The organism is Paraburkholderia sp. BGA-UO-ETr-F12 (genome assembly GCF_059567945.1).
The window spans coordinates 1-57671 of sequence record NZ_JCAQOZ010000040.1; the positions used below are offsets into that span (position 1 = coordinate 1).

The following is a 57671-nucleotide window of genomic DNA, read 5'->3' on the forward strand; positions in this document are numbered from 1 at the left end:
GACGCCCATGCGTACGTTTCTCGACTCCCTTGATCTTGCCAGGGAGAAACTGATCCCTCACTGATCGGCTTCGTTACTTCGTTTCCCGACTACCTGTCAGATCGAGTCCAGGCTAATACAGATAAGCAAAGAAAGCGGCTCAAACCGCTAATTCTTAAGCGGGTCCCCCGCACAGTCGCGGTAGTGGTGCATCTGGAATCTGTCGCCTCGCACATTCCGCTTTAGTGACAAGGCAGTCATACCTCCGGCGGCGCTGCGCGCGCCGATACCCGGCTCATAAAACCGGCCGCCGGATTTTCGCTTCCGCGGTTTCGTCCGTTCCCCGAGTCGCCGTTATATCGCTGTGACCTGGCTGCGGTTTGCTTCTCCCGTTTGCTCCGTTTCGTGATTCGCCGTTGCCTCGCTGCCACCTGGGTGACATTTCGCTCCCGCATTTCCCCCCGAGTCCTGACTCGCCGTTGCGTCGCTGCGGCAAGCACAACCGCGGCAGCGATCGGGATTGCACCGCGAATGCGACGCACAGACATCTTCTTTGAACTGGGTGTCGCCGATCATGGCGGGAGCGCCACGCCGAGGCGAGGCCGACGGCCCCCGCTGCGCCGAGCGAAGCCGCTGGTTTCCCCGGCAGACCCGTCCGCGACGCACGCAGTGCGGAGTGGGAGCTGATGAGCGCCTTGTCACTAGCGCGGAGTGTGCGGGGGCACGGATTCCAGATGCACCACTACCGCTACTGTGCGGGGGACCCACTTAAGAACTAGCGGTTTGAGCCGCTTTCTTTTGCCTACTTTTCTTTGCGGCAGGCAAAGAAAAGTAGGTGCCGCCCCGCACAGGGGCAACGCTAATAGACCACTAACACAACAAGGAAAGGCCAAACGACCAACAACAACCCAAGAAAATCCCACCACCAAAGGCAAAACAGATAAACCAACCGCCACGCAAGCAAAAAAGAACCAGAACCTCAAACAACAACCTCCCTCAGCAATTCCCGAACAACCCTCCGGGCCTCCCCCCCTAACTCCTTGATATCAACCCCTTCAATCAGGTCATCAACAACCACCCGCTTCCCAGCAGAAAAAAGCGCCATCACCGAAGGCCTCCCTCCAGAAGCAACCGGCCCAATCGCCGGATCATGCAACCCAAAATACCTCGGATCATCGAGCCGATAAACCGCAATATCCGCGGCATACCCCACAGCCACTTTCCCAACCTCATCAAGCCCCATCACCCGGGCGCCGCCCGCCGTCCCCCAATGAATCACCTCGGCAATGCTCGCCGCGCCCGCCCCGCCTTCGAAACTGCCGCCCCGATACGCCGGCTGCGCCAGCATCCCGAGGCGTGCCCGCTGCGCAAGCCACGTCATGTGCACCTCGGAAATCATATCGGCCGCTTCATTCGAGGCCGCGCCGTCGACGCCAATCGATACCGGCACCCCCGCGTCAGCCATCTCCCGCACCGGGCAAATACCGCTGCCCAGCCGCCCATTGCTTTGCGGACAATGCGCGACACCCGTGCCCGTCTGCGCAAGCAACGCGATTTCGTCGGCGTCGACCTTGACCAGATGCGCGTACCACACATCGCTGCCAAGCCAGTCGTGCTCGCCGCAAAAAGCCACCGGCGATTTCCCGTACATCGAATACGCACTGTCCTGATAGCCGACCGTCTCCGACAGGTGACTGTGCATGCGCAATCCAAGGCGGCGCGCAACCGCCGCCGTCTCACGCATCTCCCGAGGGGAAATCGAATACAACACCGTGGTCGGCGCCATCACGACCCGCCGCATCGCTCGCGGTGAAGCGTCGTGGTATCTGGCCGCGAGCCGCTCGATATCGGCGACGTAAGCGTCCAGCGTTTCAGGTCGCAACGCCGTCGGCAAGTCGGCCTCGAGTTGCCGTGTTTGCGTCGCGCCGCCGCGCAGCAACACGAAACGCAACCCGAGTTTCTCCGCCTCCTCGAACAGAATCGCCGAACTGTCGAACGGCATGCCCGGGTAGTACACGTAGTTGTGATCGGCCACGGTCGCACAGCCGGAGCGCGCGAGTTCGATCAGCCCAATGCGCGCGGCGAGCCGGAAGCGCCGCTCGTCGAATAGCGCACGAAACCGATAAGGCGTCGCGGCAAGCCACGGCGTAAGCGTGGCGTCGAGTCCGGCCGTGTCTCCCTTGAGCAGCGACTGGAACAGATGATGATGAGTATTGACCCACGCCGGATAAATCACGCAATCAGTAGCGTCCACGATCGTCTCGCCAGGTCGCGGCGCGAGCGCACCGATCTCGTCGATCGTGTCGCCCACAATGCGAATGTCGGGACCCGGCACGCGCGACGGATCGTCCGCGGTACCACAGCCACCTGTCATGATCGCGGCCGCGTTGCGGATCAGCGTGGAGGGTTGAGTGTCGTATGTCGTCATAAGCCTGAGCGCAAAGAATCAAAGTTGGCTATCGTGCCAGCCGCGCAAACCGATGCGCGACACCCACGCCGTGATGGCGAACAGTACGACGCCCGTCACGGTGATCAGCAGCAGCGCCGCAAAGAGCCGGGGAATATTCAGCTGAAAACCCGCTTGCAGAATCTGATAGGCCAGCCCCGCGCCGCTGCCGCCCGTTCCCGCGACGAACTCGGCGACCACCGCACCGATCAACGACAGCCCGCTTGAAATCCGCAGTCCGCCGAAGAAATACGGCAACGCGCTCGGAATGCGCAGGCGCACCAGCGTCTGCCAACGGGTTGCGCGATTGATCCTGAAAAGGTTGATCAATCCCGGATTCACACTGCGCAAGCCGAGCGCCGTGTTCGAGATGATCGGGAACAGGGCTACCAACGTCGCGCACAACACCAGCGCGACATTCATGTCCTTGACCCAGATGATGATCAGCGGCGCGATCGCCACCACGGGGGTTACCTGCAACAGAATCGCATACGGAAACAGGCTCGCTTCGATCAGCGGACTCTGCACGAACAGCAACGCGATAATCACGCCAAGCACGGTGGCAAGCGCAAACGCCAGCAGCGTGATTTTCAGCGTCGCCAGCAAACTGCCGAACAATAGCGGTGCGTCCTGCACCAGCTCGGTCACGATCGCCGACGGCGACGGCACCAGATACGCCGGCACCTTCATCAGCACGCACCAGCCCTGCCACAACGCCAGCACCACCATGCCAACGACCCACGGCGCGATTGCCTTCGCCACGCCGGGACGATGCAGCCACGGACGGCGCGCGGCTTTCGCGGCCGCCGGGTTGCGCGCCGCGTTATGGTTGGCCGAATGACCCGCAAGCACTTCGCCCGTCATGATTGCACTCCTGTTTCTTCGTTCGCGAACGACGCGCGATGCGCATCGGTAATCAGCTCGGAAAGTGTCTTGCAGTGCTGCATGAACGGCTCGCTGACACGGAACGCATCGTCGCGTTCGAGCGGACCGTCAATCGGCACCTCGGCGATGATGCGGCCCGGCCGCGCCTGCATCACCACCACGCGGCTCGACAGATACACGGCTTCGTAAATGCTGTGCGTGACGAACACCACCGTCATGCCGCGCCGCTGCCACAGCGCGCGCAAATCGCCGTCGAGGCGGTTGCGGGTAAATTCGTCGAGCGCGCCGAACGGTTCGTCGAGCAACAGGAGGTCCGGCTCGGTGACGAGCGCACGCGCGAGCGACGCGCGCATCTGCATGCCGCCCGACAATTCGCGCGGCAGCACCTTGCCGAACTTCGCGAGCCCCACGCCATCGAGCGCTTCGGCAACACGCGCATCGGCTTCGCGGCGCGGCACGTGTGCGAGATCGAGCGGCAGACGCACGTTATCGGCAACGGTCGCCCACGGCATCAAGGTCGCTTCCTGAAACACCATCGACATGCGCCGCCCCGGCGAGCCGACCGTCTCGAACGGTTGCCCCCACCAGCGCAGATGACCGTGCGTCGGCGTCTCGATGCCGGCGAACATTTTCAGCAAGGTGCTCTTGCCGCAGCCGGACGGCCCAAGTAAGGAAATGAACTCGCCGGATTCGATCGCGAGGCGCACGTCTTCGAGCGCGACCGTGCCGTTCGGATAGCGCTTGTCGACACGCTGCACCGAGAGCAGCGGCACAGGCGGTTTCGGGGAATAGGGTTCGGTCGAGGCCATGATCATTCCTCCACGTTGATGGGGAATACTTCGCGAAAAACTTCGGATTCACCGTTATCGTTCAGCAGCTTCAGCAACATGCGGCGCATCAGCAAACCGGGCTGGTCCGATTCCATGTGGCATTCCTGCTGGCGGCGTACGTCGATACAGGCGTCGTAGTCGGTCGCTTCGAGAATGTCGCGGTCTTCGTCGGTAATCGGACGGTCCCAGTCGATCAGTTCCTGGGTCGAGCACGCGTCCTCAGTATCGTTGCGATAGAGCCATTGCGAGAGCATCAGCGTGCGGTCGTCGATCGGCGTCGCGCAGTTATAGATGATGTGATGGATGCCGCTCGCCGGATACACGCAGCCGAAGCGGCGCGCGAACGGCATGTACCAGCGGTTGATCAGATGACGCTCGGTGACTTCCTCGGTCGTGCCCGTGATGCGATAGCTCGCTGGCGGATTGCGCACCGGCACATGCGTCTCCGCTTCGAAGCCCCACTCGTTCGGCCGGAATTCGTACTTCGACGGCTTCGGATTGTCGAACAGACCGAAGTTGCCTTTATGCACGAAACTGAAATGCGAGTTGTCGAACGAGTTCTCCATCATGCGCAGCGGGCTCGTTTCCCAGCGCTCGTAGAACTGCAGAATGCGGCGGTAACCGGCTGCGCCTTCTTCAGGAAACTCGGGAATCGGCTGCAGCGGATCTTCGAGCGCGACCCACGCGTAGCCGTAACGTTCTTCGCAATGGTACGACGGCACGATCGCGCGCGACGGAATCGCGCCGCCGTTGTTCTGCGGAATCTTCACGCATTGGCCGCTGCAATTGTAGGTCCAGCCGTGATATCCGCAAGCGATGTTGCCGTCGCCGTCGACGAAACCCTTCGACAGTTTCGCGGTGCGATGACAGCAGCGATCGCGCAAGGCGTGCGGCTTGCCGCCTGCGCCCTTCCACAACACGATGGGCTCACCCAGCAGGGTGAACGGCTGCGGACCGGCATCGAGTTGCGCCATCGGCATGATTGCGTACCAGAAGCGGCGCAAGACTTTTTGACGGGTGACCAGCATGGGAAAAACTCCTTCTTCGAGCGTTCAGGCGTATACGCGGTGCATGTACCTGGGATACCTCAGGGCATGACCTTCGCGTTCTGGATGTATTGCAGCGTGTAGGCCGAGTGATAGTCGGTCGAGGGCTTGAGCAGCTTCGCGTCGACCATGTATTCGAAGGTCTTCTTCCACCGCGCGTCGGTCATCGTGCCGATGCCTTGCGTCGCTGCGTCGCCGCCCGTCACGAGCTTGAGTTTCTTCAGTTGCGCCACGCCGTACGCGAGTTGACCATCGCTCATCTGCGGGTTGTCTTTCTTGATCAGTGCATTGGCGGGCGCCGGATCGTTCAGATAGCTCTTCCAGCCTTCCATTGAAGCCTTCACGAAACGCGCCACCACATCCGGCTTGTTCTTCAACGTATCGCGCATCGTGACGATCGTCGTGTTGTAGGGCGGATAGCCATCGTCGGCGAACAGGAAGAAGTGCGCGTTCGCGTGGGCCTGTTCGGCCTGATAGGTTTCGGACGACGGATACGCCTGCATCGCCACGTTCGGGTCGGCAAAGAACGGTTGCAGGTTGAAGGTGTACGGACGCGCTTGCGCCTCGGTGTAGCCGTACTTCGCCTTCAGCCACGGCCACCAGGTCGTGCGGCCCGAACCGGCGACGAGAATCGTCTTGTTTTTCAGTCCGCCGAGACTGGTCACGTCGGCATGGGTCATCATGCCTTGCGGGTCGTACTGGAACGCCGCGGCAACCGTGGTGACAGGAATGCCGGCTTCGACGCTGGAGAGCACCTGGAAGTCGTAGCCGAGCAGGAAGTCGGCCTGCCCGCCGGCGAGCAACTGCATGCTGTTGACTTGCGGCCCACCCATTTTGATCGTGACATCCAGACCGTACTTCTTGTAGATGCCGGTGGCGATCGCCTGATAGAAGCCGCCGTGCTCGGCTTGCGCATACCAGTTGGTCAGCAAGGTCACGTGATCTTCCGCGTGGACCAGCGGCGCGGCAAGTGCGGCACCGGCGAGCGCGGCGGCGCTGACGGTGCGTGCCACGAATGAGCGGACGCACGAGCCAATTCGTGCATAAGCTGAGAGAAGACGCGGAACGCGCATAGCTGAACTCCGTGTGAACGTGGGGATAGTTGTGAGAATGGGAAAGCCGGACGATAAGGAACGGGCGACGCGGCCCATGCGGCGCCAGCGCACGAGATCAGGCAGACGCGCACAGGTATGCACATGAGCGAACGCATGCGGCTCGCCGCGCGTGGCCGCACGACTCGCACTGACGCCTGACTGTTGGATGAAAATTTGGGGCAACTGCATCGCACGCTCCTTGTTGGCGGAACCGGACGGTTCCGTTCAAACGCCGAATTGCTTCGACGTGGGCGCACGATGCGCCCCAAGAGCAATGCCCCACGGTGACCGGCACTCGCGTGCCGGCTCGCTAGCCGCTTCTACTCTGGTTTTCCATTAAGCGAATGTTGTGCCAGTTGTTGAGAAACGCCCCGATGACGCGCGCCCATCGAACGTTTGGGTATCTCGCGCCCTGCGGTTGCGGTGGTGACTTTGCACTCGCGCGAAGCGGCGCGGCACCGCGTGGGTGCATGCGGTGCCCCTTTGGCGCACCTCACGCGGTGAGCGACGCGGGGCAAACTGCAGCCGCGCGAAGACGCCGATCAAGGGTGCAATCAGTCTCCGCCTAACTGCCCGCACAAAAAAATCGGCCGGGGCGGGTCTCGGTCAAGGGCTGACGCCAGACGCCAGCCCAAGCGGCTTTGCTGCGATTTGCCCGCAAAAGACGCATAGATTTTCCCCTTCGAACCGCTTTCACAGCGTGGACATTTTTTCCGATTTATTACTGATTATTTTTTTCCTGTAATCACCTATTTTGCTGCATGCAGCAAAGTGTGCGCAAAGCGAACCGGCTGCCGCCCCTTAACGGATAAGAAAGGAGACACCTGTGTTCACCTTCTCCACCCCCTCCCCCACAGCCCAGTCCGCTCCCAAAGTTTCCATTTGCCTGCCGACCTGCAATCGACCTGAGTTGATCGCGGAGTGCATCGATTCGTGCCTCGCGCAAACCTATGGCGATCTGGAGATCGTTATCGGCGACGATTCAAAGGACGGCCGCACCCAGCAGTTGATCGCGCAACGCTATCCGAACGAACCGCGCATCCGCTATGTGATGAATCAGCCGCCGCTCGGTCAGGCGCGCAATGTCGCAAGCCTGTTCGAGCGTGCTCGCGGCGACAAGATTCTGCTGATTCACGACGACGATCTGCTCACCACCGACGGCATCGAAAAACTCGTGTCGCTATGGGCACTTCATCCACACCTGGAAGTGGCGTTCGCCAATCAGTACGAGGCCGATCACAATGGCATAGTCGACCTCGACGCGAGCACGCGCCTGAACATCGCGTTTCATCGCACGAGAGACGCCGAAGGCCTGCAGCCTTTGCCCGGCAGAACCGGCTTGATCCAGATGTTCCCGAACAACGGCTGGATGGCCAACGCGGACCTGGTCAAGCGGATCGGTTACACGGATCAGTACGGCACGTGCTGCGATTTCGTGTTCGGCACCGAACTCTGTCTCGCCGCGCGCGAGGTGTTCTATCTGCACGAATACGTGTCGGTCTACCGGAAGACGGCGACCTCCATCTCGCATAGCACGCGCGGCACAACAAACTCCGCGCCCGTTAGTGCGTATGCGTTCGTCAAGGCGCTGAGGCTGCCGCCGCAACTGGAACCGTCACGCAAGCTGGCATTGCGCCGGCTCGCGCCGATTGTCGTCTCGGTTCACGCGAAGAACCAGCAGGTGGCGCCTGGCCTGAAGATCCTGTTCACGCATCTGTTTGCCTACAACTACGGTTTGAGTATGCGGTTCTGTTACCACCTGCTGATGCTCTCACGCGCGGCTGTGAACCTGCGGCAGCACGCAGCGGTGACGAGCGTAGCTGCAGCGGCATCAGGCGTGGCCGCAGCAGCGTCGGGGGTAGCCGCAGCAGCATCGGCTGTCGTTGCCGAGCCGGGGACCGCTGTGGCCGAACTCGTTACCGACATCGTGACCGATCGATCCGAACTGATCTGACCAATGCTGCTGTAGCCAGGCGCGGCCGTCAATCGCCAGACAATGCCTGTGTGGTGGCCGGCGTGAGCGGCTGTACGATGCGCTTGCGCCGCGTCAACGCATACGTGGCGATGCGGTCTAGCGCCGTGCACAGCACCAGATAGATGAAGCCGACGAACAGGAAGATCTGTGCGGGATACACCATCAGCCGGTTGCTGACCTGCGTCGCGACGAACGACAACTCGCCGACGCCGACGATGTACGCGAGCGAAGTGTCTTTCACCAGCGACACCCATTGATTGACGAACGAAGGCGCCATGATGCGCATCGCCTGAGGCAGCAACACGTAGCGCAGTGCTTGCATCCGTGTGAGGCCGAGCGACAGGCCGGCTTGCCACTGACCGTCGCCGACCGCGCGAATGCCTGCGTGCACCGAGTGCGCAAGGTACGCACCGCCGATCAGCGAGAGCGCGCAAACGACCGTCGCAAGTCCGGGCACGTCGACATGAAAAACCATCGGCAGCAGGAAATAAGTCCAGAAGATCAGCATCAGCACCGGAATCGCGCGAAAGAAACCGATCACGAGCAGCAAGGGCACACGGGCGATGCGCCCCGCCATCGCCAGCGCAATCCCGCCCGCGAGCCCGAGCACCGCCGAAGCCAGCGCGGAACACACTGCCAGCACCAGCGTAAGCGCCGCGCCGCCGAGCGGCCCTTGCGGAAATGCACCGACCAGCAAATACGGCAAATTATTGGCGAACAATGACCATGTCATGCTCAGCGCCTCGCGAATGAGCGCTCGCGCGCATGTGCAAGCGTGTGCGAAACAGCTTCGATCAAAGCGACGGCGGCGATATACAACACGGTGGCCACACCGAATGCCTCGAAAGTTTTAAAGGTTTCCGTCTCGACCTGACGCGACGCGTACGACAATTCGGCAAGACCGATTGCCATAGTCAGCGATGAATTTTTCACGAGATTCATGTATTGGCCGAACAGCGGCGGCAGCGAAATGCGTACCGCTTGCGGCAATACGACGTAGCGGAACGCCTGCAACGGCGTGAGACCCAGAGCCGCGGCCGCGGCATGCTGACCTGCCGGCACGCCGCGCAAACCCGCCTGGAATTCCTCGGCGATGAAAGCCGCCGTATAGCACGTGAGTCCGACCCACCCGGCGACAAATTCGAACGACGGCCAACGCAGCGCATACGCGCCGAGCTGCACGCCATGCGGTGTGTTTAGCCACTGCATCAGTGCGTCCGGCATCAGCGTGGCCGCGCCGAAGTACCAGAAGAACAGTTGCACCAGCAACGGTGTATTGCGAAACACCAGCACATACGCGGCCGTTGCACGACGCAGCCAGCCGTAGCGGGCATGACGCGCGATGGCCAGCACGAGGCCGGCCACGGTGGCCGCGAGCGCCACCGTCAACGCGAGACCGACGGTGACGCCGAAGCCTTGCCACAGCCACGTCAGATACTTTGGAGCGAGCCACGCTTGCATCGTTAAACCTGCTTCTTTAAATCCGCTCTTGCGAAAACGCCGACGGGCACGCTGCGAGCGTGCCCGTTCATTCCTGAGTACTACAGCAGCATGGAACTCAGGTCTTGTCGCCGATCTTGAAGATGCGCGCAAGCGGCGTCTTCGTTTGCGGACCGAACCAGCGGTTATAGATCTTCGCGGCCGAGCCGTCGGCTTCCAGTCCCTTCAGCGTGTCGTTCACGAAACCGACCAGACGCGTCTCGCCCTTGGGAATGCCCACGCCCATGTAGTCATTCGAAATCGTGAACGCCGGAATCTCGTAGTTCTGCTTGTCCGGTACGTTGGCGAGCAGACCGACCAGCTTCGGACCGTCCTGCGTGATCGCCTGAACATTGCCCGCACGCAAAGCCGCGAATGCGAACGGCGTGTCGTCGTACGCGACGATCGTGGCTTGCGGGAATTTCTCGCGCAGTGTGATTTCGTTGGTGGTGCCCTTGTCGGCGCCCACGCGCAGGCTGTTGATCTGATCCGGCGATTTCAGCACGCCCTTCTTCGCCAGAAACTGCTGGCCTGACGAGAAATACGGAATGCTGAAGTCGACCTGTTTGGCGCGCTCGTCGGTGATCGTGAAGTTGGCGAGTACCAGGTCCACTTTCTTCGACGCGAGGAACGGAATGCGGTTAGCCGGATTGGTCGGTTGCAGTTCGAGCTTTACGCCGAGCTTGTCGGCAAGCGCCTTGGCGTAGTCGACATCGAGGCCGACGATGTGATTGCTGCTTGCGTCGACGTAACCGAACGGCGGATTGCTGTCGAAGGTCGCGACGCGTAGCACGCCCGCCTTCTTGATGTCGTCGAGACGATCGGCGTGGGCAAGGCCCGGCACCGTCATCGTCAGCCCCGTCATGGTCACTAGCCAGGCAGCGAGTAATTTCGATTTCATTTTTATGGATCTCTTTGTTTGTGTGCGACGCAGATGCGATGTTTCTGAAAACAGATGCGGGTCGGCGCGATCCGTCGCAAATCCGCTGCGAATCTGCTGGGAAGCTCTCGCCAGCGCGAAGTGCAACCGACGGCCACGCATGGGTGTCACCTTAGCAGCGCCGCCGCGCGCACCGAACCAAGAAATGCTCCTGTAATAAGCGTGTTTTCTGCTAAGCATCCGCTCATTAGCAAACGCGTATTTGTCGCTTGGTCTCACGCGTGCGGCTGATTAGGATGGGTCTTGAACCGTCATCCGCCTCGAGGTGATTTGCCATGTCCGACAGTGCCTGTTTCAAGCCGCGTGTGATCGAGCCGGTCGTCGTCAATCAGCCGGAAGGATTAGGCTTGGCCGTGGAGTTATGGCTTGCGCATCCGGTCGATGGCATTGCAGGACGAGCCGTGCAGATTCATTTGCGCAGCGATGCGAAGATGGCGCAAGCCGAGACGCTGCGCGATCTGCTGCACGCGCTGGGAACGGAGATCGTGGTGGCTTGAGCATGGGCATCGACGTGGGCCCGGGCGCCGCTTGCCGTGCCTGCCGATGGGATAAAAAAACGGCGGCCGGGTTGCCCCTGGCCGCCGTTTTCAAAGAGCACTTACGCGCACTGTTTGCGCGTGTCGTCCTCGTTCAAGGCTCGTGACGCAAATACCCTTCTTTCGAAGGATCGCGCATGCGCAGCGACACGATGCCGGCGATCGCGCACAGTGCGGTGACATACCAGTAGAACGTCGACTCGCTGCCCACGGACTTCAGCCACAGCGCGACGTATTCCGCCGAGCCGCCGAAAATCGCATTGGCCACCGCATACGACAGCCCCACGCCAAGCGCGCGCACTTCCGGCGGGAACATTTCGGCCTTGATCAGGCCGCTGATCGACGTATAGAAGCTAACGATCGCCAGCGCCACGACCACGAGGCCGAAGGCCGCGTACGGGCTCGTTACGTCTTTCAACGCGTGCAGCAGCGGCACAGTGCCGATGGTCGCGAAAAAGCCGAAGAAAATCATCGAACGACGACGTCCGATACGATCCGACAAAGCGCCGAACGCCGGCTGCATGATCATGTAGACGAACAGCGCCGCGGTCATCACGTTGCTTGCTGTCTTGGCGTGCATACCGGCTGTGTTGACCAAGTACTTCTGCATATACGTGGTGAACGTGTAGAAAATCAGCGAGCCGCCTGCCGTGAAGCCGAGCACGGTCAGAAACGCGCCCTTGTGCTGCCACAAGCCGCGCAGCGTGCCGGCTTCCTTGCGTTGACGCGTTTCAGCCGTGGTCGTTTCTTCAAGCGATTTACGCAGATACAGCGCGACGAGTGCCGCCAGCGCGCCGATCACGAACGGCACGCGCCAGCCCCACGCTTTCAGTTCTTCGGTGGAGAGGGTTTGCTGGAGGATCACCAGCACGAGCAGCGCGCACAACTGACCGCCGATCAGCGTGACGTACTGGAACGACGCGAAGAAGCCGCGGCGGCCCTTGAGCGCGACTTCGCTCATATAGGTCGCGCTGGTGCCGTACTCGCCGCCCACCGACAGGCCCTGGAACAGGCGTGCGACCAGCAGCAGCGCCGGCGCCAGTGCGCCGATCTGCGCGTACGTGGGGAGCACCGCGATCACCAGCGAGCCGCCGCACATCATGAACACCGATACCATCATCGCGGTCTTGCGGCCGTGTTTGTCGGCAAGCCGGCCGAAGAACCAGCCGCCGATCGGGCGCATCAGGAAGCCCGCGGCGAAGACGCCCGCCGTGTTAAGCAATTGCGTGGTGGTATTGCCGCTCGGGAAGAAGGCCGGCGCGAAATAGAGCGCGCAGAACGAATACACGTAAAAGTCGAACCATTCGACTAGGTTGCCTGATGAAGCGCCAACGATCGCGAAGATGCGGCGCCGGGTGTCGCGTGCGTCGTGAACCGTGGCCACGGTTTGGTCGGTTAGGTCGGTCATGCTGTTGTCTTTCCTTGTCTTTAAACGGAGGTGGCGGTCGTGGCGCCGCCTTCCTGGCGCGCGCATCGCGGTGGGTGGGTCCGGAGTGCCTCCGGGGTGCCCCGCGGGGTGCCCGTTGCGCGCGTGCGCGAATTTTACAGAATTGCAAGGAGGAGATGGGGGTTTGTTAGGGATCAACGCAAGGTTTTTGCCTGCCCGGCAGATGCAGGCCCTTCGCGGCGCTTTTCGTTGTTGATCCGGGGCGCTGGCCTTTTCTTGCTGGGTTCGGGGTTGGGGCTTTTGGTTTGTTGTTGGTCTTCTGGTCTTTCGATCTCTTGCTGGGCTTTTGGCCTTTCCTTGATTTGTTAGTGGTCTATTAGCGTTGCCCCTGTGCGGGGCGGCACCTACTTTTCTTTGCCGGCCGCAAAGAAAAGTAGGCAAAAGAAAGCGGCTCAAACCGCTAATTCTTAAGCGGGTCCCCCGCACAGCCACGGTAGTGGTGCATCTGGAATCCGTGCCCCCGCACACTCCCCGCTAGTGACAAGGCGCTCATCAGCTCCCACTCCGCACTGCGTGCGTCGCGGACGGGTCTGCTTGGGAAACCTGGGGCTTCGTTTCGCGCAGCGGGAGCCATCGGCTTCGCCTCGGCGAGACGCGTCCGCTCTGGTTGGCCCCCCCCCACTTCAGAGGAAATGTCTGTGCATTGCATTGGCGATCGCGACCACGGCCGCGGTTGTGCTTGCAGCAGCGAGGCAACGGCAAGCCAGGGAACGGACCAAGCCGTGGAAGCGCAGGTCGGGCGAGCGGTTTTTTGAACAGGGTATCGGCGCGCGCAGCGCCGCCGGAGGTATGACTGCCTTGTCACTAACACCGAATGTGCGAGAACACAGATTCCAGATGCACCACTACCGCTACTGTGCGGGGGACCCGCTTAAGAATTAGCGGTTTGAGCCGCTTTCTTTTGCCTACTTTTCTTTGCGGCAGGCAAAGAAAAGTAGGTTGTAGTGGTCCAATGACTCTGGACACCTCTAAAGGGGATAATTCTCCAAACGAGGTGAGAGATGAGCAGACGGAACATTCCAGAAGAATTCAAGGCTGAAGCGGTGCAACTGGTGGTCAACAAAGGCTATTCGTTTGCCCAGGCCTGCGAGGCGATGGGCGTGGGCGATACGGCGCTGCGTCGCTGGGTGGCGCAATGGCGCGCCGAGCAGGCAAAGCCGCCGCGCACGCCGTCGCAGATTGAAGGGGACGCGCGTCGCATCCGCGAGCTGGAAGCGCGGGTGGCCGATCTCGAGAGGGAGCGGGACATTCTAAAAAAGTCTACGGCCTTCTTCGTCAAGGAAATGGATCGCTTGCCGAAGTGATCCATTCGCTGAAGAAGGCCTGGCCGGTGAGCGTGATGTGCAAGGTGGCAGGCGTCGCACGGAGCAGCTATTACGCGCTCGGTCGCCGGCCAGTGGCGCGTCGTTCGCCCGCGGCGTTGTTGATGGCGGCGCGTGAAATCCATCGGGAAACCCGCGGCAGTTACGGCAGCCGCAGGATGTCGCAGGCGTTGCGCCAGCGCGGCTATGAGGTCGGCCGTCACCGCGCACGCTCCCTGATGCGCGAAGCGCAGTTGAAGGTACGTCGAACGCGTACGCATCGTTACAGCAAGGCCAGTGGAGAGGCGCTGGTCGCGCCGAATCTGCTGGAGCGTCACTTCGAGCAGGACAGCCCCAATCAGGTCTGGGCCGGTGACATTACGTATGTGAGTACGCGACAGGGCTGGTCGTATCTGGCCATTGTGATGGATCTGCATTCGCGCCGCATCATCGGCTGGGCGTTTGCGCTGCAGGCCGACACGGAGCTGGTGATCCGGGCTCTACGGGAGGCTCGCGCCAGACGGCGTGCATCGCACGGTGTGATGTTCCATTCCGACCAGGGCTGTCAGTACACCAGCGCCTACTTCGTGGATGATCTGAAGGCCAACGGCATGGTGCAGAGCATGAGCCGAAAGGGAAACTGCTGGGACAACGCGGTCGTGGAGCGGTTCTTTAGAAGCCTGAAAAGTGAATGGCTCAATCCAAAGGGGTACATTGACCACGCCGATGCCGAACGCGATATCGAGGCCTACATCGACGACTTTTACAACTGCCGGCGGATCCATTCGACAACAGACAGGATGCCGCCGGTGCGGTACGAAGCTTTGAGTTTTTAAAAATACCCTTTGTCGGTGTCCAGGATTACTTGACCACTACAGGTGCCGCCCCGCACAGGGGCAACGCTAATAGACCACTAACAAATCAAGGAAAGGCCAAAGGACCAACCCAAACAAACCAAACCCCAAAAGCACCAAACTCAACAACAAAAAAGCGCCGCGAAGGCCCTGCACCTGCCGGGCAGGCAAAAAAACCAAAACCTCAAACCCTCACAGCCGGAGGCACATACTTACATTCATACCGCTTCCTGACAGTGCCATTCTCATCAACGCTTTCCAGATAAACATCAAACTGCCACAACCGCGCCATGTGCTTAAGCACCTCATCGCTATCATTAGACAGATGCCGGTTATCGCTCATGAAATGCCGCAACGTCAGACTCCGGTCCCCACGCGTATTCACAGCCCAAACCTGAATGTTCGGCTCCCGATGATGCATGTCGTACTGCCGCGACAACGCCTGCCGCACATACTGATACCCGCTGTCATCATGAATCGCGGACACTTCCAGCGCATCGCGCATATCGTCATCGAGCACGGAAAATAGACGCATCTCGCGGATCAGATGCGGCGACAGATACTGCGCGACAAAACTCTCGTCCTTGAAATTGCGCATCGCGTAGTGCATCGCCGGCAGCCACGGGCTGCCCGCCAGCTCAGGGAACCACTTGCGGTCTTCCTCCGTCGGCGATTCGCAAATCCGGCGAATGTCGCTCATCATCGAAAAACCCAGCGCGTACGGATTGATGCCGCTGTAGTAAGGCTTCGTGACCGGCGGCTGGTACACCACATTGCTGTGCGAATGGAGAAACTCCATCATGAAGCCGTCTTCCAGCTTGCCCTGGTTGTACATCGTGTTGAGCAAGGTGTAGTGCCAGAACGTGGCCCAGCCCTCATTCATGACCTGGGTTTGCCGCTGTGGATAGAAATACTGCCCGACCTTGCGCACAATGCGGATCACTTCCCGCTCCCACGGCTCCAGCAACGGCGCATTCTTCTCCGCGAAATACAACAGGTTTTCTTGTGGCTCCGGCGGGTAACGCTCCTCGATTTCCTCGGGCAACGGCGTGTGCCGGCTCGGCAAGGTGCGCCACAATTCATTCACCTGCGATTGCAAATAAGCCTCGCGTTCGCGGCGCGCCGCAAACTCCTTTTCCAGCGACAGCTTCTGCGGACGTTTGTAACGGTCCACACCGTAATTCATCAATGCATGGCACGAGTCGAGCAATTCCTCCACCCGGTCGAGCCCGAAGCGCTCCTCGCACTCCGCGATGTAATTCTTCGCGTAGACGAGGTAATCGATGATCGCGTGCGCATCCGTCCAGAGCCGGAACAGATAATTGCCCTTGAAGAACGAGTTGTGGCCATAGGCCGCGTGCGCGATGACGAGCGCCTGCATCGTCATCGTGTTCTCTTCCATCAGATACGCGATGCAAGGGTTTGAATTGATGACGATTTCGTACGCCAGCCCCATCTGCCCGCGGCGATAGCTCTTCTCGGTGGAAAGAAAGTGTTTGCCGAACGACCAGTGACGGTAGTTCACCGGCATGCCGACGGACGCGTAAGCGTCCATCATCTGTTCGGCGCTGATGAGTTCGAGCTGGATCGGATACACGTCGAGTTCATATTGCTCTGCAACACGGGCAATATGCGTGTCGTACTCTTCGATCAATTCGAAGGTCCAGTCGGACGGGCACGGCAAAGGCCGCCTATCTGCTACGTTCATACGGACTTCCCTTTGCCCCACAGTGGGCGTTCCGGTGTGTCCCCGTGCTGCAGCGGTGTCGACTGCTCCGGCTGCGGCGGCTCCCGTATCGTCCGCCTTCGCCTCGGCATGCCCGGCTTGACCCTGCTGCGGCACGCCTTTCCCGCGCTCCGGCTGGTAGCCGCGCGCTTCGTTGTGCAGGTGTTTTGTCATGAAGACGCCACCTGCTTTTCAAACAGTTCCCGGAACACCGGATAGATATCCGCCGCGGTCTCGACCTTCTTCATCGCCATATGCGGCTGGCTCAGCGCCAGCTGTGCATACTCGAGCCACAGGTTCTGCTCTTCCGGCGTAACCTGGATATACGCAAAATAGCGCACCTTCTCCAGGATGTCATCCGAAAGTATCTTGCGGCACTTGGGCGAATCGTCGGTCCAATTGTCGCCGTCAGACGCCTGAGCGCCATAAATGTTCCATTCAGTCGGCGAGTAGCGCTCTTCCATCACCTTACGCATCAGCTCCAGCGCGCTCGACACCACCGTGCCGCCGCTTTCCGTCGAATGAAAGAACGTATCTTCGTCGACTTCCTCGGCGCGCGTATGGTGACGGATAAACACCACCTCGATCTTTTCGTAGTTACGCTTGAGGAACAGGTACAGCAGGATGAAAAAGCGCTTGGCGAGATCCTTGCGCTGCTCGTCCATCGAACCGGACACATCCATCAGACAGAACATGACCGCCTGGCTCGACGGCGTGGGCTGCTTCACCCGGTTCACGTAGCGCAGATCGAACGGGTCGATAAACGGAATGCGCCAGATGCGCCCGCGCAAATGGTGAATCTCCTCCTCGAGCAGCTTGATTTCCTCGCGACGGTCGGCCGGATCGGCCTTGATCTCTTCCAGTTGCCGTTCCATCTCGTGCAACTGATTGACGAGCGGCGCGCCGAGCGCAATCCGGCGGCCAAGCGCGCTTCTGAGCGAGCGGACCACGTCGATATTGTTCGGGGTGCCTTCGGCCGCCCAGCCGGCGCGGATGCTCTTCCACGTAGGCACGGCCATCAGATGGGTTTTGACGAGACGCGGGAGTTCGAGGTCGTCGAAGAAGTACTGCATGAATTCTTCGCGGCTGAGCTCGAACACAAAGTCGTCCTGACCCTCGCCTTCATTGCTCGCCTGGTTGCCCCCGCCTCCGCCGCCGCCCCCTTGCGGGCGCTGAATCTTGTCGCCGCGGATGTAGTCCGAGTTGCCCGGATGCACCATTTCCCGCTTACCGCCGGGGCCGTGCCGGAACGACGGCTCGGCAATGTCCTTGCGTGGAATCGTGATGCTCTGGGTGTTCTGGATATCCTTGATGCTGCGATCGCGTACCGCTTCCGAAACGGCGCGACGAATGTAGTTCTTGACGCGACGCAAAAAACGCTCGCGATTCGCAATACTCTTGTTCTTACCAGCTAACCTGCGGTCGATGATTTGATGAAGCACGCCCGGTCTCCCGTGTCCCATGCAACTGCACTAATTCGAGTGCGCGAGACGCAAACTGCATAGGCATGTCCGCAAACGCAACGCTATGTCCATGCAACTTGCGCTTCGCAAGGTGCCCGCGCGGCCGGACCGCGCGGGCGGCACGCAATGCGTATCATGACGACTTGCGCACGCGCAGATACCAGTCACACAGCAAGCGCACCTGCTTTGGCGTATAGCCCTTCGTCACCATCCGGTTGACGAAGTCTTCGTGCTTGCGTTGCTCTTCCGCCGAGCCCTTGGCGTTGAACGAGATCACCGGTAACAGTTCCTCCGTATTCGAGAACATCTTCTTTTCGATCACGACGCGCAGCTTCTCGTAGCTGATCCATGCGGGATTCTTCCCCGCATTCGCAGCCCGCGCACGCAGCACGAAGTTGACGATCTCGTTGCGGAAGTCCTTCGGGTTGCTGATGCCCGCAGGTTTCTCGATCTTTTCCAGTTCGGCGTTCAGCGCCGCGCGGTCGAAACTCTCGCCGGTGTCGTGGTCGCGGAATTCCTGGTCCTGAATCCAGAAGTCCGCATACGTCACATAGCGATCGAAAATATTCTGGCCATACTCGGAATACGACTCCAGATACGCGGTCTGAATCTCCTTGCCGATGAACTCGGCGTAGCGCGAGGCGAGCACGTCCTTGATGAACGACAGGTACTTCTGTTCGGTTTCCGGCGGGAACTGCTCGCGCTCGATCTGCTGTTCGAGCACATACATCAGGTGGACCGGGTTCGCGGCGACTTCGGTCGAATCGAAGTTGAATACACGCGACAGGATCTTGAACGCGAAGCGGGTCGACACGCCGGTCATCCCTTCATCCACGCCCGCGAAATCGCGATACTCCTGATACGACTTGGCCTTCGGATCGGTGTCCTTGAGGTTTTCGCCGTCGTACACCTGCATCTTCGAGAACAGGCTGGAGTTTTCCGGCTCCTGCAAGCGCGTGAGCACCGACATCTGCGCCATCATCTTCAGCGTACCCGGCGCGCATACCGCATTGGCCAGCGACGAATTACGCAGCAGCTTCTCGTAGATCTTGATCTCTTCGCCATAGCGCAGGCAATACGGCACCTTCACGACGAAGATGCGGTCGAGCAGTGCCTCGTTGTTGCGATTATTGCGGAAGGCCTTCCATTCCGACTCGTTCGAGTGAGCGAGAATCACGCCGTCGAACGGGATCGCGCCAAAACCTTCGGTGCCTTTGAAGTTGCCTTCCTGAGTCGCGGTGAGCAACGGGTGCAAGACCTTGATCGGCGCCTTGAACATTTCGACGAACTCGAGCAAGCCCTGATTCGCGAGGCACAGGCCACCGGAGTAGCTGTATGCGTCCGCATCGTCCTGGGCGTACTGCTCGAGCTTGCGGATGTCGACCTTACCGACCAGCGACGAAATATCCTGATTGTTTTCGTCACCCGGCTCGGTCTTGGCAATACCGATCTGACGAAGGATCGACGGGTAGCGGCGCACCACGCGAAACTTGCGGATGTCGCCGTTGTATTCGTGGAGGCGCTTGACCGCCCACGGACTCAGAATATTTTTCAGGTAGCGGCGTGGAATCCCGTATTGCTCTTCGAGGATCGGACCGTCCTCGTCGTAATCGAACAGACCCAGTGGCGACTCGTTGACGGGCGAACCCTTGATCGCATAGAACGGCACCCGTTCCATGAGTTGCTTCAGACGCTCCGCGATCGACGATTTACCGCCGCCGACCGGTCCCAACAGATACAGAATCTGCTTCTTTTCCTCAAGCCCCTGGGCCGAGTGCCGGAAGTAGGCGACCACCTGCTCGATCACTTCTTCCATTCCGTAGAACTCACGGAATGCGGGGTATACCTTGATGACCTTGTTCGCAAAGATACGCGACAGGCGCGGATCGTTGCGAGTGTCGATCTGTTCTGGTTCACCGATTGCCGTCAACATGCGTTCGCCGGCTGTAGCGTACGCGGCGGGATTGTCTTTGCAGAGCGCGAGATACTCCTCGAGCGAGAGTTCATCTTCTCGCGTTTTCTCGAAGCGGGTCGCGAAACTGCTGTAGATATCCATGCTACCTCCTCGCCAAAGTCTAGACCGATGTCGTGCGCGGCGCGCTATTCGGAAACGACATCGCTCGAATTCATCCTAAACCCTTTTAAATTTTTTTTCACGGACTACGTGATGAAAATCGTGCCGTGTTGCCCCTCCTGCAATCCTCACTTGGAAACACAGATTCGGTCACCTACAATCTTCCGCTCATCTCGCACTCACGCACAACGACTGCCGGACCGCATTACTGCCTCTCCAACACCTCTGCTCGCCGTGCTGATCAACACCGCTGGCGGTGTTCCATGACACGAATCGTCCTGTTCATCAAACAATCCCACTGCTGCGCCGGACAGCCTGTCTGCATGCGCACACTTTGTCGCCTCTAACGCGGACGTCATGCCATTTCCAGTGCCCGGTACTTTTTTTCATAACGCATCGCATCGCGATTCGGTCTACAGCGAAGAGCACTGTGTTACATGTTCGTTCGCGATGCCGACCAGCAGCGCCGTTCATCGGCGCATCGTGTAACGGTTCGTCAACGCACTGAAGGTTTCGTTCCACGCAATCGCGCATGGCGTGCGGCAGTCTTCGTGCGCTTGCCGCTTTTACCTGGCCCTCGTATTAACCGCGTTGGCGACATGGTTAGCCGTGTGTATAACTGGATCACGGCCATGCGATGGCTTGCTTCATAGGTGTATACGGCAAAACGTTCGATGCGGATGCTGTAAATGTAAAACGGCCGCCCGCGGGCAGCCGTTGTTTTGATGCTTCGTCTTTGTAATGGGTATCACAAGCCGCCGGTTACAAATACACCGTGCCACGCTCAGGTCAGTTCAATCTCCACTTCGCCGAGACCGTCGATGTGGCCGCGCACAATGCCCGGTTTGCCCACATTGTGCGCACCTACATACGAACCGGTGGTGATCGTCCATTCGGGCTCGATCGTAATGCCCATAGCGGCGCAATGGTTGACGAACCACACCAGCAGTTCGCGCGGATCGCCAGCCGGATTGCCGGTGGCGTCCGGCACCAGCGAGTCGCCGTCGAACGTCAATTCCAGTTCGGGCGACACGAAGTCGAAGCCCCGCGCGAGGCCCGCATAGGCAACCGGATGACCGGTAATCAACGCGCCGTTGTTCTGCGCATCCGCCAACTGTGCAAGCGGCGCGACATTGGGCCACTCGGAAAAGCGGCTGTCCACAATCTCGATGGTCGGCAGCACGACGCCGAGCTTCGCGAGCACCTCGTCGCGCGCATAAGCCCGGCCACGCGGCTCGATGGCCTCGGCGAAGCGAAAGGCAATTTCCAGTTCCACCAACACCCGGAAAAAACCGTCATGTGCCACCCGCGCGGGCGACGGCAGCACCAGCGAAGCCGGGATCGGCGCGCCCGCGGCGGCCCCGCCCGGCGCTTTGGCGCCGATCTTCCACGCGCCCGTCGAATCGCCGAGGCCCGTGATGACAGCCTGCTGGATTGCGTAGGCGGTGGCTGCGTCAGGCGGCAGGCTGTCGGGTGGCGGCGCATCGATCGGGCGATGCTGCCGCCGTGCTTCGACGAGGCGGTGCGCGAGGTCGTATTGCGTCATGTCGGTCCTTTATGGCTGGCGCGTTGAGCGGTGGGCCGCTGCGCCGGGTTGCGGCAGCGGAATAGCGGGCTCACGGTCCGCGCGCTAACGGGCTGAAACGGCACTCTTGCCGATGCGAGCCGTAGTCGCGCCCGTCAATGTACCGGATCGCGACGCTTACCAGGGTGCAGACATCGATTGTGAACGCTGCTTAGTCCACAAAACATGAAAAAAGACCGCGGTTGCGTGCGCAATCGCGGTCTTTATCGTCATGCGGCGCGCTTGATCCGCTCGAGCATGGTTCTGTCTACTGCTTCATCAGGAACGAATGTTGCGGCACAGCGGCAGCGCCGATCAGAACGTTTCCCAATCCTGATCGCTGCCGGCGCTCGCCATCGCCTTGGCCGGCGTCTTCATGGGTGCAGCCGCTGCCGCGGGTGCGGCGGGTGCTCGTGCGGCCGCAGTGGACTGCGCAGCCGCTTGTGATGACGGGTGCGACACCGGTTGCAACGCGGCTTGTGACACCTTGCGTGGCGCCGTCGCGCGAACCGGCGCAGCCGTACGCTTCGGCGCCGCGCTCACGGGCGCCTTGTAACCGCCTTCTTCGAGCTGGAACACCGCGACCGCGGCACGCAGCTTGCCGGCCTGATCTTCGAGCGAGGAAGCCGCCGCAGCCGCCTCTTCGACCAGCGCGGCATTCTGCTGCGTCACCTCATCCATCTGGGTGACCGCGCGCGCCACCTGATCGATGCCGCTGCTTTGCTCTTCCGAAGCCGCGGCGATCTCGCCCATGATGTCGGTCACACGCTGCACCGCACCGATGATCTCGGTCATAGTGCGGCCCGCTTCGTCGACCAGCGCGGAGCCGGACTGCACGCGCTCCACCGAGGTATCGATCAGCTCCTTGATTTCCTTGGCCGCCGCCGAGGAACGTTGTGCAAGGCTGCGCACCTCGCCCGCCACCACCGCGAATCCGCGCCCTTCTTCGCCGGCCCGCGCCGCTTCCACGGCCGCATTCAGGGCCAGGATGTTGGTCTGGAACGCAATCCCTTCGATGATCGAAATGATGTCGGCGATCTTCGCCGAACTCTGATTGATGTCGCCCATCGTGCCGACCACCTGGCCGACCACCGCGCTGCCCTTATTCGCGATCTCGGACGCGTTGGCCGCCAGCGAGCTCGCCTGGCGGGCGTTGTCGGCGTTCTGCTTGACGGTGCCGGTCAGCTCTTCCATGCTCGACGCGGTTTCCTGCAGCGCCGAGGCCTGCTCTTCCGTACGTGAGGACAGGTCGATATTGCCGGCCGCGATCTGACGCGTGGCGGTCGCGATCGATTCACTACCACTGCGTACCGTGCGCACCGTTTCGGTGAGATTACGCTGCATTTTGGCGATGCCTTCGAGCAACTGCCCCATTTCGTCACGTGAGGTGACCACGACCGGGCGGCGCAGATCGCCGGCGGAGATGGCGTCGAAATGTCCGAGGGCTGCGTCGAGCGGACGGGCAATCGCGCGGCTCAGCGTCAGGTAGGACAGCGCGGCGGCGATCACGCCGATCAGCAGCGCCGCGATGCTCACCATGCGGAACACTTCGAAATTGCCTTGCGCCGAGTCGTAACCCTGCTTCGCCAGCGTGAACTGGAACTTGCGCAGCGCGTCATCGGCGCTGGCGAGTTCGTTGTACGACGCCTGAATGCGTTTGGCGCTCTCGACCAACTTGCCCTGGTCGTTCGCCGTGAGGATCGTCACAAACGTGTCCAGTTGCTGATGCAGCGCCTCGCGCCTTGCGACCACGTCCTGCGCGAGACGGTCTTCTTCAGCGTCGCGCGGCAAGTCCATGTATTTTTTCCACCACGTGTCGGACGTCGCGCGCATCGTACGCGCCCGCTCGATCGTCTGCGCCACCTCCGGCGTGCCCATCATGAACGCCGCCCGGTCGAGCGCCAGCCGCTCGCGTGCCGCATACAGCTCGGCGTTGCCGATATCGACGGCGCTCGGCATGGCGTTAGTGAAAGTGTCCCGATAAGCGTCGTTCGAACGACTCATCCCGAACAGACCGAAAACGCCGATGGCAACCAGCAGCGCGGCAAGAAAAGCCATCGTGAGGCCAATCCGCGCCTTGATCGTGATGCCTTTGTTCAACATGCTTGTTCCTGTACTTAGCAAATGAGAAGCTGCGTGCGCAGCGCGGGGTAGCGTGTCGCGTCTGCCTGCATGGCGCTGTTCTGTAGCCGCGCTCTTAATATTTGGGTTTACGGCATTCGATCTGCATACTTGAAGGATTTATATAGTATGAAGAAAGACGTTGTAAGCAAATGGAAGAAATTACAAACAACTGACAGGCCGTGTCCGGGCTAAGGTCACACGGCGTTTTTTTGACGTTCGGGAAAGCAGGTTCAGTTGGCCCGGGAGCCGGATGCGCACAGGCGGGGGGGTTCGAGTGGAGCCTGGACGCGAGTCGGCCACACAGATCAAGCGGAGTTCAAGCAGAATCAGACGGAACTCGAGCGGAACTCGAGCGGCACAAAAAACTGGACGCGAAGCCTGTCGGCTCGCGTCCGGCAACGCCATCCCGCACGGTGTCAGATATCAGGCGGCCAGATCGCGCCTCGCCACGCCGGCCCATGTCGCGGTCGACTCACGCACGATCAGACGCGGCGACACGACACGCCGGCGGCCCGGCGCACGCGGAGGATTGCCCGACGCCGTCCCGGCGATGCGTTCGATCAGCGTCTGCGCGGCCATATCGCCGAGCGCGCGAACCGACTGCCCCACCGTTGAAAGCGACGGATAGGTGAATCGTCCCAGCTCGATATCGTCGAAACCAATGATCGAGCAATCGCGCGGCACGCTGATGTTGCGCTCCGCCGCGGCGCGCAGCGCGCCGATGCCCATCATGTCGTTACCGGCAAAAATCGCCGACGGTCTCACGGTGTCGAACAGTTGCCCCGCCGCGCGATGGCCACCCATCCCCGAAAAATCGCCTTCGACGATCGCGCCCGCTGGGATCTCGATGCCGCGCTCCGTCATGGCGCGGATAAAGCCGTGCAAACGCATGGCGCTCACCGCCGTCTTCACGGGTCCGGTAATGCAGCCGATTCGCACATGCCCCAGTTCGAGCAGATGACGCGTCGCGAGGTAGCCGCCCTTCTCGTGGTCGATCTGCACCAGATCCGCGTTCACGCCTTCGATGTTGCGATCGACCACCACCAGCGGCTCCCGGGCGTCGGCGAGCGTCTGCGCCAGCACCGCGTCGTCGCCCGCGGAGGCAACGATCAGGCCGTCGATACGCTTTTCCTGCAGCACGCGCAGATAGTTTCGCTGCTTGGCCGGATCGTCGTCGGAATTGCAGAAGAACAGGCAATAGCCGTTGCGCGCGCAACCGTCCTCGATACCGCGCGCCATCTCCGCGAAATACGGGTTCGTGCTGTTCGGCACCACCAGACCGATCGTCGCCGTCGCCCGCGCCTTGAGCGAGCGGGCCACCGCCGACGGCACATAGTGAAGCTGACGGATCGCGTGTTCGACCTTCGCGCGCACATCGGCCGACACCGGCCGTGAGTTGTTCACCACGTGCGATACCGTAGTGAACGACACGCCTGCCACGGCCGCTACATCCTTGATCGTCGCCATAACCTGTTGCTCTCCTGCCTGTTGTTCCCGCCGGCCACGCCATCTGGCGACCCACCGGACGTCTTCATCGACGCGCGCCAGGTGTGCCCGAGATGCCGCCCGCGGCCTCGCTTGCCGGTCGATCGGTCATGCCAGACTCCCTGCTTCATGGGTGTCGACGGTATGCAGCAACGCTGCGCGCCTGCGGCGGGCGGCAAAAGCGGCGGCCAGCAACGCGTCCTGCGACCATTTGTCGCGCCCGCACCCACCCGTCATGCTTCCCGCGGACAACTCGCGCCGATCCGGTCGCAGATCGGCATCAGCCCGCGCAGGTCGCTCGACACCACAATAAGCGCGCCCTTCACGCTCCAGGACCCCCAAGGCCACCGATTATTTTGGATAGCGTACTCTTGCCGGCGCCGCTCCTGCCCGTGAGCGCTAGTGCCTATTCGCCGTGCAATTACCTTCGTGACGCTTACCTCTGAATTAACGGCGGGCCGTCCGGTTTCTTGAGCGTTTATTGAATTGGCGCGGATTCGCACGTTTTTGCCACGCATTCAAGCCACGCATTCAATATGCTACGGCGGGCGGGCGAACAACCCGCGTCACCCGATTTGCTGCAGTGCTACTCGCGATGCCCGATCCAGTCGTCCCGGTTTCGTAGTGGTACGTAGTGGTCCTTTGCTGGCGGTACTTTCCGGTACGCGATGCTCGATGCTTACCGGGTCACCAAATCACATGGCGTTTCCACCACACCGGACAACTGCGACTGCTTCTTGTGCTCGCTGATCGCCTTGAGCGCCGTATCGATCCCGAACACGGCCTGCTTGGCCGCGTACTGGTCGGCGGTGGCGAGGACGCGGCCGTCCTTGAGCATCGGCCTGATCGCATTGATGTTGTCGTAACCGACCACGAGCACCTTGCCCTGCCGGCCCGCCGCGCGGACGGCCGAGACCGCGCCGATCGCCATATTGTCGTTGCCGGCGAGGAGCGCCTTCAGATTCGGATACTCATTGAGCATGGCGGAGGCCACCGCGTTGCCTTTGTCGATTTCCCATTCGCCCGATTGCACCGATACGACCTTGGCACCGACCGCTTGCATCGCGTCCTTGAAGCCCGCGGTGCGTTGCTGCGCGTTGGTCGTGGTCGACACGCCTTCGATAATGCCCACTTCGTCGCCCGCCTTCAGCTTTTTGGCCAGGTAATCGCCGACCTTCTGTGCGCCCTTGCGGTTATCCGGGCCGACAAACGGCACGTTCAGATCCTTCGACCTGAGCACGTCCGGGTCGAGCCGGTTGTCGATATTCACGACGATGATGCCCGCGTCGATGGCCTTCTTGACCACCGGCACCAGCGCCTTCGAATCGGCCGGAGCCAGCACGATCGCGTCGACTTTCGAGACGATCATCTGCTCGACGATCCTGATCTGGTTCGCGGTGTCGGTCTCGTCCTTGATGCCGTTGGTGATCAGATCGAATTGGGAGGCGTTGTGCTTCTGATAGTCCTTCGCGCCGTTTTCCATGGTCAGGAAAAACTCGTTCGCGAGAGACTTCATCACTAGCGCGACCCTCGGTTTATGGGCAGCCGCGCTTTGCGCATTAGCAGAAGAAAACGGTAAAGCGGCGGTGGCGGTGACGAGAACAGCGGCCGCCAATAAGCGGCGGCGAATGCGATGGCTCATGCCTATCTCCAGAAAACCTTCTTGAGGCTCGCGATCGAGCCGTGTTTTTTTAGTCTCGCGCAAACGTTTGCGAGGCCTATTCTCAGCGCGCCCGGTCCGGACTGTCAACGATTCGTGGTGATGCGAGGCGCCGGCACGCGAAACGCGCGCGGATCAGGCGCGCCCGCCGGATTCGATCCGGCGCGGCGCTTAAGTCCACCATCAGGCTGCAGGTCGGCAAGGGTTCCTCGTTTGATCCGTGCGTGGCAAATTTGCCGCCGGCTGCAAACTCCACAGACGGCGGGCCGTCTATGCTGGACTTTTATTGCGCACCATGCAAGCGGGAACCCCGCGAGAACGCTCGCGGGACGACCGGTCAACCGCCTGTCAAAGCCAGTCGGCCTTGCGAAAACGCCAGTACAGGACCACATCCACCGCCAGCATCACGAGGAGGCAGATCGGATAGCCGTACTTGCTGTGCAGCCCGGGGATGCTCTCGAAGTTCATCCCGTAGATGCCGGCGATCATGGTCGGCACCGCGAACAGCGCGGCGAACGAGCCGAGCCGCTTGGTCACTTCGCTCTCGGCAAGCGAGATCATCCCCAGATTGACCTGCACCGCGGTCACGACCATTTCGCGCCGGCCGTCGATGGTTTTGACGATCCGCTGGAGATGGTCGTAGACGTCGCGGAAATAGGCCTGCATGCCCTCGCAGACACTCGGAATGCGGCCGCCCGTCAGCTTGCCGATCCCTTCCTGCAAGGGGGCAATATGGTGCTGCAAGATGACGAGACGGCGTTTCAACGAGTACAGATCCTCGATGATCGCCCGCGAGGCCGCCGAATTATTGCGTTCGAAGATGCGGTCTTCGAGTGCTTCGATCTCCGTGTTCATGGCCTCGACGATCGGAAAATAGCGATCGACGATGTCGTCGGCCAGTGCGTACAACACGAACGCCGAACCCTCCTTGAGCAGTTGCGGCTCGCGCTCGCAACGGGCGCGAACGTTCTGGAACCCGGCGCGCGTGCCGCGGCGCACCGACAGCACATAGTTGTGCCCCACGAACACGTCGACCTCGCCGATCAGCAGTTCGCCCGCCTCATCCATTTCCACGGTATGCATGACGGCGAACAGCGACTCGTCGTACTCCTCGATTTTCGGACGTTGATGGCCGTTTCGCACGTCCTCGATTGCGAGTTCGTGCAGGCCGAACTCGTGCTGCATCACAGCCAGTTCTTCCGGCTCCGGGTCTTTCAGTGCGACCCAAACAAAGCACTCGGGTCGCGCCACGTAGTCGCTGATGCTCTCGATATCGATGTCGCCCAGCTTCCTGCCGTCCTGATAGGCGGCGCAATTGATCAGCATGTTGGATTACCTTGAAAACGGAGCAGACCGGCCGGCCTGGGGCCGTACCCAGGCGCGGTGGCCAATCCGCGTGAACGAATACACGACAGCCGCCATGTTAAGGGCTCTGCGTGAACATCATGTAGCCAATTGTTAAACCCGCGGCGCAGCGGCGGCAGGCGCCGGCCGGGTTGGCGCGGCCGGGTGCCGGCCGGCGCCGCCACGGCCCTGCGCCACGCTACCGGGCAACCCTGCGCAAAACGATGCGGTGATCGTCACCGAAGCTGACCGACGCGTGGTTCGTGTAACGCGTATCCGCAGTGACCGTAAAGCGCATCTCCACGACCGGATCGAATTGGGTGGAGACGCCGATGCGATGCACGCCCGGGCTCAGATAGAAGACGACGTGTTCGCCGTTCATCAGATCGGTGACCTGTTCGCCGTCGATATACACAAGGGCATCGCGAAACCGGACAATCACGTCGCGGGAACGTTCGCGCCGCACGTCCACGGCCACCAGCCCGGTTCCGGGCTGCGTGTAACCGGGCTGGACGATGCGCGTTTGCGGCACCTCCTTGAACGCCACGGGTTCGGCCGGAGTCGACGCGCAACCGGCGAGCGACGCGACAGCCAGCGCGAGCAGCGCGGCTTTGCAGTGGAAGTGCTGGCGCATCGGCATGCTGGGTCTCCCGGGTCGCTGATCGTGTTATTGGTCGTGCTGGGCGTGATGCTGTTCTTGTTACAGGCGCATTGCGCATTGCGCCCCGCTAGCCGCGGCGCCTGGCCACAGATCCTGGCTGAGGCGCCGAAGCGCAAAACGCCTTGCCCCTCTTGCACCAGACCGCGTTCTTCTTCATGATCGCTGCAAAGCGCGGCGCTGTGGGCGCCGCGCGCTGCGGATTTACCCTCGGATCCGCCGCGTGTTACCTTTGTTTGCCCTCAAGTTTGCTTCTCTGTACCGGCTATGCGTGACGCTTCATCGTCCGCCACGTCGGACCTGCGATCAAGGAGACTGCAATGTGGTATTTCACCTGGATTCTCGGCATTGGCGTGGCGTTGGGCTTCGGCATCATCAATGTGATGTGGCTGGAAGCCAGCGGTAAATTCGCGCGTGATCCGCAAGTCGCCGGCAGCCCGGCCGCTGCGCCCGAGGACAGGTCTTCGTGACGCATCTGGTTTTCTTCTGCGGTCACGCAGGCACCGGCAAAACCACGCTGGCGAAGAAACTGATCGGCCCACTCATGCAGGCAAGTTCGTCGCCCTTCTGCCTGCTCGACAAAGATACGTTGTTCGGCGGCTACAGCGCAGCCGCCATGAGCATGCTGACCGGCGACCCGAACGACCGCGACAGCCCGCTTTTCCTCCAGCACCTGCGCGAGCCCGAGTATCGCGGCCTGCTCGACACCGCCCGCGACAATCTCGAGATCGGTGTCAGCGCGCTGGTGGTCGGGCCGCTGTCGCGCGAAGTGCGCGAGCGGCGCCTGTTCGATCGCGCCTGGCTCGGCATCGGCACGGACGTCACACTGCGGGTAGTGTGGATCACCACATCGGAAGAGACTGCCCATCAGCGTATCGTCGAGCGCGGCAATCCGAACGATGCCTACAAACTCGCGCATTGGGACGAATATCGGCAGCGCCGCTTCGTGCCGAGCGGCGAGATTTGCGACGACCTGTTGATGTTCGACAACACCGCGCCCACCCGCGCGGATTACGAAGCATTGCTCGCACAGCTGGTGGGCGAGCCGCATGTGTCGTCGGGGATGCCGCCGTTACCTGTGTAGCGGCCGGTGCAGCAGCCCGGTTAATACCGGCGTTTCAAACGCACAACGCCCCGCAATGCGGGGCGTTGGCGTTCATAACGCGGCCCTCTATGAGGCGTTTTTCGTTGCTTGCGTTGGTTGTGCTACTCGCGTTGCTGGCGGCAGTCACTGCCGCGGTGTCGCACGGCCCCCGGTTTTGAGCCTGATCTGAAATCTCGGTGCGGTGATCGCGGCTTACACCGTTGCCATCGCATCCAGCGACTGCCCTTCGTACAACTGGCCAAAGCGGTTCGCAAGGAAGTCTCGCAGCGACACCTGTTCCTGACGCACGAAGCCGCTTTGCGGCAGCTTCTTCTCACGGAACAGATCGAGCACCGCGCACATCGCGCCGGCCGTAGTGATCTGGATCGCGCTCATCGGCACACCGCACACCGTCTTCGCGAAAATCTTGCGGGTGAAGACTTCCTGCACCAGTTGACCATCGCGCATGCCGCTCACCGTGATGAACACCAGCACGACGTCCTGCGCGGTCGCAGGCACCGAACGGCGCATGATGGTCTTGAGCGTATCGCGGTCGCTCGCCAGACGCAGGTCTTCCAGCAGGAACTGCATCAGGTTGCGGTGGCCCGGATAGCGCACCGACTTGTAGTCGAGCGACTCGACCCGGCCCGCCAGCGTTTCGCATAGCGTGCCCAGACCGCCCGAGGTATTGAAGGCTTCGTATTCGGTGCCGTCGAGCGAGAAATGTTCGAGGCCTTCGAGCGGCTGCACCCACTGCGTGCGGCTGTCGCGGATCGCCTCGCAGGGCTGGCAGTACTCGTTGATCAGGCCGTCGACGCTCCACGTCAGGTTGTATTTCAGCGCATTGGTCGGGAATTCCGGCAGCGCGCCGACGCGCATCTTGACGTCGCGGATTTCGCTGAAGCGGTTCGCCAGTTCATGCGCGGCGATGCCGATGAAACCCGGCGCCAGACCGCACTGCGGCATGAAGGCGTGATCGGCGGAGTCGGCGATCTCACGGATCGCGTGAGTGGCGCGCACGTCTTCGGTCAGATCGAAGTAATGGACGCCCGCGCCCCTGGCGGCCGAAGCCACGTTCACCGCGAGGTAATACGGCAGCGCGTTGATGAGCGTATCGAAGCCTTGAATGGCGGCACGCAGGGCGGCGGCGTCGGCGGAATCGACGCGGCGGGTCGGAATACCCTGGGCGGCGAGCTTATCGAGCGCATGTTGATCGCGGTCGAACGCGACAACGTCGTAGTCGCCAGTTTCGCGCAACATATGAGCGATGGTGTGACCGATCAAACCTGCGCCAACAATGGCTACTTTCATGCGCTTCTCCTTATTCTCTGTCTGCTGTCTCCAGCTTGGGAAGTGCGCTGCGCTTAGGCGCGGCGCCCGGCGGGCTGAACCCTCGAGACACAGTTTAGGGAGAAGCAAAAACAGTTCATACGCGCAAAATGCTGCGCTATGACCATGATTTTCGACGTTATGACGAGACAATTAGTCGATATGTCGAAAACATGTCAAAACGGCGTAAAAATCGGGCAGCGGATCACACCATGCCGCGGTCAATCTTGCGCGCCAGAATGATCGACGTAGTAGTCCGCTCCACGCCTTCCAGGCCACCGATCTCATCGAGCAGATCGTTGAGGCGGTCGGGCGAATCGGCGCGCAGCCACGCGACATAATCGAACTCGCCGCTCACCGCGCAGAGCAATTGCACCTCGGGCATCTTGCCGAGACGCTTCTGCACGGCAGGTCCGTACTTCGGCGCGATGATGATGCCGACGTAGGCCTGAATGCTCGAGTCGAGCACATCCTGGCCGAGCCGCACGCTATAGCCGCCGATCACATTGCTGCGTTCGAGCCGAGCGATGCGGGCGATCACGGTGGTACGCGCCACATCCAGCTGGCGCGCGAGATTGGCGACGCTTTCACGGGCGTTGGCTTGCAGCGCCGCCACGAGGCTGCGGTCGAGTTCGTCGAGTTGGTCGAGGCGCGGAGGTCTCATCGGAGGCTAAAGTTGGTCAGGCGTGGAGCGGATTATCGCGCGTATTGTGGGCATCGGGGATCAGGCCTCGAGCATCGAGCATCGGACGGCAGGCCGAAGAACCGCGAAAGATCACACGCCGAATCGCTCGATCACGAAGTCGATGAAGCTGGTGAGCTTCGGCGTGGCACGGCGATCACGCGGATAGACCAGGTGAACGGGCGCACCCTCGGGCAAATAGTCCTCCAGCACCGACACCAGTTCGCCGCTGGCGATCTCTCTCGCGAGCAGCGCCTCCGGCTGCAACACCAGCCCGAAGCCGCGCAAGGCGGCCACCTTGAGCGCCTGGCCGTTGTTGGCCCGGAACCGTCCGGCCCGCAACTGGTTTTCGTCCGCGCTCTCGCCACCCAGCCGCCACAGGCCCTCGCGGCCCCAATGCAGAAAGCCCAGACATTCGTGCCGCGTCAGGTCGGCCGGCGTGCGCGGTATGCCGGCTCGCGCCAGATAGGCCGGCGAAGCGCAGGCGCGCATCCGGTAAGGCTTCAACGGCCGCGCGACGAAACTGGAATCCGGCAAATGACCGATTCGCACCGAAGCGTCGAAGCCCTCCTCCACCAGATCGATCACGCGATTCGACAAATCCAGTTCAAGGCTCACGTCTGGCCAGGCGCTCAGGTAGTCGGTCATCGCCGGCGCGAAGACTTCCACGCCGTAGGTCAACGGCACCGTCACCTTCAGCACCCCGCGCGGCGCGGCTGCCATTGCCTCGGCCGCGGACTCCGCCTCCTTGACGTCCGCCAGAATGCGCCGGCACTGCTCGTAATAGTGCCGGCCGATTTCCGTCAGACTCTGACGGCGCGTGGTGCGCGTCAGCAGCCGCGTCGCAAGCCGCGTTTCAAGCGAGCGGATGTGCTTGCCCACCATTGCCGACGAAATGTTAAATCGTTCGGCCGCTGCTGTAAGACTGCCCGCTTCGACCACCGCGACGAAGATTTCCATGCTGACGAATTTGTCCACCCGCTATTTCCTGTTCGTTTCGGTTGTAAGCGTTTGTCGCACTGCAACCGCAGTGTAGGGATATCGTGATACTAATAGCGGCGACGGCGAAGTGGGCAGCCGGTCGCCTTGCGTCGCCATGCCGATGCACGTTAGGCCGCTCGCCATGCTCGCCTGGTCCCAATTCGAACAGACATCAGGAGTTTCGATGAAAAAAGCACTCGTAATGCTGGCCACCGCAGTCGCCATGAGCGGCGCATTCGCACAAACTTCCGCGCCGGCTTCGGCGCCGGCCAGCGCCTCGGCACCCGCCGCAAAAGCCGGCCACGAGCGCAATGTCGAAGACCGCATCACGTTCCTGCACACCAAGCTGAAGATCACGCCGGAGCAGGAAACGCAGTGGAACGCTTTCGCCGACGTGATGCGCAACAACGGCCAGACGATGGGGCAGTTGTTCCAGCAGCGCAAGGCCGCCACGAACCTGTCCGCGCTCGACGACATGAAGCAATATGCGACGATCGCCCAAGCCCATGCTGACGGCATGAAGAAACTGGTCGACGCGTTCGATCCGCTGTACAACAGCTTCTCGCCGGAACAGAAGAAGCTGGCCGACGCGACGTTCCACCAGGGCGGCCCTGAAAGCGGCGGCCGTCACCATGGCAAGGGTGCCAAAAAGGCGCCGGCGGCGGCTGAGTGAGGCTTGTGAAGCCCTCAGCGCTTCATTGAGCAACGTCACTGAGCAACGTCGCTGAGCAGCTTCACCGCAGGCGAGGCTGGGAGCGCACGGCGCGTGTTTGCGCGCCGTGCGCTCAGTTCTTTCGCCTTCGAGAACAGCCCGGCCGCTCCCGACGGCAAAAGAAGCCGATCTTCAAACGCATCTGGCATGATTGCGAGTAAGTGGCGTCGAGACGCAAAGTCCCGGCGCGGCTGTCAATCTCTCTACACTCATTCGCTTGATGACCGAACTCAAAAATCTCGATCTGAATAACGATGCCGACGCCCAACGCGTCGTCAAGAACGAAACCGTGAGCGTCGAGTTCGCCGCTGCCGAAGGCGAACTGATGAGCCTCGAAGGTCCGAACCGCTACGCTCCGGGCGACGCGCTGATTACCGGCTCGACCGGCGAGCGCTGGGTCGTCTCGCGCGACCGCTTCGATGCCAAGTACCTGCCGCAAGACGCCGCCCTCGCCCACGGCGAACCAGGCGCATACCGCAACCGGCCGGCCGTCGTGCTGGCTAAACAGATGAACGAAGCGTTTTCGCTAGCCCGTTCGGCAAGCGGGGGCGATGTGCTGCACGGCGCCGCCGGAGACTGGATCATGCAATACGCGCCGGGTGATTACGGTGTGGTGCAGGCCGCACGCTTCGCGAAGGTCTATCGGCTCGCCGATTGAGTTTGCGGCAAACTGAGCGCGGCAAGCCTCGCGCACTCGGGGCCGCCCGCCGGCGCATGATCCGAGCGACTTGAGTCGACCATTTCAGGCAAACTCGTCGCCGAGATCCACCGTCACATCGCGCGCCACCGCTTCGCCGTTCGCATACTGTTCTTCGAGCGAGCCGAGGCTCGCTTCGACATACGCCCGCAACACGGCGAAACTCCGGCCACGCAGCCGTGCCGGCAACGCGCGATAACGCGCCAGCGCCGTCGGTGCAATCACCACGGTCATCACGATGCGGCGCGCAGTTGCGCCGAAACGCATGGCAACCCAGTGAATCGCCAGGGTCGGCGTGCCGTCTTCGCCCGCACGCTGGATGAACTGTGTCTGCTCCGGAAACAGATCGCTGATGACGCGCGCCAATTCCTCGAACTCGGGATTCGCGCAGTCGTATTGGTAAGCTTCTTCCATGAGATGTGCCGAAAGGATGAGCCTGAACGGCGTACCGCAAGGGTACGCCGGAAGTTAATGAATCGCGAAGGGAGTGTGTAACAGCCGCCTCACGCAAGCTGCCTCACACGGCAACCGCCGGGCGGCGGAACACTCTGAACAGCAGGCCCGCGACAATCAGCGCCCCCAGCGCGTACACCCCGTCCACGGCGGCGAGCGGCACGAGTTGCGCCTGGAACAATGCAGCCGGCACGTCGACCAACGCATGCAACAGAATCGCGAGCGGCAGGATGCCACGCCAGCCCGCCTGCAGGCCGCGCCACATCAGCACCGACAAACCGATCTGGAACACCAGCGCAGCCACTCGTTCGAGCGCGAAAATGCCCGCCGTCTGCGGCGTCAGGCTGGCGAGGATCAGGTGGATGCGCATCACCGAGTCGGTCGGCAGATTGCTCAGATAACCGTCCAGTTCGCCGCGATTTTCGAAAATAGCGAACAGGATCCACTGAATCTGCACCAGCACGCCGACCAGCCAGGCCTCCGCGCCACCGTGGCCGAGGCCATAGGTCAGCGCGGTGCCGTCACCCGTGTTTGCGGCAGACGCGGACCTCGCCGCGGCGCGCTTGAGCAACAGACGCATCCCAATGAAACGCCCCACTTCTTCGCACACGCCCGCCACCAGCGCGCCATACACCACGAAGGCCAGCGGATTGGATAAAAAGGTGGCGGTCGCTTCGTTCCGATGGAGCACGTAGTCGTTCAGCGCGCGCTCGATCACCATCGCGAACAGCGCGAATATGGCGATGCCGGTGATCGCGTCACGGGGTTTCAGCGCGAGCGGCCGACGCAGACGGCGATAGATCAGGAACGGTAAAGCGGCGACGAACAGGGTCGCAACGGTGAGGCTCGAGAGGGTAAGCGGTGCAACAACCATGAGTTTCCTTGCGATGACCGGCCCGCACCCGCTGCGCGCCGCAGCCCGAATGATCGCAGATCAGCGCGAAGTTGACGCACGCACGATCAATTCGCCCGGCAGAAGACAGTCGCGCGCGGTGGTTTGAACCCCTTCGATGCGCTCATGAAGGAACTCGACGGCGCGATAGCCGATCTCGTAGGTCGGCTGACGGATCGTGGTGATGCCGGTCAATTCGGCCCATTCGGGATCGTCGATCGACAGCAGCGCCACGCGCGCCTGCCAATCCGCGCCATAGCGCGCTTTCAGATGGAGGGCGAGGCACAGCGCGACCGGCGCGTTGGCCGCGAACAACGCGATGCGGGCGGGTTTGCCGACGCTGCTGCTTGAGGCGTTAACTATGGCGTTATCGATAGCGTTGGCCACGGCCCCGTCGGATCTGCCAGCCGCATCGATTGCGCGGTCCAGTTCGGCGAGCGCATGCTCGACGGCTTCCGGGTCGGCAAGATTCAGCACCAGCGTATGCCCACGCGCGCCGCCCTTGCCGCCTTCGTCCTTGCCAGCCACACCGCGCATCACCTCGCGAAAAGCCGCCTCGCGCAGTTGCCGCGAACTGACTTGCTCGAAGGGCTGCACGACAAACCAGATATCGTCGAAACCATGCTCGAGCAGGTGCCGCGTACCGAGCTCCGCGGCCGCCCAGTTGTCCAGCCCGACCATATCGGCGACTAGCCCCTCCACCGAACGGTCGACCAGCACCGCCGGAATTCCCCCACCGCCCACCGGCCGCAGGGTTTCCTCGCGCACGCCGAGCGCGTTGACAATCACGCCTTCCACACGATACGTGGTGAGCAGTTGCAGATAGCGCCGCTCCATTTCGACTTCGTTGGCCGCGTGGCAGATCAGCGGCATCAAGCCGAGCGCCTGGCAGGCGGCTTCCACGCCTTGCAACACTTCGACGCTGTACGGGTTGGTCAGATCCGCGAGCAGCATGCCGATCAGACGGTTACGGCCTCGCTTGAGGCCGCGCGCCATCTGGTTCGGCTGATAGTCGAGACGTTCGATGGCCGCCTCGATGCGCGCGCGCAATTCCGGCGACAGCACGCTCATCTCGCCATTCAGATAGCGCGAGATGCTGGTCTTGCCGGTGCCGGCTTCACGCGCGACGTCGGTAATCGTCGCGCGGCGCGTGGCGGCAAGGGGCGTCGTGCTCATGACTTCAATACGTCGCGGTTGACGATGTTGGTCGCGAGCGTACCCGCGAGCGCCGCGACGAGGTTTTCCGCCGCATTGCGCGCCATCGCATGACGGGTCTCGTGCGTCGCCGAACCGATATGCGGCAGCGCAACCACGTTCGCCATTTTCAGCAGCGGCGAATCGGCCGGCAACGGCTCGGTCTCGAACACGTCCAGACCCGCGCCGTGAATCGTGCCGTTTTGCAGGGCTTCGATCAACGCCTGTTCATCGACCGTGGCGCCGCGCGAAGCGTTGATCAGGATCGCACTCTTCTTCATCGACTTCAGTTCGGCGGCGCCGATCATGTGCTTCGTCTCGGGCGTGAGCGGCACCTGCAGGCAAACGAAATCGGAGGTCGCAAGCAACTCCGCCAACTCGACACGGCGTGCGCCGTACGCCTGTTCCGCCTGCGCATTTGCGCTGCGGTTCGTGTACAGCACCTTCATATTGAAGCCGAGCGCCGCACGCCGCGCGACCGCGCCGCCGATCCGTCCCAGCCCGACGATACCGAGTGTCTTGCCCTGCACATCGACGCCAAAATGGGCGGGGCCGATGCTGTGCTTCCACTGCCCCGCCTTCACCCACTCCGCCAGTTCGACCACGCGCCGCGCCGATGCGAGGATCAGCGAGAACACCGTATCGGCGGTCGATTCGGTCAATACGTCCGGCGTATGCGCAAGTACGATGCCGCGGCGCGTGAGGTCGGCCACGTCGAACTGGTCATAGCCCACCGAGATGGTCGACAACGCCTTCAACCGGCTCGCGCCTTCGAGCATCGCCGGCGTGATTTTCACGCTCGAACCGATGCCGCCGTCGGCATCCTTCAACGCGGCGACAAACGTGTCGTGCTGCGCAGGGTCGACCTGCACGACCTGCGCATGCTGCTGCAGATACGCGAGCACATCCTCGGGCAACGACTTCCATGCGACGATCTTCTTCATCTGCCTATTTTCCTTGCAACGGTGTAGCGAGCTTGCCGGTCTGATTCAGTGGCTGTGCCTGCGGCTGCGGCTTGACGATCAACGTCAGAATCACCGCGGCAATCAAGGCCACGCTCATGAACGCATACGACGCCGCGGGCGAACCGGTCGCGCCATTCAGATAGCCGACCACGTATGAGCCGACGAACGAACCGAGCGCACCCATGCTGTTGATCAGCGCCATCGCGCCGCCCGCAACGTTCTTCGGCAGCAACTCCGGCACGATCGCGAAGAACGGCCCGTACGGCGCATACATCGCACCGCCGGCGATCACCAGCAGCGCATACGAAATCCAGAAGTGCGTGGAGCCGAGCGCATACGACGCGGCGAACGCAATCGCGCCGACCAGCAGGAACGGCCACACGAACACTTTGCGGCGGTTGAGTTTATCCGATGCCCACGAAGCCGCAAGCATCGCGATCGTGGCCGCCAGATACGGCAGCGCCGAGAGCCAGCCGGTTTCGACCATGCCGAGCGTCGAACCGTTCTTCAGGATCGACGGCAGCCACAGCACGAAACCGTACACGCCGATGCTCCAGCAAAAATACTGTGCGCACAGCTTGATGACCGCGGGCGTGCGAAATGCTTCGCTGTAATTGCGCACCGGTTTGATGGCGGCCTGTTCGGCGCGCAAGGTTTCGGCGAGGTCGTCCTTTTGCTGCTGCGTGAGCCACGAGACCTGCTGCGGCTTGTCCTGCACGATGAACCACCAGCACACCGCCCAGATAATCGCGGGTGCGCCTTCGGCGATGAACATATGGCGCCAGCCGAACGAGTGCACCAGATAGCCCGATACCACCGACATCCACAGCACTGTCACCGGATTGCCGAGAATCAGGAAGGTGTTGGCCCGCGAGCGCTCGCTCTTCGTGAACCAGTTGCTGATGAAAATCAGCATTGCCGGCATCACCGCGGCTTCGACCACGCCGAGCACGAAGCGGATCACCATCAGCGAGGGGATATTGCTGACCATGCCGGTCAATGCCGCGCATCCGCCCCACAGGACCAGACTCCAGAACACGAGCTTTTTGACGCTGCGGCGTTCCGCGTAAATCGCGCCGGGAATCTGAAAGAAGAAATAACCGAGAAAGAACAACGCGCCGATCAGCGACGAGAGTCCTTTGCTAATGCCGAGATCCTGGTTGATGCCGGCGGCCGACGCGAAACCGAAGTTCGCGCGGTCGAGGTAGGCCAGGCTGTACGTGATGAATACGATCGGCATGATCGTCCACCAACGGCGAATCGCAAGCGATGATGAGGTCATGGAAGTCTCCTTTGTCGACCAGAGTTAGCGCTTTAGCGCTTACTCTGGTCCCATGCAGTTGCGGTCGACCAGAGTTAGCGCTTTAGCGCTTACTCTGGTCCCATGCAGTTAGTTGCTTACGGCTTCCCGAAGCAATGACGGACGGTCATGGGCGCTCTTAAGCGCTCTTGCTGTTATCGAGCCGGCTATTACCGGACAGCTCGGGATGCGCCAGATGCGACACGCTCCCGGCTCCCCCGCGCTCACGCCGCACTGGCGACGCTGGTCGCGTCGGCCAGTTCGAGCGCGTCCAGTTCGGCGCGGCTCGGCAGTCCTTCCGAATCGCCGATCACCTGGATCGCCAGCGCGCCGATCCGGTTGCCGCGCGCGACCGCTTGCGGCAGCGCCTTGCCTTCAAGCAGCGCGCTGACCACGCCGACCGCGAAACCATCGCCCGCGCCCACCGTGTCCACGACCTTCGCGACCGGCTGGCCGGCGATCACGGCGGCATCGTCGGCGGTGCGAAAGTACGCGCCCTCGGCGCCGAGCTTGATGATCACGCCACGCGCGCCCTGATCGAGATAAAACTTTGCAATGTCTTCCGCTTGCGTATAGCCGGTCAGGATTTCTCCTTCGCCGATGCCGGGCAATACCCAGTCGGCCAGCGCGGCAAGCGCATTCAACCCTTCGACCATCGCGGCGCGCGAGGGCCACAGCGTCGGACGCAGATTCGGGTCGAACGAGATCGTCTTACCTGCTGCACGCATTTCTCGCGCCAGATGGAAAGCCAGTTCGCACGAACTCGCCGAAATAGCCGGCGCCACGCCCGTCAGGTGAAGGTGACGCGCCGACAGCACATAATCGGCCGCGTAGTCGGCCAATGACAGGTGACTCGCCGCCGACCCTTTGCGGAAATACTCGACCGTCGGATCGCTGCCGTCGTCGTTTTTCGACTTCAACTGGAAACCGGTCGGGTAGCGCTCGTCGGTGGTGACGCAGCGCTGGTCGATGCCTTCTTTCGTCAGCGTGTCGCGCACGTACTGGCCGAATGAATCGTTGCCGACGCGGCTCATCCAGCCCACCTTGAAACCCAGTCGCGACAGGCCGATCGCCACATTCAGATCGGCGCCCGCGACGCGCTTGGTGAATAGCCCGACGCCGGCAAGTGCGCCGGTTTCGGCGGCCACGAACATGGCCATCGCTTCACCGTAGGTGATGACGTCGAGTGCTGCGCTTGTGTTGCTCATGCTTCGCTCCTGCGTGTTGCCGCTTGCTGCCCGTTTGCTGCCCGTCTGCTGCCCGCTTGCTGCCGTGTTTTCGCTACCACGCTTCTCTCAGGTCCTGCGCACCGCTTACGCGGCAGCCAGCCACGCGACATAGTGCGCAGCGTCCGCATCGATACGGTTCGCATCGAACGGAAACTCAATGCCGCGCGGCACGTGGCGCGGCAGCTTGTCGAGCACCGCGGCGAACTGCGTGTCGCCGGCCGCAGGCGCGGCGGGAAAGCGCCGTGCGCCCTCACCCACCGCCGTCTTGCAATGGATGTATTCGACGTGGGCGGCCAGCGGGCCCGCGGCATCGAGCGGCGCGACATCGCGCCATGCCCAGTTACCGACGTCGAAGGTCATGCCGAAACTCCCGGCGTGGCCTTCACGCGCGAGCGCGTCGAACAGGCCAATGAATTGCGCGAGCGAGCCGCCCTCGGCCAACTGACCGTTCTCGACGACGAGCCGCACATTCGCGCCGCGCAGATACCCGGCAATCTCCGCGGCATGAGCCTCCGAAGCGAAGCCACCGAGTTGCAGCTTCACGAAGCGCGCGCCGAACGCCGTGGCTTCGTCGAGCGCGAGAAGCAGCGCGCCGGTGTCGAGCCGTCCATCTGACGTGTACAGCGACGCCGGGGTCGAATACACCGACCACAAACCGAGTTCGGTAATCGCTTTGCCCAGCGCGCTCAATGCTTGCGGAGCAGCGTCGGCTTCGTTCGCGAACAGTTCGCGGCGCACTTCGAAGGCCGCCGCGCCCGCCTGTCTGCTCACTTCGGCCCACTTCAGATGACCGTCCTTACGGACCGCGTCCATCCCGAAGGCACTTGCGACAATCACCACGTCAACTGCATCAGTCATGTCGAATTTACTCAAATCTATGTCATATCAGCCTTCGATCGGCATTTGGAACCGGTTCCAAATGCGTTTCGAAAAAAAGCGCCGAGGCGCTTGCGATGCCCGAATAGTGCGCCGGAGGCGCCGTCATGCACCATAGTGGAAATCCCCAGGCCAGGTAGATCAGGCGCCATCCGCGAGGCACAGGGCGAGGAACTGCTCAACCACGCGCGACGGGGCGCTCGCATGAGGCACGAGGATCGACAGGCGCCGCGCCAGCGGCTCGGGACCCAGCGAGAACCGGCACAACGCGCCGTCCTCATGCCGCATCGACATCGCCGAGACGAAACCGATCCCCATCCCCGCGCGCACGGCTTCCTTGACGCCCTCGACCCCGGCAATCTCCAGCGCCACGCGCATCGGCACGCCGGCTCTGGCAAAGGCGCGCTCGACGATCTGCCGCACGCCCGACCCGGCTTCGCGCAACACCAGCGGATGAGGGCCGAATGCCGCCAGCTCCGCCCGCCCGCCGTCGATGCCCGCGCCGTCGGCCATACGAGAACCGATCGCCTCCGCCAGCGGATGCGTGCGCGGCATGATCGCGACGATCTCGTCTTCGAGCCACGCATGCACCGCGGTGTCCGGCGGCAAATCCTCGCCGACCGGCCCCTCGATCATCGCGATATCCACCGAACCGAGCGCGCTGACGATTTCGGTGGTGTTGCCGTCGGCGGTATGCAGCGTCACGTCGGGATAGCGGCGATGAAAGTCCGCGATCAGATAAGGCAGCAGGTAGCTCGCCGGCGTGGTGCTGGCGCCGATCCGCAAGGTGCCCTGCTCGAGGCCGCGCAGCGCGTCGCGATACGCATGCGCCTGCCGCCACGTATCGCGTAGCCGGGTCGCATAGCTGGCGAGTTGCTCGCCCGCCGGCGTGAGACGCACGCCGCGCCCATCGCGCAAGTAAAGCGGCTCGCCGAATTCGTCCTGTAGCTGTCGCAGTTGTCCGGACACGGCCGGCTGCGATAAATGCAGCGCCACCGCCGCCCGACTGATATTGCGATGTTCCGCAACGGCGGCAAACGTTATAAGTTGATCCGGGGTCATGATCGTCAAAGTATCCGCACAACTGATACTTTACATTCTAAATCACGATTTTTCATATCGATATATCTAATTTAGGATTGCAGCTATCGAATCAGAACAGTCATAGGAAGGCATTACGCCATGTCCACCGCTCATCTCACCGCTGCTGCGACACCCGCCGGATCGTCCTCCACCCGCGGCCAGCTCAACGGCATTCTCTTCGTGGCCCTGTTTGCCGCCGCCGTCACCCGCATTGCGGCGATCCCGGCCATTGCCGGGCTGGGTTTGAGCCCGCTGATCGTCGGCATTGTGGCGGGCGCGATTTACGGCAACGCACTGCGCGACGGCATGCCTGAAAGCTGGGCGGCCGGGGTCAACTTCTCGGCGCGCAAACTCCTGCGCATCGCCGTGGCGTTTTTCGGCTTGCGCGTCAGCCTGCAGGAAATCGCTCAGGTCGGCTTGCCGGGCCTCGCCGAATCGGTGCTGGTCGTCGTCAGTACGTTGGCGATCGGCACGTGGGCCGGCATGAAGATCATGAAACTCGACCGCGACACGGCACTGCTCACGGCTGCGGGCAGCGCGATCTGCGGTGCGGCTGCCGTGCTCGCATTCGAGTCGACACTGCAATCCAAGCCGCACAAGAGCGCGATGGCCGTGGGCAGCGTGGTGTTGTTCGGCACGCTCTCGATGTTCCTGTACCCGGTGCTGTTCAAGGCGGGCTGGTTGCATCTCGACACGGTTGGCGCGGGCCTGTTCTTCGGCGGCACGATTCACGAAGTGGCGCAGGTGGTCGGCGCGGCCAGCAATGTGAGCCCGGAGGCAACCCATATCGCGACCATCGTCAAGATGACCCGCGTGATGCTGCTGGTGCCGGTTCTGCTGGTGATCGGCATGTCGGTGAACCGCCCGGCACGCCACGCGGCTGCCACCGGAACGGCTACAGACGGCAAGCAACATGCGCCGCGCAAGATGGCGATTCCCTGGTTCGCGCTCGGCTTCCTGGCTTTCGTCGTGATCAATTCGCTGCACGTGCTGCCCGAAAGCGCGACCGGCACACTGAACATGCTCGACACCTTCGCGCTCACCATGGCCATGACCGCGCTCGGTATCGAAACCCGCATTGCGCAGATCCGCCAGGCAGGCCCGCGCGCTTTGACCACCGGCTTCATCCTGTACGTGTGGTTGATTGCCGGCGGATTGGGTATTACATGGGCCGTCCAGCACCTGCTCGGCTAGACTGCCCTCGCCTCCTCGCCAACCCCGCCGCGTGCGGGGTTTTGTGCGTTCAGGCGAACCATCCGTCACGCATGCGCGGCATACTGGTTGCGGACGCTGTCAGCGTATGCAACCCGTTCATGCAACTGGAATGAGGACTGATCGATGAGCCTGGAACTTTACTACTGGGACGGCCTGCAAGGCCGCGGAGAATTCGTGCGGCTGGCACTGGAAGAAGCCGGCGCGGACTATGTGGAAGTGGCGCGTGGCGAACCGTCGGACGGCCTCGGCACAAACGCGATGATGGCGATCATGAAGAGTAAGAACGAACCCTATCCGCCGTTCGCGCCGCCGTTTCTGAAAGACGGCGATCTGGTGATCGCGCAGACCGCGAACATCCTGTTCTACCTTGGCCCGAGGCTCGGGCTCGCGCCGTCAGACGAGAGCTTGCGCTACGTCGCCAACGGCCTGCAACTGACGATCGCCGACATGGTGACCGAAGCGCACGACACGCATCATCCGCTCGCCAGCGCGTTGTATTACGAAGACCAGAAAGACGCCGCCAAAGTGCGCGCGCATGACTTCATCGACAACCGGATTCCGAAGTTCATGAAGTACTTCGAGCGCGTGCTGAAACAGAACCCGGCCGGCGACACGTTCATGGTGGGCGACGCGCTCACTTATGTGGACCTGTCGATGTTCCAACTGATCGACGGCCTGCTGTACGCGTTTCCGCGCGCGCTCAAGCGGTTCGGCGAACACTATCCGCGCCTCGCGGCGTTGCACGACGCCGTGATCGAGCGGCCGAACATCGCCGCTTATCTGCAGTCCGAACGGCGCATCGCGCATAACGAAGCCTGCATCTTCCGGCACTACCCGGAACTCGACAAGGCGGCGGCTTGAGCCACGCCACGCGCCGTCGCGAACCCGGCACATTGCGCCCGCTTCCGCCAGCGGGCGCAATGCTGTTACCGTACGCGCATTCCATCCACCCATCACACCCTTTCCCGCCGACGTGCTTTCATTCCTGCTGAAGCTGCGCACCCGCGCCCAGACCCTGTTCCGTCTGTCCGACGCCCATACGATGCTGGTCTGGTCGGTGGTGGTCGGCGTGGCGGGCGCGTTCGCGACGATTGCCTTTCGCGAGGGCATCGCGCTGCTGCAACTCGCGACGGTCGGCAAGTCGGGCAGTTTCGTCGAAATGGCGCGCAGCCTGCCATGGACTGTGCGCATATGGCTGCCCGCCGCAGGCGGCCTGATCGCCGGCTTCTTTCTGCTGGTCGCGCAACGTCACGTCGACAAGTGCAATCACATCGACTACATGGAAGCCGTCGCGATCGGTGACGGCGTGGTGCCGGTCAAGTTGAGCTTCTGGCGCAGCGTGTCGTCGCTGTTCACGATTTCGAGCGGCGGCTCGATCGGCCGCGAAGGGCCGATGGTGCAACTGGCGGCGCTGGCCGCGTCGCTGATCGGCCGCTGGGTGCATTTCGATCCGCCACGCCTGCGCCTGCTCGTCGCCTGCGGCGCGGCGGCGGGGATTACCGCCGCGTACAGCGCGCCGATTGCCGGCGCGTTTTTCGTCACGGAAATCGTGCTCGGCTCGATCGTGATGGAAAGCTTCGGCCCGGTGGTGGTCTCGGCGGTGGTCGCCAATATCACCATGCGCGAGTTCACCAGCTACAAGCCGCCCTACGAAATGCCGGTGTTTCCGCCGGTGGCGGGCGCCGAAGTGCTGTTGTTCGTCGGGCTTGGGCTGCTGTGCGGAGCAGCCGCGCCACAGTTTCTGCGGCTGATGGACTTCTCGAAAGCCAACTTCCGCAAACTGCCCGTGCCGCTGCCCATCCGGCTGGCGTTGGGCGGTCTGGTCGTCGGCGTTCTGTCCGTGTGGACGCCTGAGGTATGGGGCAACGGCTATAGCGTCGTCAATTCCATTCTGCACTCGCCGTGGACGTGGTCCGCGCTCGTCCTCGTGCTGGTGTTCAAGATCGTCGCGACCTCGGCGACCGTGGGTTCGGGCGCGATCGGCGGGGTCTTCACGCCGACGCTGTTCGTCGGCGCGGTGGTCGGCTCGCTGTTCGGCCTCGGCATGCACGCGTTGTGGCCGCATAGTACGTCGGCGCCATTCGCTTACGCGATGGTCGGCATGGGCGCGTTTCTGGCCGGCGCCACGCAGGCGCCGCTGATGGCGATCCTGATGATCTTCGAAATGACGCTCAGCTATCAGGTGGTGCTGCCGCTGATGCTGTCATGCGTGGTCGCGTACTTCGTGTCGCGCGCGATCGGCAAAACGTCGATGTACGAAATCACGCTGCGCCGCAATCAGGAGGAACTGGAGCGCACGCGTCTGCGCGCGACCCAGATGCGCGAGCTGATCCGGCCCGCCGAAACCGTCGTGCCGCCGAACGCGAGCGTGCAAGACATGACGCGCGTGTTCCTCGAATATCCGGTGAAGTATCTGTATGTCGCCAACGAATCCGGCGCGTTTCTGGGCGTGGTCGCGCTCAAGGACATCACCTCCGATCTGCTCGACAAAAGCGACACCGCCGCGAAAACCGCTGCGGATTATCTGCAGCCGCATTTCGACGTGCTGACGCCGGATATGCCGCTCGGCGTCGCGTTGCAGCACTTCATGGCGTTCCAGGGGGAACGCTTGCCGGTGGTCGAAAGCACCGCGGATCCGAAGCTGGCGGGGGTGGTGTACAAGACCTCGCTGCTCGATGCGTACTTCCGTATGAATCCGACACGCTAGGCTGCGCGTCCGTGCAAAGCACAGCGGATTCTCTACAATGGGGAAACCGCTGCCGCGCTTTGCACGCAGTGCGCGTTACGCCAAGACGGGCGCCTGAACGCCCGCCCTTCGATCGGAGCGAAGATGAGCGAACCGTCCCTCGACGCCGTACGCCGTGATCAGTCCGGCTGGATTTTTCTGCATATCGAAGGCGAGCCGTACGATCGCGGTGAGCAGCACGGCCAGTTGCTCGCCACCGAAATCCAGAACGCGATCCGCACCGCCCGCTACCTGGCGAAATGGGACACCGGCGAAGATTTCGATACCTTCGTCGAGGCCGCCGTATCCCAGTTCGCCAACAAACTCGACACCGAATTCGCCGACGAAATCCAGGGCATCGCCGACGGCGCCAAATTGCCGTTCGCCGAAGTGCTGGCCTGGAACGGCTACATGGATCTGCTGCAAAGCTGGTGGCCGAGCCATGCGGCGGCCCAGCAGCCGCAGCTCGGCGTGAAGCCGTGGCGCGGACGCCGTGGCCATCACTGCAGCGCGTTCATCGCCACCGGCAATGCCACCCGCGACGGGCGCATCGTCATGGCGCATAACTCGTGGGACCGCTACGCCGCGGGCGACGCATTCAATGTTGTGTTCGACATCGTGCCGGATCGCGGCAACCGCATCCTGATGCAGGGCTTGCCGGGCTGCATCTCCAGCCTCACGGATTTCTGGGTCACCCAGGCCGGCCTGATGGTCACTGAAACCACCATCTCCAACTTCGTCGGCTACAACGCGGCCGGCGCGCCGGAGTTCTACCGCTCGCGGCGCGCGTCGCAATATGCCAACGACATCGGCGAATGGTGCGAGATGTTCGCGGTCGCCAATAACGGCGGCTATGCGAACAGTTGGCTGCTCGGCGACACAAAGACCGGCGAGATCGCGCGCTACGAACTGGGACTGCACTATTCCGGTTTCGAGAGCACGAAAAACGGCTTCTATAGCGGCTACAACACCGCGACCGATCTGAAGATCCGCAACCAGGAATGCATCGGCGAAGGCGAAGACTATACGGACGTACGCAAGAACGGCGCGCGCCGCCTGCGCTTCATGCAGCTCGAAGAAATGCATCACGGCAAGATCGACGCCGAACTCGCGAAAGAGATGATCGCCGATCACCACGACGTCTATCTCGATCGCAACGACAACCCCTGCTCGCGCACCATCTGCGGGCATCTGGAACTGGACGACGCGCGCTTCGGCGGCACCGACCACGGGCCGTTCAATCCGTGGGGCGCCAACGACGGCAAAGTGGTCGACAGCGACATGGCGCGTGCAATGGCCTTCACCGCGCGCTGGGGACATCCGTGCGGGCGGCCGTTCGACGCCCAGGCGTTCATGAAGCGCCATCCGCAGTGGAACTGGCTCAACGGTTACATGCGCGACCGGCCGTCGTGGCCGTGGACCCGCTTCGAGGTGCTGCGCTAGACGGGGCGCGCTTGTTGGCTGGCGGCCGCTTGCCGCCTGCGTGTTGCCTGTTTTTGACTTGCTTGTGACCTGACTGCGACCTAGGTGCCGCCCGCTTGCGATTTATTGCAGCGCAACATAGGCGCGAAACGGTCGTTCGCGACGACGCTGCCTTTTTCCTGCCATCATGTGAAATCTACAATTCGGTTTTGTCTATTTTGCGCGCGCGCCGCAGCCGTTTGCCATCTAAGATGGTAGGTGCATGCCGCTCGCATGATGCAGAGCCACGTATGGGTTGTGCCCTCCTTTCGACGCGGGGACGGCACGGCGCGTGCTTCACCGTTAGCGCCGCATGAGCTTAGGAGGTCGGGCGATGAAAACCTCGACGCTGTTGACCATGGTGACGCTGTCAGCTTCGTGCTTCGCCGCGCCGGTTCACACCGCGCCCGACGGCACGTCCGCCAATACCCTTGCCGAACGCGCCGACGCCGCACCCGTCGCGCCGCCGGCGCCGGATGTTGCTGACGACAATCGTCCGCAACAATGGCAATTCATCGCGCTGCCCAAGTCGCGGCATCTCGAGCGCAGCTTCTCGGGCCAGAACGAACATTTGCAAACCTGAAAACAGCCCCTTGGGAGCATCTGCATGACCGCATCGGCTATTCCAGACGAATCGATTGATCTGCAGATCGCCGACGTTCTGCGCGAAGTCCGTTTCCCGACTTACAAGGACGCGCTGGTCGACGCCGCGCGCGAAGCCGGCGCGAGCAACGAAGTGCTGTCGATGCTCGACGGTTTGCCCGAACAGGATTATGCCGACGTGACGTCGGTCACGCGCCTGATCGGCGGCAACTTTGGACCGGGTTTGGGAGCATGAGCGGAAGGCAGGTCGCAATGCCTGGTTCGCCAGACTCACCTGATTCGCCTGATTTGGCCGGATCGCTTGCGTCCGCTCCGGGTAACCCAAAGTCCGACCCGCAGTCCACGCCAAAACCCTCCGCCGACTGGATCTATCGCTCGCCGCATTCGGGCGACACGAACGGCATCGAGCGAATCGAAGCCTTCTTCCATCACGCCGGTTATGCGATGCACCGGCACGATACCTATGCGATAGGCCGCACGCTCGCGGGCGTGCAGAGCTTTCACTACCGCGGCAGCACGTGCAACAGCCTGCCGGGCGGCACGATGGTCCTGCATCCCGACGAGCCGCACGACGGCCAGGCTGGCACGGGCGACGGTTTTCATTACCGGATGATCTACGTCGACCCGGCGCTGTTCCAGCAGGCGCTCGGCGGCAAGCCTCTGCCGTTCGTCAAAGGCGGCTTGTCGCGGGACCCGCGTCTCTTTGCTGCGACCGAAAGCCTGCTGCGCGCCACGGATTGCGCCATCGATTCGCTCGAACAGGACGATGCGCTCTACGATCTGGCGATCGCGCTCGACGCCGTGGCCGGTGCGGCGCCCACGCGCCGGCCGGTGGATTACCGCGCGGCGGAGCGGGCGCGCGAATATATGCTCGGCTCGCTCGACAACGCAGTGACGCTCGACGAACTGGCGGCTGCTGCTGGCCGTGACCGCTGGAGTTTGTCGCGAGATTTTCGCGCCCTGTTCGGCACGAGTCCGCACCGTTATCTGAGCATGCGCCGCCTCGATCTAGTGCGCCGGCTGGCGGTTCAGGGCGTACCGCTGGCCGCTGCAGCGGCGGCGGCCGGCTTTACCGACCAGAGCCATATGACCCGGCACTTCAAGCGCGCATGGGGCGTGGCGCCGGCACATTGGCTCAGGATGCTGGGACCTTCGGCGCGCGCAACGCGTTAAGACGGCGTTCGAGCGACATCGAGGCGTAGGGTGTTCGGCGGCGGCGCGGTGCCGCTCCCTCCGCGCCGCAACCGCGCGCACAAACGTACAAGACCCGATAGCGCCGCCCGCCCTACGCTCCTGTCTGACACCTACCGTTCAGGAGGAACACCTCGATGTCCAGTCATCCAACGATTCAATCGCCTCACCGCGCCATCAATTTTGCTGAAAAGCTGCAGCTCATCGACGACCAATGGCAACCGCGTGTCGTCGCGGAAATGAACGATTACCAGTTCAAGCTGGTGCGCATCGAAGGCGACTTTATCTGGCACGAGCATGCCGACACGGACGAAACGTTTATCGTGGTCGACGGACAGTTGCGCATCGACATGCGCGATGGATCCGTACTGCTTTCGGCGGGAGAAATGTTCGTGGTGCCCAAAGGCACCGAGCACAAACCGTACGCCGAGCGCGAGGTCAAGCTGCTGCTGATCGAGCCACGCGGCGTGAAGAACACCGGTGAGGAAAGCAACGAACGCACGGCGGCGAACGACGTGTGGATCTAACCAGACAGGCGCCCCCCCGCCGCGAGTAGGCGTGCTTCAGGCGCCCCGTGCCGATCGCGCGTCAAAGCGATGACGCCGCCGCGATTCCCCCGCGCGAAGTCGGGCGCTTCGGCCGGGCCGTATCGCCTGGCAGGGCTGACACCGGCAGGTCATCGGCATAGACCGGCGAGCTGCTCACGACACGCCGCGGCAGCGCGGCGCGCGGATCGCGTGTGTGCTCGTCGGTCTGCTGGAAATGCGCGACCAGGTGGTCGATAAACGTGCGTACTTTAGCCGGCAAATGAAGGCGGCTGGGGTACGCGATCGTGATTTCGATTTGCGGCAGCCGGTAATCGCCGAGCAACGGCACCAGACGCCCCGACGCCAGATCCCGGCCAATCAGATAGCTCGGCAAAATCGCCACGCCCATACCGAGCAGCGCGAACTGCCGCAGCATCTCGGTGTTGTTCGCAGCAATCGCGTTGGTGGGCCTGACCCGCACTTCGCCCTGCGGTCCGGTAAATACCTTCTCGTCACCGCCCTGCTCGGCAGGCCGGCTCAGACAAGGGTGTGTCAACAGATCCTCCGGGTGCACCGGTGTGCCGTGCTGCTCGAGATAAGCGGGCGTCGCGCAGACCGTCATGTAACCCGTCGTCAGACGCCGTGTGACGATGCTCGCGCTGCGCATCTGCCGCGCCACCATGATCCCGACATCGAAGCCCTCGTCCACCAGATCGACGTTGCGATCCGCCAGCGTCACGTCGGGCACCACATCCGGATAACGCTGCGCGTACGACTGCACCACCGGCGCGAGGCTATGCAGCCCGAACACCACCGGCGCGACGATGCGCAAGGTTCCGACCGGTTCGTGATTGCGCGCCACCACCATCTGCTCGACGCCTTCGAGGTCGTCGAGAATGGGGCGCACACGCTCCAGATAGGTCCTGCCGGACTCGGTCAGCGAGAGACGGCGCGTCGTGCGATTGAGCAGCCGCGTGCCGAGACGCGCTTCCAGATCCGCGACATGGCGCGTGACGACGGCGGTGGAAAGATCCAGCGCGCCAGCCGCGCCGACGAAACTGCCGAGGTCAGCGACCTTGACGAATACGCGCATCGACTGCAATTGATTCATGAGACGACTCCTGCCTCGGTAGCGCGGGGCCGGCGCAATGATGGCGCCTGTGTCGACCCGCACGACAAGGCGCGCGCGGATTTGCCCAACGATTCGATTGTATCGATCGGAGCATGTCCCAACCCTGACCCGAAGATGACAATTCGGTCAGGTTTCCGAGGCGCTCGCGACACTATGGCGAGGCTTATTCTGGAGATAAGCTAGGTATAAACCCTTAGATGCTGGTAACATAGCGGCCGAAAGGAATTTATCGCTATGCCACATCGTTTTCAGCTTCTCGAAAAAATCGCGTTTTCACTGGTTTGCTGGTCGGCAGCGGCTTGTTCGGCGTTCATCGCCTACGAGCGGTGCCCGCAGATCCAGGTCGTCCTGCACGTCGGTGAAGAAGTCCTGCGCTACAGCGGGCAGTATTCGTTCGTCTGCGCCACGCCGGTTGCGGACGCCTGCGCGCAGTTGCCGGCGAGCTGATTCGCCGATACTTCGGATACTTCTGGTCTGGCATTCGTCGGACTAATCAGGTGTCGACCCAGCGCCGATTGACCGTCGATCAGGCGCCGATCAAACGCTGATTAAGCGACGCTTAAGCGTCACTTAAGCGTCGCGCCCAAACACCACGCGCGCGAAAAATCCCGCCAGCACCGTTTCGGCCACCTCCGCCGACACATTCTGCGGATCGACCGTGTAGAAGAATTGCACGCCGTCGCACAATCCCATCAGGCCCATCGCCAGCGTCTCCGCCGGCAGCGGTAGCGGCGTGCCGACTCGCGCCGAGAATTCGCGAATGTACGCGCTCAATTGTTCGAGTTTCTCGTGCATGAACGCGTTAAAACGTATCCGGAAGCGGCCGTCGCGCACGGCGAGCAGCTTCGCCTCCACCCACATAAGGAAGCACTTGTTCTCGCGATGCAGGCTGCTGTAGTAGCGCAACACGCGCGCTTCCATCTCCTCGCGCGAGGCCGCCTCCTCAAAGATGGCATGCAAACCCGCCTGCATGACCTCGTGGTCGCGCCGCAGTAGTTCGAGGAACAACTCGTTCTTGCTGCGGAAGTTCGAATAGAACGCACCGCGTGTATAACCCGCCGCCCCGGCGATGTCTTCGACACTCGCCGCGACAAAGCCTTTCTTCATAAAAATCGCCTGCCCAGCGTCGAGCAGACGCTGGCGCGTCTGGTCTTTGCTCTGCTCGCGAGTAAGTCGTTGCCGTTTCATGGTCGCAAGTCTAGCACCGAAAAGAATTCCAATTCACCTCAACATTCAAATACAGGTGTGTATTAGAATGCACTCATCCATTCGAAGTCAGATGCGTATGCCAGTTGCATGATTCACATGCTCCGGGCCGCGCGTCTTCGCTGGCGGGCCGCTGCGGCTTGCCGTGTTCGTTCGCTGTCTCCAGTTGGGGTAATTGTGAAGCGTCCCGGTCTTCCCGCATCGCCTGCGATGCGCCAGCAGTTCCATCGGCCTGCCCGTCCCGCGCCTTTGGGCCGCGCGGCATTCGCGCTCGCGCTCGCCGGTATCGTCACGCTCGCCGCGTGCTCGAAGAAAGAGGCAGCCGCGCCTGTGCCCCGCCCCGTGGTCGCCGTCGCGGTACATACGGACGGCAGCGCGATGACTGCTGCATCGCTGCCTGGCGAAGTGCAGGCGCGCTACTCCACCCCGCTGTCGTTTCGCGTCGGCGGCAAAATCATCGAGCGGCGCGTTCGTTTGGGCGACGTGGTCAAGAACGGGCAAATCCTCGCCCGGCTCGATCCCGCGGATGCGCAGAAGAATGCGGCCAGCGCGCAAGCCCAACTGGAAGCCGCTCAACACAGCCTTGTGTATGCAAGGCAGCAACTCGATCGCGACCAGGCCCAGGCGAAAGAAAACCTGATTGCGCCCGCCCAGCTTGAACAGACCACCAATGCCTACGCGTCTGCCGCCGCACAGCGCGACCAGGCCGCGCAACAGGCGGCGTTGTCGAAAGATCAGTTGCAATACACCACGCTCATTGCCGATCACGCCGGCGTGATCACCGCCGAACAGGCCGACACCGGGCAGAACGTGTCCGCGGGCCAGGCCGTCTACAACCTCGCATGGAGCGGCGACATCGACGTGGTCTGCGACGTGCCGGAAAGCGCGCTAGCCGCGCTCTCGATCGGGCAAATCGCGAGGATCACGCTGGCCGCGCTGCCGGGCCGCAGCTTTACCGCGCGCGTGCGCGAACTGTCGCCCGCCGCCGATCCGCAAAGCCGGACCTACCGCGCCAAGCTCACGCTCGAGAATCCCGGCCCGGACGTGCGCCTCGGCATGACCGCCGACGTCGCGCTCGCTGCGCCTTCGTCTTCGCAGGCAGCCGCAACCCCGAACACTTCCTTTACCGTCGCTGCCACCGCCCTGTTCCACGACGGCACGCAGCCGGCCGTGTGGGTCGTGCGTCCCGCGGCTAACGCATCGGGTGACGGTACGTCAGGCGTCGGTACGCTGGAACTGCGCCGCGTGACGGTCACCCGCTATAACGAACGCACCATCGTGATCGGCCAGGGCCTCAAGGAAGGCGAACGCGTCGTCCTGCAAGGCGTGCATACCGTGACCGCCGGCGAAAAAGTCCACGTGATTCCGCCATTGCATCCCGAGGACTTCGCTTCATGAGCACCCCGCATGAAGAAGGACGCTTCAACCTGTCCGCATGGGCGCTGCGCCACCAGGCGCTAGTTGTCTTCCTGATCGCGCTCGCGACCGCGTTCGGCGTTCTCGCCTATACCCGTCTCGCCCAATCCGAAGACCCGCCCTTCACGTTCCGCGTGATGGTGATCCGCACCTTCTGGCCCGGCGCGACCGCGCGCCAGGTTCAGGAACAGGTCACCGACCGCATCGGCCGGAAATTGCAGGAAACACCCGCCATCGATTTCGTGCGCAGTTACTCGCGCCCCGGTGAATCGCTAATGTTTTTCTCGATGAAAGACTCGGCGCCGGTCAAGGACGTGCCCGAAACCTGGTATCAGGTGCGCAAGAAAGTCGGCGATATCGCGGCGACCTTGCCACCCGGCATTCAAGGTCCGTTCTTCAACGACGAATTCGGCGACGTCTACACCAACATCTATACCCTCGAAGGCGACGGCTTTTCCGCCGCGCAACTGCACGATTACGCCGACCAGTTGCGCACGGTGCTGCTGCGCGTGCCGGGTGTCGGCAAAGTCGACTACTTCGGCGATCCGGATCAGCACATCTACATCGAGATAACCAACACGCAACTCACGCGCCTCGGCATCTCGCCGCAGCAACTGGGTCAGGCGATCAATTCGCAAAACAGCGTCTCGCCGGCGGGCACGCTGACCACCACCGACGACCGCGTGTTCGTGCGCCCCAGCGGCCAGTTCAAGGACGTCAATGCGCTCGCCGACACGCTGATCCGCATCAACAACCGCTCGTTCCGTCTCGGCGACATCGCGACCATCAAGCGCGGTTACGACGATCCGGTCGCCACGCAAATGCGCTCGGGCGGCAAGGCGGTGCTCGGCATCGGCATCACGATGCAGCCGGGCGGCGACGTGATCCGTCTGGGCAAAGCGCTCGACCAGCAGATGGGCAATCTGCGCGGCTACCTGCCCGCCGGTTTGCATCTGGTCGAAGTGTCGAGCATGCCGAACGCGGTGGCCCATTCCGTCGACGATTTTCTCGAAGCCGTTGCCGAGGCGATTGCGATCGTGCTGGTGGTCAGCCTGCTGTCGTTGGGCGTGCGCACCGGCATGGTGGTCGTGATCTCGATACCGGTCGTGCTGGCCGTCACGGCGCTGTGCATGTATCTGTTCGACATCGGGCTGCACAAGGTGTCGCTGGGCACGCTGGTGCTTGCTTTGGGGCTATTGGTGGACGACGCGATCATCGCGGTCGAGATGATGTCGGTGAAACTCGAGCAAGGCTGGACCCGCACGCGCGCCGCCGCGTTTGCGTACACCAGCACCGCCTTTCCGATGCTGACCGGGACGCTCGTGACCGTATCCGGTTTCCTGCCGATCGCGTTGGCAAAGTCGAGCACCGGTGAATACACCCGTTCGATTTTCGAGGTGTCGGCGATCGCACTGATCGCGTCATGGCTCGCGGCCGTGGTGCTGATTCCGCTACTCGGCTATCACATGCTGCCGGAACGCAAGCGTGAGGCGCACGAAGCCGAGGATCATGAGCACGACATCTACGATACGCGCTTCTATACGCGCTTGCGTGGCTGGATCGGCTGGTGCATCGAGCGGCGCTTCGTCGTGCTGGCCATTACCGTCATGCTGTTCGTTCTGGCAATGGCAGGCTTCACGCTGGTGCCGCAGCAGTTCTTCCCGAGTTCCGACCGTCCCGAGTTGCTGGTGGACGTGCGCTTGCCGGAAGGCGCGTCTTTCGAAGCAACGTTGCGCCAGGCGCAGCGTCTGGAGAAAACGCTGGTGGGCCGTCCGGAAATCGATCATACGGTGGACTTCGTCGGCACCGGCGCGCCGCGTTTCTATCTGCCGCTCGATCAGCAATTGCCGCAGCCGAATTTCGCGCAGTTCGTGATCACGGCGAAATCCGTGAAGGATCGCGAGAAGCTCGCACAGTGGCTCGAACCGGAATTGCGCAATAACTTTCCGGCAATCCGCACCCGCCTGTCGCGCCTCGAGAACGGGCCGCCGGTCGGCTATCCGGTGCAATTCCGCGTGAGCGGCGACGATATCGCCACGGTACGCTCGATCGCCGAACGCGTTGCCGCAACCCTGCGCGCCGATCGCGGCACCCGTAACGTCCAGTTCGACTGGGACGAGCCTGCCGAGCGCTCGGTGCGCTTCGAGGTCGATCAGAAGAAGGCCCGTGAGCTCGGCGTGAGCTCGGAAGACATCTCGAGCTTCCTCGCCATGACGCTCTCCGGCTACACCGTTACGCAGTATCGCGAGCGCGACAAGCTGATCAGCGTCGATCTGCGCGCGCCCAAAGCGGAACGCGTCGACCCGTCGAAGCTCGTCACGCTGGCCATGCCGACGCCAAACGGCCCCGTGCCGCTCGGCACACTCGGTCATCTGCGCAACGACCTCGAATACGGGGTGATCTGGGAGCGCGACCGGCAACCCACCATCACCGTGCAGTCCGACGTCGCTCCGGGCGCGCAAGGGATCGACGTCACCCACGCGGTCGATAAGGCACTGGGCCCGATTCGCGCCACGCTGCCGGTTGGCTACCGGATCGAAATCGGCGGCTCGGTCGAGGAAAGCGGCAAGGGGCAAACATCGATCAATGCGCAGATGCCGATCATGATCATCGCCGTGCTGACGCTCCTGATGATCCAGTTGCAAAGTTTCGCGCGTGTGTTGATGGTCGTGCTGACCGCACCGCTCGGTCTGATCGGCGTGGTCGCTACGCTGCTGCTGTTCGGTCAGCCATTCGGCTTCGTCGCGATGCTCGGGGTGATCGCGATGTTCGGCATCATCATGCGCAACTCGGTGATTCTGGTCGATCAGATCGAGCAGGATATTGCAGCGGGACACAAGCGCTTCGACGCGATCGTCGGCGCGACCGTGCGACGTTTCCGGCCGATTACGCTTACCGCGGCAGCCGCCGTGCTCGCGCTGATTCCGCTGTTGCGCTCCAACTTCTTCGGCCCGATGGCCACTGCGCTGATGGGCGGCATTACGAGCGCGACCATCCTTACGCTGTTCTATCTGCCGGCCCTGTACGCCATGTCGTTCAGGGTGCGCAGCGACGAGCGCGAGCCGCCGGCGCCCTCTGGCGCGACGCATACGGGGAACTGAGATCATGGCTAACTTCGCACTTCCTCGACACTTGCGCCTCACGCTTCTGAGCGGCGCCGCGCTGGCCCTCGCCGCCTGCTCATTCGGGCCGAACGGCGAGCCGCCCGCAATGCCGCAGCCGGCCCACTACGGCGCCGAAGCACAGCCGACGCAAACCGTGCCCGCACAGGGCGTCACCCAGCAATTCGTGGTCGGCGCGAAACCTGTGCCCGAATGGTGGAAGCTGTATCAATCGGAGGGGCTAAACGCCCTGGTCGACGAAGGCTTGCGTAACAGCCCGACGCTTGCCGCGACCGACAAGAGCCTCGCCGCCGCGCGTGAGCAACTGCGCGCCCAGATCGGCAGTTCGATGCTGCCGACTATCGACGCGGGCGGACAGGCCACCCGCAATCGCGCGCTGGCGATTCCCGAAGTCGGTCCGAACACGTTCCTCTACAACGTCTTCGTCGGTCAACTGCAGGCGCACTACACGTTCGACCTGTTCGGCGCGGCGCGTCTTGCCGATGCCGCGCTCGCGGCTCGCGTGAATGTGCAGGCCTATCAGTTCGATGCCGCGCGCCGCGCGCTGGCCGCCAACATTGTGACGGCGGCGATCACGAGTGCGGCGTTGCGTGCGCAGATCGACACGACCGAGCGGCTCGTGACGCTCGCCAACGACCAGGCACGCGACACGCAACGGCGCTACGCATTGGGCGCGGTGTCGCACG

General features: G+C 62.3%; 50 protein-coding genes and 1 pseudogene (1 of these 51 running past the window's edge). 19 read left to right on the forward strand and 32 right to left on the reverse strand.

The features are described 5' to 3' along the window. Positions 1 to 958: 958 nt before the first annotated feature. The 5 genes from AC57B6_RS17790 to AC57B6_RS17810 form a co-directional block, all read right to left on the reverse strand. Positions 959 to 2407, reverse strand: a complete 1449-nt coding sequence (locus AC57B6_RS17790; RefSeq protein WP_496421805.1) for an isoxanthopterin deaminase — start codon at positions 2405 to 2407, stop codon at positions 959 to 961. Positions 2408 to 2425: 18 nt separating this feature from the next. Then, positions 2426 to 3154, reverse strand: a complete 729-nt coding sequence (locus AC57B6_RS17795) for an ABC transporter permease (protein WP_496421818.1) — start codon at positions 3152 to 3154, stop codon at positions 2426 to 2428. A gap of 131 nt (positions 3155 to 3285) precedes the next feature. Beyond that, on the reverse strand, positions 3286 to 4119 hold the full coding sequence (locus AC57B6_RS17800) for an ABC transporter ATP-binding protein (RefSeq protein WP_178369641.1): 834 nt from the start codon (positions 4117 to 4119) through the stop codon (positions 3286 to 3288). A 2-nt stretch (positions 4120 to 4121) separates the two neighbouring features. Further along, positions 4122 to 5168: an aromatic ring-hydroxylating dioxygenase subunit alpha gene (locus AC57B6_RS17805; protein ID WP_046569056.1), complete on the reverse strand. Its 1047-nt coding sequence runs from the start codon at positions 5166 to 5168 to the stop codon at positions 4122 to 4124. Between the two features lie 59 nt (positions 5169 to 5227). Further along, positions 5228 to 6259: an ABC transporter substrate-binding protein gene (locus AC57B6_RS17810; protein WP_042274995.1), complete on the reverse strand. Its 1032-nt coding sequence runs from the start codon at positions 6257 to 6259 to the stop codon at positions 5228 to 5230. Between the two features lie 847 nt (positions 6260 to 7106). Here AC57B6_RS17810 and AC57B6_RS17815 point away from each other — a divergent pair. Then, positions 7107 to 8234: a glycosyltransferase family 2 protein gene (locus AC57B6_RS17815; protein WP_496421806.1), complete on the forward strand. Its 1128-nt coding sequence runs from the start codon at positions 7107 to 7109 to the stop codon at positions 8232 to 8234. Between the two features lie 28 nt (positions 8235 to 8262). Here AC57B6_RS17815 and AC57B6_RS17820 read toward each other — a convergent pair whose 3' ends face one another. The 3 genes from AC57B6_RS17820 to AC57B6_RS17830 all read right to left on the reverse strand — a co-directional run bounded on the left by AC57B6_RS17820 (position 8263) and on the right by AC57B6_RS17830 (position 10635). Beyond that, positions 8263 to 8988, reverse strand: coding sequence for an amino acid ABC transporter permease (locus AC57B6_RS17820; RefSeq protein WP_025496304.1), 726 nt, complete (start codon positions 8986 to 8988; stop codon positions 8263 to 8265). A gap of 2 nt (positions 8989 to 8990) precedes the next feature. After that, on the reverse strand, positions 8991 to 9716 hold the full coding sequence (locus AC57B6_RS17825) for an amino acid ABC transporter permease (protein WP_030103065.1): 726 nt from the start codon (positions 9714 to 9716) through the stop codon (positions 8991 to 8993). A 97-nt stretch (positions 9717 to 9813) separates the two neighbouring features. Further along, positions 9814 to 10635 carry an ABC transporter substrate-binding protein gene (locus AC57B6_RS17830; RefSeq protein ID WP_496421807.1) on the reverse strand — a complete coding sequence of 274 codons (822 nt, stop codon included), beginning with the start codon at positions 10633 to 10635 and terminating at the stop codon, positions 9814 to 9816. 314 nt (positions 10636 to 10949) lie between these two features. On the opposite strand from AC57B6_RS17830, the gene AC57B6_RS17835 reads away from it, so the two are divergent. After that, complete coding sequence (locus tag AC57B6_RS17835) at positions 10950 to 11171, forward strand: hypothetical protein (RefSeq protein WP_025496301.1); 222 nt, start codon at positions 10950 to 10952, stop codon at positions 11169 to 11171. Positions 11172 to 11304: 133 nt separating this feature from the next. On the opposite strand, the gene AC57B6_RS17840 is transcribed toward AC57B6_RS17835, so the two are convergent. Continuing rightward, entirely contained in the window at positions 11305 to 12618 is a 1314-nt protein-coding gene (locus AC57B6_RS17840; RefSeq protein WP_028196707.1) for an MFS family transporter, read from the reverse strand. Positions 12619 to 13658: 1040 nt separating this feature from the next. Here AC57B6_RS17840 and AC57B6_RS17845 point away from each other — a divergent pair. Next, a protein-coding gene (locus tag AC57B6_RS17845) for an IS3 family transposase (protein ID WP_406867355.1) occupies positions 13659 to 14794 on the forward strand; the annotation gives its coding sequence in 2 pieces (ribosomal slippage) (positions 13659 to 13917 and positions 13917 to 14794; 1137 coding nt in all). Positions 14795 to 14996: 202 nt separating this feature from the next. Here the strand turns inward: AC57B6_RS17845 and AC57B6_RS17850 are convergent. The 10 genes and pseudogenes from AC57B6_RS17850 to AC57B6_RS17895 all read right to left on the reverse strand — a co-directional run bounded on the left by AC57B6_RS17850 (position 14997) and on the right by AC57B6_RS17895 (position 28892). Continuing rightward, entirely contained in the window at positions 14997 to 16712 is a 1716-nt protein-coding gene (locus AC57B6_RS17850) for a SpoVR family protein (protein ID WP_028196708.1), read from the reverse strand. Further along, positions 16709 to 17980, reverse strand: coding sequence for a YeaH/YhbH family protein (locus AC57B6_RS17855; RefSeq protein ID WP_025496686.1), 1272 nt, complete (start codon positions 17978 to 17980; stop codon positions 16709 to 16711). Before AC57B6_RS17855 ends, AC57B6_RS17850 begins: the two co-directional genes overlap by 4 nt. Before the next feature lie 154 nt (positions 17981 to 18134). Beyond that, a complete protein-coding gene (locus tag AC57B6_RS17860; RefSeq protein ID WP_025496687.1) occupies positions 18135 to 20057 on the reverse strand; it encodes a PrkA family serine protein kinase in 1923 nt (640 codons plus the stop codon). 802 nt (positions 20058 to 20859) lie between these two features. Continuing rightward, entirely contained in the window at positions 20860 to 21621 is a 762-nt protein-coding gene (locus tag AC57B6_RS17865) for a hydratase (RefSeq protein WP_030103062.1), read from the reverse strand. Positions 21622 to 21954: 333 nt separating this feature from the next. After that, the gene (locus tag AC57B6_RS17870; RefSeq protein ID WP_496421808.1) at positions 21955 to 23742 is read right to left on the reverse strand and encodes a methyl-accepting chemotaxis protein; all 1788 of its coding nucleotides are present in this window, start codon (positions 23740 to 23742) and stop codon (positions 21955 to 21957) included. Between the two features lie 444 nt (positions 23743 to 24186). After that, a complete protein-coding gene (locus tag AC57B6_RS17875; RefSeq protein ID WP_028196711.1) occupies positions 24187 to 25230 on the reverse strand; it encodes a LacI family DNA-binding transcriptional regulator in 1044 nt (347 codons plus the stop codon). Between the two features lie 126 nt (positions 25231 to 25356). Next, positions 25357 to 25590: pseudogene (locus AC57B6_RS17880) on the reverse strand (sugar ABC transporter ATP-binding protein); the annotation flags it as partial. 337 nt (positions 25591 to 25927) lie between these two features. Continuing rightward, positions 25928 to 26890, reverse strand: a complete 963-nt coding sequence (locus AC57B6_RS17885) for a sugar ABC transporter substrate-binding protein (RefSeq protein ID WP_030103060.1) — start codon at positions 26888 to 26890, stop codon at positions 25928 to 25930. A 366-nt stretch (positions 26891 to 27256) separates the two neighbouring features. Next, complete coding sequence (gene corA, locus AC57B6_RS17890; RefSeq protein WP_028196713.1) at positions 27257 to 28234, reverse strand: magnesium/cobalt transporter CorA; 978 nt, start codon at positions 28232 to 28234, stop codon at positions 27257 to 27259. A 217-nt stretch (positions 28235 to 28451) separates the two neighbouring features. After that, positions 28452 to 28892 carry a hypothetical protein gene (locus AC57B6_RS17895; RefSeq protein ID WP_028196714.1) on the reverse strand — a complete coding sequence of 147 codons (441 nt, stop codon included), beginning with the start codon at positions 28890 to 28892 and terminating at the stop codon, positions 28452 to 28454. A gap of 338 nt (positions 28893 to 29230) precedes the next feature. On the opposite strand from AC57B6_RS17895, the gene cydX reads away from it, so the two are divergent. Together cydX and AC57B6_RS17905 are read left to right on the forward strand one after the other, a co-directional pair. Next, the gene (gene cydX, locus AC57B6_RS17900; protein WP_279228187.1) at positions 29231 to 29380 is read left to right on the forward strand and encodes a cytochrome bd-I oxidase subunit CydX; all 150 of its coding nucleotides are present in this window, start codon (positions 29231 to 29233) and stop codon (positions 29378 to 29380) included. Then, the gene (locus AC57B6_RS17905) at positions 29377 to 29994 is read left to right on the forward strand and encodes a P-loop nucleotide/nucleoside kinase family protein (protein ID WP_030103059.1); all 618 of its coding nucleotides are present in this window, start codon (positions 29377 to 29379) and stop codon (positions 29992 to 29994) included. Before cydX ends, AC57B6_RS17905 begins: the two co-directional genes overlap by 4 nt. 213 nt (positions 29995 to 30207) lie before the next feature. On the opposite strand, the gene AC57B6_RS17910 is transcribed toward AC57B6_RS17905, so the two are convergent. From AC57B6_RS17910 to AC57B6_RS17920, 3 genes are all read right to left on the reverse strand, one after another. After that, a complete protein-coding gene (locus AC57B6_RS17910; RefSeq protein WP_028196717.1) occupies positions 30208 to 31305 on the reverse strand; it encodes a saccharopine dehydrogenase family protein in 1098 nt (365 codons plus the stop codon). A gap of 223 nt (positions 31306 to 31528) precedes the next feature. Continuing rightward, positions 31529 to 31987 (reverse strand): Lrp/AsnC family transcriptional regulator, encoded by a 459-nt coding sequence (locus AC57B6_RS17915; protein WP_028196718.1) that lies wholly within the window; start codon positions 31985 to 31987, stop codon positions 31529 to 31531. Between the two features lie 111 nt (positions 31988 to 32098). Then, positions 32099 to 32983 (reverse strand): LysR family transcriptional regulator, encoded by an 885-nt coding sequence (locus tag AC57B6_RS17920; RefSeq protein ID WP_030103057.1) that lies wholly within the window; start codon positions 32981 to 32983, stop codon positions 32099 to 32101. Between the two features lie 187 nt (positions 32984 to 33170). On the opposite strand from AC57B6_RS17920, the gene AC57B6_RS17925 reads away from it, so the two are divergent. Then, positions 33171 to 33659, forward strand: a complete 489-nt coding sequence (locus tag AC57B6_RS17925; protein ID WP_028196720.1) for a Spy/CpxP family protein refolding chaperone — start codon at positions 33171 to 33173, stop codon at positions 33657 to 33659. A gap of 259 nt (positions 33660 to 33918) precedes the next feature. Next, positions 33919 to 34356 (forward strand): PGDYG domain-containing protein, encoded by a 438-nt coding sequence (locus AC57B6_RS17930; RefSeq protein WP_444516515.1) that lies wholly within the window; start codon positions 33919 to 33921, stop codon positions 34354 to 34356. A gap of 84 nt (positions 34357 to 34440) precedes the next feature. Here AC57B6_RS17930 and AC57B6_RS17935 read toward each other — a convergent pair whose 3' ends face one another. From AC57B6_RS17935 to AC57B6_RS17970, 8 genes are all read right to left on the reverse strand, one after another. Beyond that, positions 34441 to 34809, reverse strand: a complete 369-nt coding sequence (locus tag AC57B6_RS17935; protein ID WP_042275001.1) for a DUF3022 domain-containing protein — start codon at positions 34807 to 34809, stop codon at positions 34441 to 34443. A gap of 103 nt (positions 34810 to 34912) precedes the next feature. After that, positions 34913 to 35722, reverse strand: a complete 810-nt coding sequence (locus AC57B6_RS17940; protein ID WP_216752769.1) for a YhfC family intramembrane metalloprotease — start codon at positions 35720 to 35722, stop codon at positions 34913 to 34915. 60 nt (positions 35723 to 35782) lie between these two features. Then, positions 35783 to 36916 carry a LacI family DNA-binding transcriptional regulator gene (locus AC57B6_RS17945; RefSeq protein ID WP_496421809.1) on the reverse strand — a complete coding sequence of 378 codons (1134 nt, stop codon included), beginning with the start codon at positions 36914 to 36916 and terminating at the stop codon, positions 35783 to 35785. Further along, positions 36913 to 37878: a 2-hydroxyacid dehydrogenase gene (locus AC57B6_RS17950; protein WP_028196725.1), complete on the reverse strand. Its 966-nt coding sequence runs from the start codon at positions 37876 to 37878 to the stop codon at positions 36913 to 36915. The genes AC57B6_RS17945 and AC57B6_RS17950 overlap by 4 nt, the downstream gene beginning before the upstream one ends. 4 nt (positions 37879 to 37882) lie before the next feature. Next, entirely contained in the window at positions 37883 to 39181 is a 1299-nt protein-coding gene (locus tag AC57B6_RS17955; protein ID WP_046569015.1) for an MFS transporter, read from the reverse strand. Positions 39182 to 39423: 242 nt separating this feature from the next. Beyond that, a complete protein-coding gene (locus AC57B6_RS17960) occupies positions 39424 to 40407 on the reverse strand; it encodes a sugar kinase (protein ID WP_496421810.1) in 984 nt (327 codons plus the stop codon). Positions 40408 to 40512: 105 nt separating this feature from the next. Further along, positions 40513 to 41286, reverse strand: a complete 774-nt coding sequence (locus AC57B6_RS17965; RefSeq protein ID WP_444516512.1) for a sugar phosphate isomerase/epimerase family protein — start codon at positions 41284 to 41286, stop codon at positions 40513 to 40515. A gap of 159 nt (positions 41287 to 41445) precedes the next feature. Then, positions 41446 to 42366, reverse strand: a complete 921-nt coding sequence (locus AC57B6_RS17970; protein ID WP_252888044.1) for a LysR family transcriptional regulator — start codon at positions 42364 to 42366, stop codon at positions 41446 to 41448. Positions 42367 to 42486: 120 nt separating this feature from the next. Between AC57B6_RS17970 and AC57B6_RS17975 the strand changes: the two genes are divergently transcribed. The 8 genes from AC57B6_RS17975 to AC57B6_RS18010 all read left to right on the forward strand — a co-directional run bounded on the left by AC57B6_RS17975 (position 42487) and on the right by AC57B6_RS18010 (position 50109). Then, entirely contained in the window at positions 42487 to 43581 is a 1095-nt protein-coding gene (locus AC57B6_RS17975; protein WP_496421811.1) for a YeiH family protein, read from the forward strand. Positions 43582 to 43725: 144 nt separating this feature from the next. Then, entirely contained in the window at positions 43726 to 44463 is a 738-nt protein-coding gene (locus AC57B6_RS17980) for a glutathione S-transferase (protein WP_496421812.1), read from the forward strand. A gap of 112 nt (positions 44464 to 44575) precedes the next feature. Beyond that, positions 44576 to 46309 (forward strand): ClcB-like voltage-gated chloride channel protein, encoded by a 1734-nt coding sequence (locus AC57B6_RS17985; protein WP_281663258.1) that lies wholly within the window; start codon positions 44576 to 44578, stop codon positions 46307 to 46309. A gap of 123 nt (positions 46310 to 46432) precedes the next feature. Then, positions 46433 to 47770 carry a C45 family autoproteolytic acyltransferase/hydrolase gene (locus AC57B6_RS17990; protein WP_028196733.1) on the forward strand — a complete coding sequence of 446 codons (1338 nt, stop codon included), beginning with the start codon at positions 46433 to 46435 and terminating at the stop codon, positions 47768 to 47770. A 352-nt stretch (positions 47771 to 48122) separates the two neighbouring features. Beyond that, positions 48123 to 48371, forward strand: coding sequence for a hypothetical protein (locus tag AC57B6_RS17995; RefSeq protein ID WP_028196734.1), 249 nt, complete (start codon positions 48123 to 48125; stop codon positions 48369 to 48371). Positions 48372 to 48395: 24 nt separating this feature from the next. Then, complete coding sequence (locus tag AC57B6_RS18000; protein ID WP_046569002.1) at positions 48396 to 48626, forward strand: DUF2795 domain-containing protein; 231 nt, start codon at positions 48396 to 48398, stop codon at positions 48624 to 48626. A gap of 17 nt (positions 48627 to 48643) precedes the next feature. Continuing rightward, complete coding sequence (locus AC57B6_RS18005) at positions 48644 to 49564, forward strand: AraC family transcriptional regulator (protein WP_496421813.1); 921 nt, start codon at positions 48644 to 48646, stop codon at positions 49562 to 49564. 155 nt (positions 49565 to 49719) lie between these two features. Next, positions 49720 to 50109, forward strand: coding sequence for a cupin domain-containing protein (locus tag AC57B6_RS18010; protein WP_046569000.1), 390 nt, complete (start codon positions 49720 to 49722; stop codon positions 50107 to 50109). Positions 50110 to 50170: 61 nt separating this feature from the next. Here the strand turns inward: AC57B6_RS18010 and AC57B6_RS18015 are convergent, their stop codons facing one another. After that, complete coding sequence (locus AC57B6_RS18015; protein WP_030103042.1) at positions 50171 to 51220, reverse strand: LysR family transcriptional regulator; 1050 nt, start codon at positions 51218 to 51220, stop codon at positions 50171 to 50173. A 255-nt stretch (positions 51221 to 51475) separates the two neighbouring features. Here AC57B6_RS18015 and AC57B6_RS18020 point away from each other — a divergent pair, with 255 nt between their 5' ends. Then, a complete protein-coding gene (locus AC57B6_RS18020; protein ID WP_028196739.1) occupies positions 51476 to 51688 on the forward strand; it encodes a hypothetical protein in 213 nt (70 codons plus the stop codon). Between the two features lie 123 nt (positions 51689 to 51811). Here AC57B6_RS18020 and AC57B6_RS18025 read toward each other — a convergent pair whose 3' ends face one another. Next, entirely contained in the window at positions 51812 to 52429 is a 618-nt protein-coding gene (locus AC57B6_RS18025; RefSeq protein ID WP_028196740.1) for a TetR/AcrR family transcriptional regulator, read from the reverse strand. Between the two features lie 228 nt (positions 52430 to 52657). Here AC57B6_RS18025 and AC57B6_RS18030 point away from each other — a divergent pair, with 228 nt between their 5' ends. The 3 genes in view from AC57B6_RS18030 to AC57B6_RS18040 are tightly spaced (at most 4 nt apart) and all read left to right on the forward strand, a layout consistent with a single transcriptional unit that may run on beyond the window. Then, positions 52658 to 53845, forward strand: a complete 1188-nt coding sequence (locus AC57B6_RS18030) for an efflux RND transporter periplasmic adaptor subunit (protein ID WP_496421814.1) — start codon at positions 52658 to 52660, stop codon at positions 53843 to 53845. Further along, on the forward strand, positions 53842 to 56964 hold the full coding sequence (locus AC57B6_RS18035; RefSeq protein WP_496421815.1) for an efflux RND transporter permease subunit: 3123 nt from the start codon (positions 53842 to 53844) through the stop codon (positions 56962 to 56964). Before AC57B6_RS18030 ends, AC57B6_RS18035 begins: the two co-directional genes overlap by 4 nt. Before the next feature lie 4 nt (positions 56965 to 56968). Continuing rightward, positions 56969 to 57671, forward strand: partial view of an efflux transporter outer membrane subunit gene (locus AC57B6_RS18040; RefSeq protein ID WP_474633758.1) — the beginning only. It continues 812 nt past the right edge of the window; only the first 703 of its 1515 coding nucleotides appear in the window; its start codon is at positions 56969 to 56971; its stop codon lies off the right edge, out of view.

Bases quoted from the DNA above. Each gene is read 5' to 3' on its own strand.
- AC57B6_RS18005 (WP_496421813.1), top strand. From the start codon at position 48,644: ATGCCTGGTTCGCCAGACTCACCTGATTCGCCTGATTTGGCCGGATCG.
- AC57B6_RS17840 (WP_028196707.1), bottom strand. From the start codon at position 12,618: ATGACCGACCTAACCGACCAAACCGTGGCCACGGTTCACGACGCACGC.
- AC57B6_RS17895 (WP_028196714.1), bottom strand. From the start codon at position 28,892: ATGCCGATGCGCCAGCACTTCCACTGCAAAGCCGCGCTGCTCGCGCTG.
- AC57B6_RS17940 (WP_216752769.1), bottom strand. From the start codon at position 35,722: ATGGTTGTTGCACCGCTTACCCTCTCGAGCCTCACCGTTGCGACCCTG.
- AC57B6_RS18025 (WP_028196740.1), bottom strand. From the start codon at position 52,429: ATGAAACGGCAACGACTTACTCGCGAGCAGAGCAAAGACCAGACGCGC.
- AC57B6_RS17995 (WP_028196734.1), top strand. From the start codon at position 48,123: ATGAAAACCTCGACGCTGTTGACCATGGTGACGCTGTCAGCTTCGTGC.
- AC57B6_RS17975 (WP_496421811.1), top strand. From the start codon at position 42,487: ATGTCCACCGCTCATCTCACCGCTGCTGCGACACCCGCCGGATCGTCC.
- AC57B6_RS17810 (WP_042274995.1), bottom strand. From the start codon at position 6,259: ATGCGCGTTCCGCGTCTTCTCTCAGCTTATGCACGAATTGGCTCGTGC.
- AC57B6_RS17790 (WP_496421805.1), bottom strand. From the start codon at position 2,407: ATGACGACATACGACACTCAACCCTCCACGCTGATCCGCAACGCGGCC.
- AC57B6_RS18010 (WP_046569000.1), top strand. From the start codon at position 49,720: ATGTCCAGTCATCCAACGATTCAATCGCCTCACCGCGCCATCAATTTT.
- AC57B6_RS18020 (WP_028196739.1), top strand. From the start codon at position 51,476: ATGCCACATCGTTTTCAGCTTCTCGAAAAAATCGCGTTTTCACTGGTT.
- AC57B6_RS17795 (WP_496421818.1), bottom strand. From the start codon at position 3,154: ATGGTGGTGCTGGCGTTGTGGCAGGGCTGGTGCGTGCTGATGAAGGTG.
- AC57B6_RS17875 (WP_028196711.1), bottom strand. From the start codon at position 25,230: ATGGCGACGATCAAGGATGTAGCGGCCGTGGCAGGCGTGTCGTTCACT.
- cydX (WP_279228187.1), top strand. From the start codon at position 29,231: ATGTGGTATTTCACCTGGATTCTCGGCATTGGCGTGGCGTTGGGCTTC.
- AC57B6_RS18000 (WP_046569002.1), top strand. From the start codon at position 48,396: ATGACCGCATCGGCTATTCCAGACGAATCGATTGATCTGCAGATCGCC.
- AC57B6_RS18035 (WP_496421815.1), top strand. From the start codon at position 53,842: ATGAGCACCCCGCATGAAGAAGGACGCTTCAACCTGTCCGCATGGGCG.
- AC57B6_RS17955 (WP_046569015.1), bottom strand. From the start codon at position 39,181: ATGACCTCATCATCGCTTGCGATTCGCCGTTGGTGGACGATCATGCCG.
- AC57B6_RS17990 (WP_028196733.1), top strand. From the start codon at position 46,433: ATGAGCGAACCGTCCCTCGACGCCGTACGCCGTGATCAGTCCGGCTGG.
- AC57B6_RS17850 (WP_028196708.1), bottom strand. From the start codon at position 16,712: ATGACAAAACACCTGCACAACGAAGCGCGCGGCTACCAGCCGGAGCGC.
- AC57B6_RS17935 (WP_042275001.1), bottom strand. From the start codon at position 34,809: ATGGAAGAAGCTTACCAATACGACTGCGCGAATCCCGAGTTCGAGGAA.
- corA (WP_028196713.1), bottom strand. From the start codon at position 28,234: ATGCTGATCAATTGCGCCGCCTATCAGGACGGCAGGAAGCTGGGCGAC.
- AC57B6_RS17950 (WP_028196725.1), bottom strand. From the start codon at position 37,878: ATGAAGAAGATCGTCGCATGGAAGTCGTTGCCCGAGGATGTGCTCGCG.
- AC57B6_RS18015 (WP_030103042.1), bottom strand. From the start codon at position 51,220: ATGAATCAATTGCAGTCGATGCGCGTATTCGTCAAGGTCGCTGACCTC.
- AC57B6_RS17870 (WP_496421808.1), bottom strand. From the start codon at position 23,742: ATGTTGAACAAAGGCATCACGATCAAGGCGCGGATTGGCCTCACGATG.
- AC57B6_RS17945 (WP_496421809.1), bottom strand. From the start codon at position 36,916: ATGAGCACGACGCCCCTTGCCGCCACGCGCCGCGCGACGATTACCGAC.
- AC57B6_RS17915 (WP_028196718.1), bottom strand. From the start codon at position 31,987: ATGAGACCTCCGCGCCTCGACCAACTCGACGAACTCGACCGCAGCCTC.
- AC57B6_RS17885 (WP_030103060.1), bottom strand. From the start codon at position 26,890: ATGAGCCATCGCATTCGCCGCCGCTTATTGGCGGCCGCTGTTCTCGTC.
- AC57B6_RS17800 (WP_178369641.1), bottom strand. From the start codon at position 4,119: ATGGCCTCGACCGAACCCTATTCCCCGAAACCGCCTGTGCCGCTGCTC.
- AC57B6_RS17835 (WP_025496301.1), top strand. From the start codon at position 10,950: ATGTCCGACAGTGCCTGTTTCAAGCCGCGTGTGATCGAGCCGGTCGTC.
- AC57B6_RS17865 (WP_030103062.1), bottom strand. From the start codon at position 21,621: ATGACGCAATACGACCTCGCGCACCGCCTCGTCGAAGCACGGCGGCAG.
- AC57B6_RS17925 (WP_028196720.1), top strand. From the start codon at position 33,171: ATGAAAAAAGCACTCGTAATGCTGGCCACCGCAGTCGCCATGAGCGGC.
- AC57B6_RS17970 (WP_252888044.1), bottom strand. From the start codon at position 42,366: ATGACCCCGGATCAACTTATAACGTTTGCCGCCGTTGCGGAACATCGC.
- AC57B6_RS17965 (WP_444516512.1), bottom strand. From the start codon at position 41,286: ATGACTGATGCAGTTGACGTGGTGATTGTCGCAAGTGCCTTCGGGATG.
- AC57B6_RS17860 (WP_025496687.1), bottom strand. From the start codon at position 20,057: ATGGATATCTACAGCAGTTTCGCGACCCGCTTCGAGAAAACGCGAGAA.
- AC57B6_RS17980 (WP_496421812.1), top strand. From the start codon at position 43,726: ATGAGCCTGGAACTTTACTACTGGGACGGCCTGCAAGGCCGCGGAGAA.
- AC57B6_RS17820 (WP_025496304.1), bottom strand. From the start codon at position 8,988: ATGACATGGTCATTGTTCGCCAATAATTTGCCGTATTTGCTGGTCGGT.
- AC57B6_RS17825 (WP_030103065.1), bottom strand. From the start codon at position 9,716: ATGCAAGCGTGGCTCGCTCCAAAGTATCTGACGTGGCTGTGGCAAGGC.
- AC57B6_RS17930 (WP_444516515.1), top strand. From the start codon at position 33,919: ATGACCGAACTCAAAAATCTCGATCTGAATAACGATGCCGACGCCCAA.
- AC57B6_RS18030 (WP_496421814.1), top strand. From the start codon at position 52,658: ATGCGCCAGCAGTTCCATCGGCCTGCCCGTCCCGCGCCTTTGGGCCGC.
- AC57B6_RS17910 (WP_028196717.1), bottom strand. From the start codon at position 31,305: ATGAAAGTAGCCATTGTTGGCGCAGGTTTGATCGGTCACACCATCGCT.
- AC57B6_RS17830 (WP_496421807.1), bottom strand. From the start codon at position 10,635: ATGAAATCGAAATTACTCGCTGCCTGGCTAGTGACCATGACGGGGCTG.
- AC57B6_RS17960 (WP_496421810.1), bottom strand. From the start codon at position 40,407: ATGAGCAACACAAGCGCAGCACTCGACGTCATCACCTACGGTGAAGCG.
- AC57B6_RS17805 (WP_046569056.1), bottom strand. From the start codon at position 5,168: ATGCTGGTCACCCGTCAAAAAGTCTTGCGCCGCTTCTGGTACGCAATC.